Source organism: Actinoplanes sp. NPDC023936, from assembly GCF_040639325.1.
Lineage (GTDB): Bacteria > Actinomycetota > Actinomycetes > Mycobacteriales > Micromonosporaceae > Actinoplanes.
The window spans coordinates 1-56,869 of sequence record NZ_JBEZZR010000009.1; the positions used below are offsets into that span (position 1 = coordinate 1).

Annotated in this window: 51 protein-coding genes and 1 tRNA gene (1 of these 52 cut by a window edge); 15 read left to right on the top strand and 37 right to left on the bottom strand. The window is 70.3% G+C overall.

Features of this window, described 5'->3' with window-relative positions; genetic code table 11:
- Positions 1 to 511: 511 nt before the first annotated feature.
- Positions 512 to 1,360, bottom strand: a complete 849-nt coding sequence (locus tag AB0F72_RS14445; RefSeq protein WP_360430358.1) for a 3-hydroxyacyl-CoA dehydrogenase family protein — start codon at positions 1,358 to 1,360, stop codon at positions 512 to 514.
- Positions 1,361 to 1,497: 137 nt separating this feature from the next.
- Between AB0F72_RS14445 and AB0F72_RS14450 the strand changes: the two genes are divergently transcribed.
- Positions 1,498 to 1,830, top strand: a complete 333-nt coding sequence (locus AB0F72_RS14450) for a hypothetical protein (protein WP_360430360.1) — start codon at positions 1,498 to 1,500, stop codon at positions 1,828 to 1,830.
- Here AB0F72_RS14450 and murA read toward each other — a convergent pair.
- Positions 1,827 to 3,116: a UDP-N-acetylglucosamine 1-carboxyvinyltransferase gene (murA, locus tag AB0F72_RS14455; protein ID WP_360430362.1), complete on the bottom strand. Its 1,290-nt coding sequence runs from the start codon at positions 3,114 to 3,116 to the stop codon at positions 1,827 to 1,829. The genes AB0F72_RS14450 and murA overlap by 4 nt on opposite strands.
- Before the next feature lie 42 nt (positions 3,117 to 3,158).
- Here murA and AB0F72_RS14460 point away from each other — a divergent pair, with 42 nt between their 5' ends.
- Positions 3,159 to 3,734, top strand: a complete 576-nt coding sequence (locus tag AB0F72_RS14460; protein WP_360430364.1) for a cob(I)yrinic acid a,c-diamide adenosyltransferase — start codon at positions 3,159 to 3,161, stop codon at positions 3,732 to 3,734.
- Between the two features lie 335 nt (positions 3,735 to 4,069).
- On the opposite strand, the gene AB0F72_RS14465 is transcribed toward AB0F72_RS14460, so the two are convergent.
- The 14 genes from AB0F72_RS14465 to glyA form a co-directional block, all read right to left on the bottom strand.
- Positions 4,070 to 4,900, bottom strand: a complete 831-nt coding sequence (locus AB0F72_RS14465; protein ID WP_360430366.1) for a PhzF family phenazine biosynthesis protein — start codon at positions 4,898 to 4,900, stop codon at positions 4,070 to 4,072.
- Between the two features lie 151 nt (positions 4,901 to 5,051).
- Complete coding sequence (locus AB0F72_RS14470) at positions 5,052 to 5,519, bottom strand: DUF2550 domain-containing protein (protein WP_360430368.1); 468 nt, start codon at positions 5,517 to 5,519, stop codon at positions 5,052 to 5,054.
- A gap of 8 nt (positions 5,520 to 5,527) precedes the next feature.
- Positions 5,528 to 5,809: a F0F1 ATP synthase subunit epsilon gene (locus AB0F72_RS14475; RefSeq protein ID WP_014447295.1), complete on the bottom strand. Its 282-nt coding sequence runs from the start codon at positions 5,807 to 5,809 to the stop codon at positions 5,528 to 5,530.
- Positions 5,810 to 5,881: 72 nt separating this feature from the next.
- A complete protein-coding gene (locus AB0F72_RS14480) occupies positions 5,882 to 6,928 on the bottom strand; it encodes an LCP family protein (protein WP_360430749.1) in 1,047 nt (348 codons plus the stop codon).
- 281 nt (positions 6,929 to 7,209) lie between these two features.
- Positions 7,210 to 8,655, bottom strand: coding sequence for a F0F1 ATP synthase subunit beta (atpD, locus tag AB0F72_RS14485; protein ID WP_360430371.1), 1,446 nt, complete (start codon positions 8,653 to 8,655; stop codon positions 7,210 to 7,212).
- A complete protein-coding gene (locus AB0F72_RS14490; RefSeq protein ID WP_360430373.1) occupies positions 8,652 to 9,578 on the bottom strand; it encodes a F0F1 ATP synthase subunit gamma in 927 nt (308 codons plus the stop codon). The genes atpD and AB0F72_RS14490 overlap by 4 nt, the downstream gene beginning before the upstream one ends.
- Positions 9,579 to 9,580: 2 nt before the next feature.
- Positions 9,581 to 11,149 (bottom strand): F0F1 ATP synthase subunit alpha, encoded by a 1,569-nt coding sequence (gene atpA / locus AB0F72_RS14495; RefSeq protein ID WP_360430375.1) that lies wholly within the window; start codon positions 11,147 to 11,149, stop codon positions 9,581 to 9,583.
- A gap of 77 nt (positions 11,150 to 11,226) precedes the next feature.
- Positions 11,227 to 12,048: a F0F1 ATP synthase subunit delta gene (locus tag AB0F72_RS14500; protein WP_360430377.1), complete on the bottom strand. Its 822-nt coding sequence runs from the start codon at positions 12,046 to 12,048 to the stop codon at positions 11,227 to 11,229.
- A complete protein-coding gene (locus AB0F72_RS14505) occupies positions 12,048 to 12,605 on the bottom strand; it encodes a F0F1 ATP synthase subunit B (RefSeq protein ID WP_360430379.1) in 558 nt (185 codons plus the stop codon). Before AB0F72_RS14505 ends, AB0F72_RS14500 begins: the two co-directional genes overlap by 1 nt.
- A 26-nt stretch (positions 12,606 to 12,631) precedes the next feature.
- Positions 12,632 to 12,862 carry an ATP synthase F0 subunit C gene (locus tag AB0F72_RS14510; RefSeq protein ID WP_014447302.1) on the bottom strand — a complete coding sequence of 77 codons (231 nt, stop codon included), beginning with the start codon at positions 12,860 to 12,862 and terminating at the stop codon, positions 12,632 to 12,634.
- Positions 12,863 to 12,939: 77 nt separating this feature from the next.
- Entirely contained in the window at positions 12,940 to 13,728 is a 789-nt protein-coding gene (atpB, locus tag AB0F72_RS14515) for a F0F1 ATP synthase subunit A (RefSeq protein ID WP_360430751.1), read from the bottom strand.
- 14 nt (positions 13,729 to 13,742) lie between these two features.
- Positions 13,743 to 13,904, bottom strand: coding sequence for an AtpZ/AtpI family protein (locus tag AB0F72_RS14520; protein WP_360430381.1), 162 nt, complete (start codon positions 13,902 to 13,904; stop codon positions 13,743 to 13,745).
- A 285-nt stretch (positions 13,905 to 14,189) separates the two neighbouring features.
- Positions 14,190 to 14,672: a hypothetical protein gene (locus AB0F72_RS14525; RefSeq protein ID WP_360430383.1), complete on the bottom strand. Its 483-nt coding sequence runs from the start codon at positions 14,670 to 14,672 to the stop codon at positions 14,190 to 14,192.
- Positions 14,669 to 15,958 (bottom strand): serine hydroxymethyltransferase, encoded by a 1,290-nt coding sequence (glyA, locus tag AB0F72_RS14530; protein WP_360430385.1) that lies wholly within the window; start codon positions 15,956 to 15,958, stop codon positions 14,669 to 14,671. The genes AB0F72_RS14525 and glyA overlap by 4 nt, the downstream gene beginning before the upstream one ends.
- A gap of 75 nt (positions 15,959 to 16,033) precedes the next feature.
- Here glyA and AB0F72_RS14535 point away from each other — a divergent pair, with 75 nt between their 5' ends.
- The gene (locus tag AB0F72_RS14535; RefSeq protein WP_360430387.1) at positions 16,034 to 17,518 is read left to right on the top strand and encodes an SDR family oxidoreductase; all 1,485 of its coding nucleotides are present in this window, start codon (positions 16,034 to 16,036) and stop codon (positions 17,516 to 17,518) included.
- Here AB0F72_RS14535 and AB0F72_RS14540 read toward each other — a convergent pair.
- From AB0F72_RS14540 to prmC, 4 genes are read right to left on the bottom strand one after another with little or no spacing between them, the layout of a single operon-like run.
- Positions 17,477 to 18,436 (bottom strand): L-threonylcarbamoyladenylate synthase, encoded by a 960-nt coding sequence (locus tag AB0F72_RS14540; protein ID WP_360430389.1) that lies wholly within the window; start codon positions 18,434 to 18,436, stop codon positions 17,477 to 17,479. The genes AB0F72_RS14535 and AB0F72_RS14540 overlap by 42 nt on opposite strands.
- On the bottom strand, positions 18,433 to 19,029 hold the full coding sequence (locus AB0F72_RS14545; protein ID WP_360430753.1) for a phosphotyrosine protein phosphatase: 597 nt from the start codon (positions 19,027 to 19,029) through the stop codon (positions 18,433 to 18,435). The genes AB0F72_RS14540 and AB0F72_RS14545 overlap by 4 nt, the downstream gene beginning before the upstream one ends.
- A gap of 1 nt (position 19,030) precedes the next feature.
- Positions 19,031 to 19,675 (bottom strand): L-threonylcarbamoyladenylate synthase, encoded by a 645-nt coding sequence (locus tag AB0F72_RS14550; RefSeq protein WP_360430755.1) that lies wholly within the window; start codon positions 19,673 to 19,675, stop codon positions 19,031 to 19,033.
- A gap of 24 nt (positions 19,676 to 19,699) precedes the next feature.
- Positions 19,700 to 20,572, bottom strand: a complete 873-nt coding sequence (gene prmC / locus AB0F72_RS14555) for a peptide chain release factor N(5)-glutamine methyltransferase (protein WP_360430391.1) — start codon at positions 20,570 to 20,572, stop codon at positions 19,700 to 19,702.
- 82 nt (positions 20,573 to 20,654) lie between these two features.
- Here prmC and AB0F72_RS14560 point away from each other — a divergent pair, with 82 nt between their 5' ends.
- Genes AB0F72_RS14560 through AB0F72_RS14570 form a run of 3 tightly spaced genes read left to right on the top strand, consistent with a single transcriptional unit; the run spans position 20,655 to position 24,791 of the window.
- Positions 20,655 to 22,151: a GGDEF domain-containing protein gene (locus AB0F72_RS14560; RefSeq protein ID WP_360430393.1), complete on the top strand. Its 1,497-nt coding sequence runs from the start codon at positions 20,655 to 20,657 to the stop codon at positions 22,149 to 22,151.
- A 1-nt stretch (position 22,152) separates the two neighbouring features.
- Positions 22,153 to 23,445, top strand: coding sequence for a PQQ-binding-like beta-propeller repeat protein (locus AB0F72_RS14565; protein WP_360430395.1), 1,293 nt, complete (start codon positions 22,153 to 22,155; stop codon positions 23,443 to 23,445).
- Positions 23,442 to 24,791 (top strand): PQQ-binding-like beta-propeller repeat protein, encoded by a 1,350-nt coding sequence (locus AB0F72_RS14570; protein WP_360430397.1) that lies wholly within the window; start codon positions 23,442 to 23,444, stop codon positions 24,789 to 24,791. Before AB0F72_RS14565 ends, AB0F72_RS14570 begins: the two co-directional genes overlap by 4 nt.
- Here the strand turns inward: AB0F72_RS14570 and prfA are convergent.
- Both prfA and rpmE read right to left on the bottom strand, forming a co-directional pair.
- Entirely contained in the window at positions 24,775 to 25,866 is a 1,092-nt protein-coding gene (gene prfA / locus AB0F72_RS14575) for a peptide chain release factor 1 (protein ID WP_360430399.1), read from the bottom strand. The two genes, AB0F72_RS14570 and prfA, sit on opposite strands and share 17 nt — an antisense overlap.
- Positions 25,867 to 25,955: 89 nt before the next feature.
- Positions 25,956 to 26,180 carry a 50S ribosomal protein L31 gene (gene rpmE, locus AB0F72_RS14580; RefSeq protein ID WP_127543228.1) on the bottom strand — a complete coding sequence of 75 codons (225 nt, stop codon included), beginning with the start codon at positions 26,178 to 26,180 and terminating at the stop codon, positions 25,956 to 25,958.
- Positions 26,181 to 26,448: 268 nt separating this feature from the next.
- On the opposite strand from rpmE, the gene AB0F72_RS14585 reads away from it, so the two are divergent.
- Genes AB0F72_RS14585 through AB0F72_RS14595 form a run of 3 tightly spaced genes read left to right on the top strand, consistent with a single transcriptional unit; the run spans position 26,449 to position 28,818 of the window.
- Positions 26,449 to 27,279, top strand: a complete 831-nt coding sequence (locus AB0F72_RS14585) for a hypothetical protein (RefSeq protein ID WP_360430401.1) — start codon at positions 26,449 to 26,451, stop codon at positions 27,277 to 27,279.
- 23 nt (positions 27,280 to 27,302) lie between these two features.
- Positions 27,303 to 28,199: an AAA family ATPase gene (locus AB0F72_RS14590; RefSeq protein ID WP_360430403.1), complete on the top strand. Its 897-nt coding sequence runs from the start codon at positions 27,303 to 27,305 to the stop codon at positions 28,197 to 28,199.
- 1 nt (position 28,200) lies between these two features.
- Entirely contained in the window at positions 28,201 to 28,818 is a 618-nt protein-coding gene (locus tag AB0F72_RS14595) for an RNA ligase family protein (protein WP_360430405.1), read from the top strand.
- A gap of 116 nt (positions 28,819 to 28,934) precedes the next feature.
- Here the strand turns inward: AB0F72_RS14595 and AB0F72_RS14600 are convergent, their stop codons facing one another.
- The 5 genes from AB0F72_RS14600 to AB0F72_RS14620 form a co-directional block, all read right to left on the bottom strand.
- Positions 28,935 to 30,089 carry a nitric oxide synthase oxygenase gene (locus tag AB0F72_RS14600; RefSeq protein WP_360430407.1) on the bottom strand — a complete coding sequence of 385 codons (1,155 nt, stop codon included), beginning with the start codon at positions 30,087 to 30,089 and terminating at the stop codon, positions 28,935 to 28,937.
- Between the two features lie 132 nt (positions 30,090 to 30,221).
- Positions 30,222 to 32,420: a transcription termination factor Rho gene (gene rho / locus AB0F72_RS14605; protein WP_360430409.1), complete on the bottom strand. Its 2,199-nt coding sequence runs from the start codon at positions 32,418 to 32,420 to the stop codon at positions 30,222 to 30,224.
- A 309-nt stretch (positions 32,421 to 32,729) separates the two neighbouring features.
- Positions 32,730 to 33,674, bottom strand: coding sequence for a homoserine kinase (gene thrB, locus AB0F72_RS14610; protein ID WP_360430411.1), 945 nt, complete (start codon positions 33,672 to 33,674; stop codon positions 32,730 to 32,732).
- A 25-nt stretch (positions 33,675 to 33,699) separates the two neighbouring features.
- Positions 33,700 to 34,941, bottom strand: coding sequence for an MFS transporter (locus tag AB0F72_RS14615; protein WP_360430414.1), 1,242 nt, complete (start codon positions 34,939 to 34,941; stop codon positions 33,700 to 33,702).
- A 98-nt stretch (positions 34,942 to 35,039) separates the two neighbouring features.
- Complete coding sequence (locus tag AB0F72_RS14620; RefSeq protein ID WP_360430416.1) at positions 35,040 to 38,258, bottom strand: efflux RND transporter permease subunit; 3,219 nt, start codon at positions 38,256 to 38,258, stop codon at positions 35,040 to 35,042.
- 189 nt (positions 38,259 to 38,447) lie between these two features.
- On the opposite strand from AB0F72_RS14620, the gene AB0F72_RS14625 reads away from it, so the two are divergent.
- Complete coding sequence (locus AB0F72_RS14625) at positions 38,448 to 38,903, top strand: MarR family transcriptional regulator (protein WP_360430418.1); 456 nt, start codon at positions 38,448 to 38,450, stop codon at positions 38,901 to 38,903.
- Between the two features lie 358 nt (positions 38,904 to 39,261).
- Here the strand turns inward: AB0F72_RS14625 and AB0F72_RS14630 are convergent.
- The 3 genes from AB0F72_RS14630 to AB0F72_RS14640 all read right to left on the bottom strand — a co-directional run bounded on the left by AB0F72_RS14630 (position 39,262) and on the right by AB0F72_RS14640 (position 40,862).
- Positions 39,262 to 39,333, bottom strand: a tRNA-Arg gene (locus AB0F72_RS14630).
- Between the two features lie 66 nt (positions 39,334 to 39,399).
- Complete coding sequence (locus AB0F72_RS14635; RefSeq protein ID WP_360430420.1) at positions 39,400 to 40,065, bottom strand: DUF305 domain-containing protein; 666 nt, start codon at positions 40,063 to 40,065, stop codon at positions 39,400 to 39,402.
- Positions 40,062 to 40,862: a DUF3105 domain-containing protein gene (locus AB0F72_RS14640; protein ID WP_360430422.1), complete on the bottom strand. Its 801-nt coding sequence runs from the start codon at positions 40,860 to 40,862 to the stop codon at positions 40,062 to 40,064. Before AB0F72_RS14640 ends, AB0F72_RS14635 begins: the two co-directional genes overlap by 4 nt.
- A gap of 87 nt (positions 40,863 to 40,949) precedes the next feature.
- On the opposite strand from AB0F72_RS14640, the gene argS reads away from it, so the two are divergent.
- The 4 genes from argS to thrC all read left to right on the top strand — a co-directional run bounded on the left by argS (position 40,950) and on the right by thrC (position 46,434).
- The gene (gene argS / locus AB0F72_RS14645) at positions 40,950 to 42,623 is read left to right on the top strand and encodes an arginine--tRNA ligase (protein WP_360430424.1); all 1,674 of its coding nucleotides are present in this window, start codon (positions 40,950 to 40,952) and stop codon (positions 42,621 to 42,623) included.
- A 2-nt stretch (positions 42,624 to 42,625) separates the two neighbouring features.
- A complete protein-coding gene (gene lysA, locus AB0F72_RS14650) occupies positions 42,626 to 44,011 on the top strand; it encodes a diaminopimelate decarboxylase (protein WP_360430426.1) in 1,386 nt (461 codons plus the stop codon).
- Positions 44,008 to 45,303 (top strand): homoserine dehydrogenase, encoded by a 1,296-nt coding sequence (locus tag AB0F72_RS14655; protein ID WP_360430428.1) that lies wholly within the window; start codon positions 44,008 to 44,010, stop codon positions 45,301 to 45,303. Before lysA ends, AB0F72_RS14655 begins: the two co-directional genes overlap by 4 nt.
- A gap of 81 nt (positions 45,304 to 45,384) precedes the next feature.
- On the top strand, positions 45,385 to 46,434 hold the full coding sequence (thrC, locus tag AB0F72_RS14660) for a threonine synthase (protein ID WP_360430430.1): 1,050 nt from the start codon (positions 45,385 to 45,387) through the stop codon (positions 46,432 to 46,434).
- A 77-nt stretch (positions 46,435 to 46,511) separates the two neighbouring features.
- Here thrC and AB0F72_RS14665 read toward each other — a convergent pair whose 3' ends face one another.
- From AB0F72_RS14665 to AB0F72_RS14675, 3 genes are all read right to left on the bottom strand, one after another.
- A complete protein-coding gene (locus tag AB0F72_RS14665; RefSeq protein WP_360430432.1) occupies positions 46,512 to 47,009 on the bottom strand; it encodes a hypothetical protein in 498 nt (165 codons plus the stop codon).
- Between the two features lie 148 nt (positions 47,010 to 47,157).
- Positions 47,158 to 48,993, bottom strand: coding sequence for a glutamine--fructose-6-phosphate transaminase (isomerizing) (glmS, locus tag AB0F72_RS14670; RefSeq protein WP_360430434.1), 1,836 nt, complete (start codon positions 48,991 to 48,993; stop codon positions 47,158 to 47,160).
- A gap of 67 nt (positions 48,994 to 49,060) precedes the next feature.
- Entirely contained in the window at positions 49,061 to 51,223 is a 2,163-nt protein-coding gene (locus AB0F72_RS14675; RefSeq protein WP_360430436.1) for a bifunctional polysaccharide deacetylase/glycosyltransferase family 2 protein, read from the bottom strand.
- 97 nt (positions 51,224 to 51,320) lie between these two features.
- Between AB0F72_RS14675 and AB0F72_RS14680 the strand changes: the two genes are divergently transcribed.
- Complete coding sequence (locus tag AB0F72_RS14680; RefSeq protein ID WP_360430438.1) at positions 51,321 to 52,337, top strand: glycosyl hydrolase; 1,017 nt, start codon at positions 51,321 to 51,323, stop codon at positions 52,335 to 52,337.
- 1 nt (position 52,338) lies between these two features.
- Here the strand turns inward: AB0F72_RS14680 and AB0F72_RS14685 are convergent, their stop codons facing one another.
- From AB0F72_RS14685 to AB0F72_RS14700, 4 genes are all read right to left on the bottom strand, one after another.
- On the bottom strand, positions 52,339 to 52,593 hold the full coding sequence (locus AB0F72_RS14685) for a hypothetical protein (protein ID WP_360430440.1): 255 nt from the start codon (positions 52,591 to 52,593) through the stop codon (positions 52,339 to 52,341).
- Positions 52,594 to 52,683: 90 nt separating this feature from the next.
- Entirely contained in the window at positions 52,684 to 54,543 is a 1,860-nt protein-coding gene (locus AB0F72_RS14690) for a capsular polysaccharide synthesis protein (RefSeq protein ID WP_360430442.1), read from the bottom strand.
- Positions 54,544 to 54,781: 238 nt separating this feature from the next.
- Positions 54,782 to 56,473: a protein kinase gene (locus AB0F72_RS14695; protein WP_360430444.1), complete on the bottom strand. Its 1,692-nt coding sequence runs from the start codon at positions 56,471 to 56,473 to the stop codon at positions 54,782 to 54,784.
- Between the two features lie 49 nt (positions 56,474 to 56,522).
- A protein-coding gene (locus tag AB0F72_RS14700) for a nuclear transport factor 2 family protein (protein WP_360430446.1) crosses the window boundary here: on the bottom strand, positions 56,523 to 56,869 show its 3' portion. Its footprint extends 13 nt past the window's final position; 347 of the gene's 360 nt are visible here — the last part of the coding sequence; its start codon lies beyond the right edge, outside the window — the gene reads right to left on this strand; it ends in the stop codon at positions 56,523 to 56,525.

A 56,869-nucleotide genomic window follows, 5' to 3' on the forward strand; every position in this document is an offset into this window, starting at 1 on the left:
TCGCCGCCAACATCGACCGAACCTCATCCGAGACCGCCATAGCAGATCAACGAATGGAAATCCGTTAAGCAACGCGTTGTTCTCCGACGAGCCCTAACCTGCCCCGGCTACGGCTCGCGGCTCGACGACCGGGCCATAACCTGTCTCAGCTACGGCTCGCGGCTCTACGAGCGGCCATAACCTGCCCCAGCTACGGCTCGCGACGCCCAAAACGCCGACGCCAGCCCGCCCGCCAACCCGCCGCACACCGCCAACCGCCCGCCAACCCGCCGCCAACCCGCCAACCGCCCGCCAACCCGCCAGCCCACCGCCAACCGCCCGCCAGCCCGCCGCACACCGCCAACCGCCCGCCAGCCCGCCGCCCGCCACCCACGGACGGAACTGCTTCGGACGGCCCTTGGCGGTGCTCGCGATGCCTAGAACCCCGTCACGACCACGACCCCGGCGGCAGCCGCCGCAGGCGGGGGACGGATCTCGGTGCTTCTGTGGCAGGTGTAGGGCGTACCCGATCTCAGTATTTGTAGAAGCCCTTGCCGGTCTTCCGGCCCAGGTCACCGGCCGTGACCATGCGCTGGAGCAGCTCCGGCGGGAAGAACTTCTCGTCCGCGGTGTCGCGGTAGATGTTGCCGGCCGCGTTCAGCATGACGTCGAGGCCGGTGAGGTCGACGGTGGCGAGCGGGCCCATCGCGTGACCGAAACCGAGCTTCATGACGGTGTCCAGATCCTCGGCGCTGACCACGCCGGACTCGACCAGCTGGATCGCCTCGACGAGCAGCGCGGAGAAGAGCCGGTTCGAGACGAAGCCGGCGACGTCGCGCTTGACCTCGACGCACGTCTTGCCGACGCCCTCGGCGAACGCGCGGGCGGCGGCCAGCGTCTCGTCGGAGGTCTGGTAGCCGCGGACCAGCTCGACCAGTTTCATCATCGGGACCGGTGAGAAGAAGTGGATGCCGACGACCGATTCCGGTCGCGAGGTGACTGTCGCGATCTGGGTGATCGGGATGGCCGAGGTGTTGGTGCCGAGGACCGTGCCGGCCTTGCAGATCTTGTCGAGTTGCTTGAAGACGTCGTGCTTCGCCTCGATCTTCTCGAAGATCGCCTCGACCACCACGTCGGCCTCCGAAGCGGCGTCCAGGTCGGTGGTGGGGGTGATCCGGGCGAGGGTGGCCTCGACGTCCTCCTCGGCGATCTTGCCCTTGGCGGCGAAGCGGCTCAGCGAGTCCTTGATCGCGGACATGCCGCGGTTCAGCGAGGCGTCGTCGACGTCGCGCATGGTGACCTGCCATCCGGCCTGCGCCGAGACCTGCGCGATGCCGGAGCCCATCAATCCGGAACCGATGACCGCGAGACGACCCGCCATGTTCCACCCCTTCGTGCGAACCGATCCGAGAACGAAACCACGCCCACCCTAACCGGGTTACTTAACGAAGCCTCAGCCCGGTTCTCGATCGGGGCAAATCCCCAGAAATCCGCGCCTGACGGTGCCACACTGTGCCCATGGCCACGAGCGACGGCTGGTACCTCATCGGACCGTTGATCGCTGTCGGTCTGGTCGGTTTTCTCGGCGCGGTCTTCTGGCGCATGGGTCTGCAACCCACCGGCTCCACCGGCGGGGAACCGGACGGTCTGTCGATCTTCTCCGAGTGCGAGGACTACGGACTGCTCTGGCCCGCGGCCGTCACGGAGGATCCCGAGGTCGCCGACGAGATCCGGCGGCTGCTCGCCGATGCGGGCATCCGAGCGACGAGCGCGACCCGGCGCGACGGCCGGGTCAGCGTCCTGGTCTTCGCCGAAGAGGTGGAGGAGGCCCGCCGGCTCGCACAGAGCTAGAAGTCGTAGGTCGGCTCCGGCACGTCGGTCCGCTCCACCTCGACACCGAGGTTCGCCAGGTCGGCGACGAAGTCCGGGTAGCCACGGTCGATGTGGTGCACCTCGCCCACCTCGGTGATCCCGTCCGCGCAGAGCCCGGCGATCACCAGACCGGCGCCGGCCCGGATGTCGGTCGCCCGCACCGGGGCGCCGGAGAGCCGCTCCCGGCCGTTCACCACGGCGTGGTGCCCGTCGGTACGGATGTCCGCGCCCAGCCGGACCATCTCGTTCACGAACATGAACCGGCCGTCGAAGATGTTCTCGGTGATCAGCGACGAGCCCTCGGCCACCGCGGCCAGCCCGAGCGCCATCGGCAGCAGGTCGGTCGCGAACCCCGGGTACGGCAGCGTCACGATGTCCACGCCCCGCGGCCGCTCGGTCATCCGGACCCGGAACCGGTTGTCGCCCGGCTCGACCGTCGCGCCCGCCGTGACCAGCTTGTCGAGGGCGATGTCCAGGAACTCCGGCCGCACCCCGTGCACCGTCACGTCGCCACGTGTCATCGCCGCCGCGTACGCCCACGTCCCGCCGACGATCCGGTCCCCGATCGTGGTGTGCGCGACCGGGTTGAGCGGCCCGTTCACCCCTTCGATGACCAGCGTCGACGTACCGGCGCCCTCGATCTTCGCGCCCATCGCGGTGAGCATCTCGCAGATGTCGACGATCTCCGGCTCGCGCGCCGCGTTGTCGATCTCCGTGACGCCGCGGGCCAGCACGGCCGCCATCAGCAGGTTCTCGGTGGCGCCGACGCTCGGGAAGTCCAGCCAGATCTTGGAGCCGCGCAGGCCGTTCGGCGCCGAGGCGATCACGAAGCCGTGCTCGTTGGAGATCTCCGCGCCCATCCGGGCCAGCCCGGACACGTGCATGTCCAGGCCCCGGGAGCCGATCATGTCGCCGCCGGGCAGCGCCACCCGCACGAAACCGCGCCGGGCCAGCAGCGGGCCCAGCACGCAGATCGACGCGCGCAGCCGCCGCACCAGGTCGTAGTCAGCCTCCGCGCCCGGCTCGGCCGGCACGTCGATGACCGCCTCGCCGTCCTTCAGCACGACGTCACAGCCCAGCCGGCGCAGCACCTCGGCCATGATGGCGATGTCGGTGATGCGCGGGACGTTGGACACCACGCTGCGCCCCTCGGCGAGCAGCGCGACAGCCATCAGCTTCAGCGCCGAGTTCTTCGCCCCGCCGACCGCGACGTCACCGGCAAGCCGTGCGCCGCCCTTCACCCTGATCACATCCACGCGGGCCATCGTAGGGTTCGCCCGCCCGGTTCGCCTCGTAGGGTGGGGCGCATGGCAGTCCACCTCACCCGCATCTACACCCGTACCGGCGACGCCGGCGAGACCCGGCTCGTCAACAACGAGGTCGCTCCGAAGACGTCCCCGCGCATCGCCGCCTACGCCGACGCCGACGAGTGCAACGCCGCCATCGGGGTGGCCCTCGCCCTCGGCTCGCTGCCCGAGAACATCCGCGCGGTCCTGTCACACATTCAGAACGATCTCTTCGACCTCGGCGCCGACCTGGGCAACCCGCTCTCCGACGAGCCGCCCGCCTATCCCCCGCTGCGGATCACCCCGGACTACGTCACCCGCCTCGAAGGCTGGTGCGACGAGTTCAACGAGTCCCTCCCCGCGCTGGACAGCTTCGTCCTCCCCGGCGGCACCCCCGGCGCGGCCCTGCTGCACGTCGCCCGCACCATCGCCCGCCGCGCCGAACGCTCCACCTGGTCCCTGATCGAGGCCGAGCCGGCGCGCACCGGCGTGGAGCCGGCGAAATATCTGAACCGCCTCTCCGACCTGCTCTTCATCCTCTCGAGGGCCGCCAACCCCACCGGCGACGTGAAATGGGTCCCCGGCGGCAAACGCTGATTCATCGGGTACGCGTCTCCCCGTCCCCCACCGCACCGGCCCCGTCCCGGGAGTCCACGCGACCACGCGCGCGGCGCAGGGCCGTCAGGCGGGCGCCGGCTACCGGTGCGTGGCCGGGCCCCACCCCGTCCCCAACCGCGCGAACCCCGCGGGTGGAGCAGAGGCGCTCCGCACCCCACCTGCGGGCCCCGCCCGAGCGTGTCGAATTCGGGCGCGCTCCGCACCCCAACTCCACACGCAACGCGGGCTCCGCCCGAGCGTGTCGAACTCGGGCGCGCTCCGCACCCGAACTCCACACGCGGGCGCTGTCTCCCGCCGGTGTGTGGAGTTGCGGCTCAGGCGCGCAGCGTCCCGTCGATCACTGTCACGGCGTGGCCGCTCAACTCGGTGCGTTCACCCCTCAGGCGCACCCGCACGAACCCGCCCCGCGCCGAGGCCTGGTACCCCACCAGCTCATCCCGCCCGAGCTTGCCCGCCCAGTACGGCGTCAGGGCGGTATGCGCGCTCCCGGTCACCGGATCCTCGTCGACCCCGACGGCCGGGCCGAAGAAGCGGGACACGAAGTCGTACCCCGCGCCCGGGTCCTCCGCCGCCGCCGTCACGATCACCCCGCGCCGGGAGAGCGCGGCCAGCTTCCGCAGATCCGGCGAGACACCGCGCACGGTCTTTTCGTCGACGACCTCCACCAGCAGGTCGTCGGTGCTCGGTCCGGTGTGGTGGACGGCCACGATCGGCATGCCCGGTCCCAGCGCGGCACCCAGCGCCGGATCGGCGTCGACCGGCGTGAGCGGGGCGGTGGGGAAGCTCAGCGTGATCAGGCCGTCCGCCGCGACCGACGCGGTGAGGACACCGCTGCGGGTGGCGAACCGCACCGGCCGCGCCGTGTCGAGCTCCGGCGTCGGTGTCCGGGTGGCGAGCACGTGTGCCGCGGCGAGCGTGGCGTGACCGCACAGGTCCACCTCGACCGCCGGCGTGAACCAGCGCAGCGCCCAGTCGGCTTCCCCACCGGCCGGCAGCGGGTGCAGGAACGCCGTCTCGGCGTGGTTGACCTCGGCCGCCACCCGCTGCATCCAGGCGTCCGGCGGGAACTCGTCGAGCAGCAGCACTCCGGCGGGCGCGCCACGAAACGGCTTGTCGGTGAAGGCGTCGACAACTCTGATCCGCATGCCACCGACGGTAAAGCACGCGCCGCGCAGGGCAGGGTGCGTCACGGCCGCAGAGAGCGCGTCACGCAGGGCAGAGCGCGTCACGGCCGCAGAGCACGCCACCGCACGGCAATGCACACCACCGGCGGCAGAGCGCGTCAGGAAGAGCGGATCACGGCTCGATCGGGCGCGGGCCGAAGACCGGACGGCTGCGCAGCGCGCTCGGGTCACGCGGCGGGCCCGCCTCCAGCCAGGAGAGGAACCCGGTCACGGTGGTCTCCGCCATCGCGATCTCCAGCGGGACACCGCCGGTCACGCAACGCAGCACCACCCAGTGGCCGGGCATGGTGAGGCGCTCCGGGCCGGTCGGAAGACGGCGCTCCTCCACGCCCATGAACCGCCTGTCGAGGACCCGCTTGGGGCGGATCGCCAGGCTGAACATGCGGTGGAAGCGGAGCTCGTCACCGACGAACTGGCCGAGGCCGGGCGACCAGCCGCGGCCGGGGACCAGCGTGCTGAGCCGGACCTGCAACCTGATGGTTCCGCCGCCGGCCATCAGCAGCCGGCGGCGGAAGAAGATTGCGAAGAGGAGCGCGAGCAGCGCGACGACGCAGATTCCGACGATTTCCAGAACCCGCATCGTCGGCGTCAGTGCGACTCGGGGGTGGCCGGCGTGGCGCTCTCGGCGAGCACCGTGACGCCGTTCGCGTCGATCGAGAGGAAGCCACCGGCCACGTCGTAGGTGAGCTGCTCGCCACCGGCGAGCTTCACGCGGACCTGGGAGGGCTCCTTGAGCAGGCCGAGCAGCGGGGAGTGGCCGGGGAGGACACCGATCTCACCCTCGGTGGTGCGCGCGACGAGCATCTCCGCCTCGCCGGTCCACACCTTCTCCTCGACGGCGACGACCTCGACGTGCAGCTGGTTGGCCACGCTGTCTCCCTCTCACTGCAGAACCTGAACGGGTGAAGTCTAAACGGCTGCCCGCGCCGACGTGGTACGGGGTCAGCTGTTGACGTTGACGTACTCCGGGTGATCCAGCAGGAACGGGGCGATCCGGTCCTCCCGCACCGCCTCGAAGAACCCCTCGTAGTCCCCGGTGAGCTTCTCACCGAGGTACTGGCTGCCCTCGAAGAGGCCGCCGCCGGGCAGCTTGATCGAGGTCATGTCGTCGGTGTTGACGCCGCGCAGGGCCATCGCCCAGTCGATGACGCTGCTGCCGCCGCCGTCGAAGGTGAGCGAGTCGCCGGCCGCCTCGATGATCGAGAGCAGTTTGGTCGGGTTGGAGACCACGTCCTTGCTCATCGCCTGCTTCGCCATGGCCTTGATGAACTGCTGCTGATGGCGCTGGCGGTCGTAGTCGCCGTTGGGCAGCGTGTAACGCTGGCGGACGTAGTCGAGAGCCTCCCACGCCTCCAGGTGGTAGGTGCCCTTCTTGTACGTCTTCTGCGGTCCAGTGTAGGGGTGCGCGCACTTGTCGCAGCCCGGGATGCGCGGGCGGGCCTTGCCGTTCGGCTGCAGGTGCTCGGACTTCACGGTCTGGTCGATCGTCATGGTGACGCCGCCCATCTCCTCGACGATCTTCTTGAAGCCGCCGAAGTTGATGATCGCGCCGGCGTCGAACGTCTTGATCCCGGTCAGTTTGGTGACCGTCTTCGCCAGCAGCTGGAAGCCCTGCTTCACGTCGTGCTCGCCGTTGCCGACCGAGCTGCCGAACGACATCGCCGCGTTGATCTTCGACTTGCCGCCCTGGTAGCCGGTTGCCTGGAAGGCCGGGATCTCCACGTAGAGGTCGCGGGGGATGGAGAAGAGATAGACCTGGTCCATCGACTCCGGGATGTGCGCCACGATGATCGAGTCGGAGAGCGGCGCCGTCTTCGTGTCGCGCGGGTCGATGCCGGCGAGCAGGATGTTGATCGGGCCCTTGATCTCGGTCTTCTCGGTGGCTCCGGCCGGATCGCCGATCAGGCTCCCGCTTCCGGCGTCCACCGCTCCGGTATATTTCGAGATCAGGGCGTTGCCGCCGACCAGGACGCCGCCGCTGGCCACCATGAGCACCGCGCCGAACACGGCGGAGAGCCGCGCCCACAGCGGTGCCCGGCGCTTGAAAGACTTTGCCACCCGATCCCCAACCCTCACCGAACGTCGGCGAAAATGACCCCGGGATGATCGCAGGATCACGCGAACGCGCGGCCAAGGATACCCGAGCAACGGGCGAACTCAGTGGCCTCGGAACCCATTCACAGGCTGGGTGAACACAGAGAAATCGGCCGAACACGGAGAAGCCCCGCCGGCGTGTCGCCGGCGGGGCTTCCTCGATCAGCGGGGCTCGATCAGCCCTTCATCAGCTCGTGCGCGTTCTTCTCGAGGTCCTCGAGGCCACCGCACATGAAGAAGGCCTGCTCCGGGTAGTTGTCGTACTCACCCTCGGAGATCTTCTTGAACGCCTCGATGGTCTCCTTCAGCGGGACCGTCGAGCCGGGAACGCCGGTGAACTGCTCCGCCGCGTAGGTGTTCTGCGACAGGAACCGCTCGATGCGGCGGGCCCGGGCGACCGTGACCTTGTCCTCTTCGGAGAGCTCGTCCATACCGAGGATGGCGATGATGTCCTGCAGGTCCTTGTACTTCTGCAGGATTCGCTGCACCTCACGGGCGACCGCGTAGTGCTCGGCGCCGACGAACTCGGGCGCGAGGATCCGCGAGCTGGAGGCCAGCGGGTCCACGGCCGGGTAGATGCCCTTGTCGGAGATCGACCGCTCGAGGTTCGTGGTCGCGTCCAGGTGGGCGAAGGTGGTGGCCGGCGCCGGGTCGGTGTAGTCGTCGGCGGGCACGTAGATCGCCTGCAGCGAGGTGATCGCCTTGCCCCGGACCGACGTGATCCGCTCCTGCAGCTCGCCCATCTCGTCCGCCAGGGTGGGCTGGTAACCCACGGCGGACGGCATGCGGCCGAGCAGGGTGGACACCTCGGAGCCGGCCTGGGTGAACCGGAAGATGTTGTCGATGAAGAGCAGCACCTCCTGGTTCTGGACGTCACGGAAGTACTCCGCCATGGTCAGAGCGGTCAGGGCGACCCGCAGGCGGGTGCCCGGCGGCTCGTCCATCTGGCCGAAGACCAGGGCGGTCTTGTCCAGAACGCCACCCTCGTCCATTTCCAGGATGAGGTCGTTGCCCTCACGGGTGCGCTCGCCGACGCCGGCGAACACGGAGGTACCACCGAAGTTGCGGGCAACCCGGATGATCATCTCCTGGATGAGCACCGTCTTGCCCACGCCCGCGCCACCGAACAGGCCGATCTTGCCACCGCGCACGTACGGCGCGAGCAGGTCGAGCACCTTGATGCCGGTCTCCAGCATCTCGGTCTTCGGCTCGAGGTCGGCGAACGCCGGGGGCTTGCGGTGGATCGACCAGCGCTCCTGGATGTCCAGCGTCGACGGGTCGACGTTGAGCACCTCGCCGAGGGCGTTGAACACGTGGCCCTTTGTCACGTCGCCGACGGGCACCGAGATCGGCGCGCCGGTGTCGGTGACCGCGGCGCCGCGGACCAGGCCGTCGGTCGGCTGCATCGAGATGCAGCGGAGCAGGTTGTCACCCAGGTGCTGGGCGACCTCCATGGTCAGCTTCTTCGAGCCGCCCGAGAGGGTGACCTCAACGTGGAGGGCGTTGAAGATCGCGGGCATGGCGTCACGGGGAAACTCGACGTCGACGACCGGGCCGATGACCCGGACGACGCGGCCGACAGCGGTCTCCGCCTTGGTGGGCTCAGCTACAGCAGTCATCACACATCACTTCCCGCCTCGGCCAGCGCGTTGGCGCCGCCGACGATCTCACTGATTTCCTGGGTGATCGCAGCCTGCCGCGCGGAGTTCATCTCGCGCGTGTACCGCTTGAGCAGATCGTCGGCGTTGTCCGACGCGCTCTTCATCGCCCGCCGCCGGGATGCCGACTCACTGGCCGCCGAGTCCAGCAACGCCGCGTAGAGGCGGGTGTTGAGGTACTTCGGCAGCAGCGCGTCGAGCAGCTCGTCGGCGTCCGGCTCGAACTCGTACGCCGGGCGCAGTCCGGTCTGTTCCTCCTGCGCCTCGACCTGCACCGGCGCGAGCGGCTTCGCCTGTGCGGTCTGCGTCATCAGGGACTTGAACTCGGTGCTCACGATGTGCAGCTCGTCCACGCCCGCGATGTTCTCCGGGCCGAACGTGCCGTTCTCGCCCGAGCCGGCCGCGAACGCCTCGATCAGCGCGTCACCGATGCGCTTGGCGTCGGCGAACGACGGACGCTCGGAGAAACCGGTCCAGCTGGCGGCCACGTCCCGGTTGCGGAACCGGTAGTAGCCGACGCCCTTGCGGCCCACCACGTACAGCGCCACCTCCTTGCCCTCCGACTTCAGCTGAGCGATCAGCTGCTCGGCGGTGCGGATGGCGTTGGCGTTGTAGGCGCCGGCCAGGCCCCGGTCACTCGTGATCAGCAGGACACCCGCCCGCTGGACGCGCTCACGCGCGACCAGCAGCGGGTTGTCGACCGAAGCGTTGGTCGCCAGCGCGCCCAGGACCTTGGTGATCGCCTCCGAGTACGGCCGGGAGGCGTTCACCCGCTCCTGAGCCTTGGCGATGCGGCTGGTGGCGACCAGCTCCTGCGCCTTGGCGATCTTCTTGGTCGACTTGACGGTGCGGATGCGCCGTCGCAGCGCCTGTACCTGACCGGCCATGCCTAGTTACCGCTCTCGGTGGCCTGCGCCGAGCCCTGGAACGACTTCTTGAACTCGACCACGGCGCCCTCGAGCGCGGTGATGTTGTCGTCGGTCAGGTTGTTCGTCGACTCGATCGAGGTGTAGACCTCGCTCAGGTTGCGCTTGATGTGCTCGAGCAGCTCCTGCTCGAACTTGCGCACGTCGCCGACCGGGACGTCGTCGAGCTGGCCGGTGGTGCCGGCCCAGATCACGATGGTCTGGTCGGTGACCGAGTACGGCGAGTACTGCGGCTGCTTGAGCAGCTCGACCAGGCGGATGCCCTTCTCCAGCTGCGCCCGCGACGCCTTGTCCAGGTCGGAGGCGAAGGCCGAGAAGGCCTCCAGCTCACGGAACTGGGCCAGGTCGAGGCGGAGCCGGCCGGAGACCCGCTTCATGCCCTTGACCTGCGCCGAACCGCCGACCCGGGACACCGAGGTGCCGACGTTGATCGCCGGGCGGACACCCGAGGCGAACAGGTCGGACTCCAGGAAGATCTGGCCGTCGGTGATCGAGATGACGTTGGTCGGGATGTAGGCCGAGATGTCGTTGGCCTTGGTCTCGATGATCGGCAGACCGGTCATCGAGCCGCCACCCAGCTCGTCGGAGAGCTTCGCGCAGCGCTCCAGCAGGCGGGAGTGCAGGTAGAAGACGTCACCCGGGTACGCCTCACGGCCCGGCGGGCGGCGCAGCAGCAGCGACACGGCGCGGTACGCCTCGGCCTGCTTCGTCAGGTCGTCGAAGACGATCAGGACGTGCTTGCCGTTGTACATCCAGTGCTGTCCGATGGACGAGCCGGTGTACGGGGCGATGTACTTGAAGCCGGCCGGGTCGGAGGCCGGGGCCGCGACGATCGTCGTGTACTCCAGCGCGCCCTGCGCCTCCAGGGTGCCCCGGATGCTGGCGATGGTGGAGGCCTTCTGGCCGATCGCCACGTAGATGCAGCGAACCTGCTTGGCCGGGTCGCCCGACTCCCAGTTCGCCTTCTGGTTGATGATCGTGTCGATCGCGACAGTGGTCTTGCCGGTCTTGCGGTCGCCGATGATCAGCTGGCGCTGGCCGCGGCCGATCGGCGTCATGGCGTCGATCGCCTTGATGCCGGTCTGCAGCGGCTGCTTCACGGGCTGGCGGGCCATGACGTTCGGCGCCTGCAGCTCGAGCTCGCGGAAGCCCTCGTTGGCGATCTCGCCCCGGTCGTCGATCGGGTTACCGAGAGCGTCGACGACGCGGCCCAGGAAGGCGTCGCCCACCGGGACCGAGAGGACGCGGCCGGTGCGCTTGACCGGCTGGCCCTCCTCGATGGCGGCGAAGTCACCCAGGACCACGGCGCCGATCTCACGGACGTCGAGGTTCAGCGCCACGCCCAGCGTGCCGTCGGCGAATTCGAGCAGTTCGTTCGCCATCGTCGAGGGCAGGCCCTCGACGTGCGCGATGCCGTCGCCCGCATCGGAGACGATGCCGACCTCCTCGCGGGAGACCTCGGGCGAATAGGACGAGACGTAGCGCTCTAGCGCCCCCCGGATCTCGTCCGAGGAGATGGTCAGCTCGGCCATCCTCTGCCTTCTCTGTCTAGCTCGGGACGTCGCCGCCGCCGAGGGGCCTACTCGATAAGAAATCGAGGGGAAAGGATCTATTTGGCGAACGCCTGCTTGGCCGCGTTCAGCCGGCGCAGGATCGTGCCGTCGTAGAGGTCGGATCCGACCCGGACGCTGACCCCGCCGATCACCGTGGGATCGACGCCGATCTTCAGCGAGACCTCACGGCCGTAGATGGCGGACAGCTTCGCGGCCAGGGCCTGCTCCTCGGCGTCGGTGAGCGGCTTGGCCACCGTCACATACGCCACCTCACGGTCCCGCTTCGCCGCGGTCAGCTCGACCAGCCGGGTCAGCGAGGCCTCGAACCCGCGGCCGCCGAAGCCCACCAGGGCAACCTCGGCCAGCCGGCCCGTAGCCACGTGGACCTTGCCCTTCAGCAAGTCCTCCACCAGCTTAACCCGCCGCTCGACCGGAGCGCCGGGGTCACTGAGCGTGACGGCCAGGGTGGAGTCGCCCGCGACGATCTGGCTGAACCGGAACAGCTCGTCCTCGACGTCGCCCAGCTTGCCGTCCCGCTCGGCCGAGGCCAGCAGGGTTTCCACCCCGAGGCGCTCGGTCGCGTCCAGCAGGTCGGACGGCCGGGAGAACCGGCCGGACACCAGGGTGCCCAGCACGTTCACCGTGGTCTCGGCGAGCTTGCCGGCGAGCAGCGACTTGAGCAGCTCGGCCCGGTCAGCGCCCGACCGCGACGGGTCGGTCAGCGCCCGGCGCAGCCGGGGCTGGGCCCGCAGCAGGCCGGCCACCGACAGGATCTCGTCGGCGACCGAAGCCAGCTGCGCGGCCGTGGCGGACGCGGTCTCCGCGGTCAGCCGGTCCGACGCCTCGCCGTAGGCCTCGCGGCTTACGCTCGACGTCATCAGCGCCGCCCACCGGTGGTGCCGGCGGAGTCGAGGTCAGCGATGAAGCGCTCGACGGTGCCGCGGGTGCGCGCCTCGTCGGCCAGAGCCTCGCCAACGATCTTGCCGGCCAGGTCGACCGCGAGCGTGCCGACCTCGGAACGCAGGTCACGCACGATCGACGCGCGCTGGGTGGCGAGCTGCTCGTTGCCGGCCGCGATGATGCGGTCCGACTCCTCGCGAGCCTTGGCCAGCACGTCCTGACGGATGCCCTCGGCGTCGGCCCGAGCCTCGTCGCGGATGCGAGCGGCCTCGGTACGAGCCTCGGCGAGCTGGGTCCGGTACTGCTCCAGCAGCTCGTTCGCCTCGGCCTGAGCGGCCTCGGCGCGCTTGATGCCACCCTCGATGGCCTCGACCCGTGCCTGGAACGTCTTCTCCATCTGCGGGAAGACGAACTTGATCAGCACGAAGCAGAGCACCGCGAAGGCGACCGAGCCAACGACGATCTCCTGCCAGATCGGGATGATCGGGTTGTGCTCGGTGGCGCCCTCTTCGGCTGCCAGATAAAGGTTGATCATTAAAACCTCCTAGTCGAGGTCGAAGATCAGAGCTGGCCCTGCCAGATGAAGCCGAACGCGATGCCCAGCAGGGCGAGGGCCTCGATGACGGCGAAGCCGATCCAGACGTACGGAAGGGTCAGGCGCGACGACTCCGGCTGACGGGCGGTCGACTGGATGTAGGCCGAGAAGACCAGACCAACACCGATACCCGGGCCGATGGCGGCGAGGCCGTAGCCGATGGCGGCGGTGCTACCAACAACGTCGGCGAGAAGCATTCTCTGTTCCTCCTGGTATCTCGCGTGACTATCACGCGGGACGACAACGGGGTGTAACTAGTACGACGGGGTAATGCTCAGTGCTCGTCGGCGAGCGCGCCCTGGACGTAGCTCGCGGTCAGCACCGTGAAGACGTAGGCCTGCAGGCAGATCACCAGGAACTCGAGCATGGTCAGCGCGATGGTGAGCAGCCAGGACAGCACCGAGATGGGCGCCAGCAGCACGTTCGCGTTGATCATCGCGAAGCCGCCGAGCGTGAACACCAGCAGCAGCATGTGGCCCGCGAACATGTTGGCGAAGAGACGAACCGCCAGCGAGAAGGGGCGGACCAGGAAGTTCGAGAAGAACTCGATCGGAATCAGCAGCGGCAGGATGAACCACGGCGCCGGCGGGATCAGAGCGTGCTTGAAGTACTTGATCGGACCGTGGTGCCGCATACCGACATAGATGAACATCACATAGCTGATCACCGCGAGAACCGCCGGGAACGCGATGTGCGACATCGGCGACATCTGGATCAGCGGCACGATGCCGAAGAAGTTGTTCACCAGGATGAAGAGGAACAACGTCGTCAGGTACGGCGCGAACCGCACGCCGGCCGGGCCGATCATGTCGACCGCGATGTTGTTGCGCACGAAGCCGTAGGCGCTCTCCGCGAGCCACTGCTTCTTCGTCGGAACCAGCTTCGGCTTCCGGTAGGACACCAGGAAGAAGATGATGATCGCCGCGACCGCCACCCAGATGAGCAGCGTTACCTTCGTGAACCAGTAGTTGTCGTGCTCGCCCCACGGCAGGATGCTGGGCAGGTAGAAGTCCTCGACGCTGGGCGGGAACGCCGCCGCGAGGACCGTCGACTGACCGATCACCATGGCCCTTCCTGTCAGGCGCCGAGCCGGCGCACGATGAGGTACACACCTCCGGCGACCCCGAGGACAGAGCCGATACCGGCGAAGATCCCCTTGGTTCCGACGAAGTGGTCAACCAGCCAACCAATCCCACCCCACACCAAAATTCCCGCGATGAGATAAGAGACTGCGGTCATGCCCACTCCCGTGTCGGGAGGCGGTTGCTGACCTTTGTCACCGCGAGATTCGGGGGGAGGTTCTTGGCCGGTCATGACGGCCCGAACGATATCAGCAGGAAACACGAAGCTAAGCGGGACCCCCCGCACAACCGTCGTTGTCCAGGCGTCAGAGGTCTCGCAACTGGTAGGACACGGTACTCCTGTCACGCCAAAACGGAACGCGGCACGAGGGGGAAGGTCACCGGATCGTGGTTGCTTGACCGAGTTCAGCCTCTCTGACCAGCAACTATACGGTGCCCTAGATCACTTACGGGCGGTTCGCCGGTACATCCACCAGGCTTGCACGCCGGTCCACACCATGACCCCCGCGACGATGCCCAGGCCGAGCGCGGTCCGCCCCTCCCAGTCGGAGCTGACGCCGAACGCGAGGATGACCCCGAGAAGCGTGTACTTCACCGTATAAGTGAGCAGACCGAGAGGCATCAGGAGAGCCGGGCGAACCGTGTCGGCCCAGGCGATCACCAGCGTGCTCATCGAGTAGCTCATCGTGACGATCAGGACGCCGGCCGCCGCGCCCAGCGCGTCCGGCACGCCACCGGCGAAGAAGCCGGCGGACGCCGCGAAGATGACCAGCGCCATGCAGACCGCGGAGAGGAACGGCAGGTGCTCCACCCGCCAGCGCGGGTCGGCGGGCAGCGGAGGCAGATCCGGCAGCGGAGTGTCCGGCTCCTCGTCCGCGACATCCGGCACGTAGGGAACCACGTCCACCGGTTCTCCACGACTCACGCCATGACCTCCTGCTCCCTGTACACCGGGAATAGCCGGACCAGTTCCGACACCTCCGCGGACACCTCGTCCAGACGGCTCACACCGTCGGCCGTCGCCGGATCGCTGCGGGCCGCGGCCCCGATCAGGCCGGCGATCCGCCGCATCTCGTCCTCCCCCATGCCCTGGGAGGTGACGCTCGGCGTGCCGACCCGGACACCGGAGGCCTCGGCCGGCCGCTCCGGGTCGTACGGAATCGCGTTCTTGTTCAGGGCGATCCCCGCCCGGGCGCAGCGCGCCTCGACCTCCCGGCCGCAGACGCCCAGCTCGCGCACGTCGAGCAGAGCGAGATGGGTGTCCGTGCCACCGGTGACGGGACGAATCCCCTCAGCGGCGAGCCAGGACGCGAGGGCCCGGGCGTTCCGGACGGCCTGCTGAGCGTACCTCTGGAAGGCCGGAAGACTCGCCTCGCGCAGGGCCACCGCCTTCGCCGCCACGGTGTGCATCATCGGCCCGCCCTGCGCGAACGGGAAAACCGCCTTGTCGATGCGGCGGGCCAGGTCCGCGCGGCAGAGGATCATGCCGCCCCGGGGGCCGCGCAGCGCCTTGTGGGTGGTGCAGGTGACCACGTCGGCATAGGGCACCGGCGAGGGGACGGCCCGGCCGGCCACCAGGCCGATGAGGTGCGCCGCGTCGACCATCAGGTAGGCGCCCACCTCGTCGGCGATCTCCCGGAACCGGGCGAAGTCCATCAACCGGGGGTACGACGCCGAGCCGCAGATGATCAGCTTGGGGCGATGGGCGAGGGCGAGGTCGCGTACCTCGTCGTAGTCGATCTCCTCGGTCTCCGGGTCGACCCGATAGGCGATCGGGTGGAACCACTTGCCGGAGAAGTTCGCGCGGCTCCCGTGGGTGAGGTGCCCGCCGTGCGGCAGGCCCATCGCGAGCACCGGATCGCCCGGCTCGGCGAGGGCGGCGTACGCGGCCAGGTTCGCCGACGCGCCGGAGTGCGGCTGCACGTTCGCGTGCTCGGCGGCGAAGAGCTCGCGGGCCCGCTCGATGGCGAGCTGCTCGGCCCGGTCCGCCTGGACGCAGCCGCCGTAGTAACGGTTGCCCGGGTATCCCTCGGCGTACTTGTTCGCCAGCGTGGAGCCGAGCGCCGCCAGCACCGCCGGCGAGGTGAAGCTCTCGCTCGCCACCAGCTGAAGGGTCTCCCGCTGCCGGGCCAGCTCGTCGAGGAGCACAGAGGCGATCTCCGGATCGTCGCGCTCCAGCGCGGCGAAGTCCGGACCCCAGAAGGTGCCCACCTGGCCTCCCCTCGCGGACCTGCGTTTCGAAGCATATGGCTTAGGAGGGTGCTCGCGCGGGCACAGTGTGCAGTTGTGCGATGCCTTGTCACCGGCGCGACCGGATACATCGGTGGCCGCCTCGCGCCGCGGCTGCTCGACGCCGGCCATCAGGTCCGGTGCCTGTCCCGCAGCGCCGGCCGCCTCCGTGACGTCCCCTGGACCGACCGGGTGGAGATCGTCGAAGCGGACCTGAACGACCCGGCGACCCTGCCCGCCGCGCTGGACGGCGTCGAGGTCGCCTACTTCCTGGTTCACTCGCTCGGGCAGGGCGACTTCGAGCGGCGCGACCGGGAGGCCGCCGCCAACTTCGCGGCCGCGGCCCGTGCCGCCGGTGTACGCCGGATCGTCTACCTCGGCGGTCCCGAGACACCTGCCGGCGACCGCCCGTCGCCGCACCTGCGCTCCCGCGCCGAGGTGGCCCGGATCCTGCTGGCGAGCGGCGTGCCGACGGCCGTGCTGCGCGCGCCGGTGATCATCGGATCCGGCTCCGCCTCGTTCGAGATGCTCCGGCACCTCAGCGAGCGGCTGCCGGCCATGGTCACACCACGCTGGGTGACGAACCGGATCCAGCCGATCGCGGTCCGTGACGTCCTGCGCTATCTCATCGGTGCGGCGGAGCTGCCGCCCGAGGTGAACCGAGGCTTCGACATCGGCGGCGCCGACGTGCTCACCTACGCCGAGATGATGCAGCGGTACGCCCGCGTGGCCGGACTCCCCCGCCGGATCATCCTGCCCACCCGCGTGCTGAGTCCCTGGCTCTCCGCGCACTGGGTCGGCCTGATCACCCCGGTGCCGAACGCCATCGCCCGGCCGCTCGTCGCGAGCCTCGTGCACGAGGCCGTCGCGCACGAGAACGACCTGGCCGAGCTGATCCCGGGACCGGCGCCGCTGGGCTTCGACGAATCGGTCCGCCTGGCTCTCGGCAAGATCCGCGACGCGGAGGTGGAGACCCGCTGGACCAGCGCCTCGGGCCGGGACGCCGCCGCCGAGCCGCTGCCGAGCGATCCGGAGTGGTCCGGCGGCAGCCTCTACGTCGACGAGCGGTGCAGCCCGGTGCAGGCGCCGCCGGACCGGCTGTGGCGGGTGATCGAGGGGATCGGCGGCGAAAACGGCTGGTACTCGTTCCCGCTGGCCTGGTCGGTGCGCGGCTGGCTGGACCGGCTCGCCGGCGGCGTCGGCCTGCGCCGCGGGCGGCGTGACAGGGACCGGCTGCGGGTCGGCGAGGCGCTCGACTGGTGGCGGGTCGAGGAGATCGAGCCGGGCTCGCTGCTGCGGCTGCGGGCCGAGATGCGGGTGCCGGGCCGGGCCTGGCTGGAGATGCGCGCCGAGCCGGACGGCAGCGGCGGCAGCGTGTACCGGCAGCGGGCGATCTTCCTGCCGCGAGGGCTGGCCGGGCACCTCTACTGGGCGTCGGTGGTGCCCTTCCACGGCATCGTCTTCAGCGGCATGGCCAAGAACATCACGGCCACCGCGGAATCATTTCGCCGCGGCCCGGGACAGCCGGTCGCGAACCGCTAGCCAGTCCTCGGTCTGCGGCGGCTCGAGGACCAGGATCGTCGCGACACCGGCGTCGTCCAGCCGGTGCAGCGCCGCGTAGAGGTCGGCGGCGTACTCACGGGGTTCGGCGGAGAGCACCTCGGTGCCCACGCCGCCCTCGCCGCTCCCGCCGCCCTCGTAGGTGAGCACACCGACCGGCTCGGCCAGCCCGGACCGGTCCACGTCCTGGACGTCCTTGCAGAGAACGACCCGGGCGCGCGGCGCGTAGTGCCGCCGGCTCATCCCCGGCGACGGGCGGGCCGCGCCGTCGGCGACGTCCTCCGGCAGGGCGAGCGAACCGGTGATGTCGCGCAGCTCCCGCAAGCCGAGCGCGCCCGGCCGGAGGAGACGAGGGACGTCACCCGTCACGTCCAGCACTGTCGACTCGATGCCCCAGGAGCAGGCGCCGCCGTCCAGCACCAGCGGCACGTCCGGGAGGCTGCGCGCCACGTGCTCCGCGGTGGTCGGCGAGATGCTCTCCGAGCGGTTCGCGCTGGGTGCGGCGAGCGGCAGGCCGGACGCCTCCAGCAGCCGCAGCGCGACCTCGTGCGCCGGGACCCGGACCGCGACCGTGTCGTTCGCGGCGCCGATCCCGGGCAGGCGCCGGGCCCGGCGGACGACCAGGGTGAGCGGTCCCGGCCAGAACCGCGCGGCGAGTTCGTCGGCCCGGCCGGGCCACTCCTCGGCCAGCTCGCGCGCCGCGGAGACCGAAGCGACGTGCACGATCAGCGGGTTCCAGGAGGGCCGGTTCTTGAGCCGGTAGATCTCGCCGACGGCCCGCTCGGAGAACGCGTGCGCGCCGAGGCCGTAGACGGTCTCGGTGGGGAACGCGACCACCGAGTCGGCGGCCAGGATCTCGACGGCCCGCCGGATGCCCTCCGCGTCAGGACGGACGATCACGGGATCAGCAGCGTGGCGAGCGGGACGGTGGCGTCCTCGATCTCGTCGCCGATGCGCTGGAACGTCTGGTCGCCCCGGCCCCACGGGTCGTCCAGGTCGTCGCCGGGCTGCGGCGCCTCGCCGCCGCGCAACCGGGCCGCGGCCTCGACGATCGCGGTGCCGCGCGCGTAGACCGCGTCCGGCTTCGCGTCAGCGGACGGAAACGGCGGCAGGGCGCCGGCGTCGACGCCGGCGAGCAGGCGGCCGAACTCGCCGAGCACGAACGTGCGGTCCGCGGCGTCCGGGCGCAGCGCCACCACGTAGTCGTACTGATCGGCGGTGGCGGTGAGGATCAGATCGGCCTCGTCGATGAAGTCGCCGCGCAGCTTGCGAGCCAGGAAGCCGTCCGGCGTGCCGCGGCGCGCGCGCACCTGGCGTGCCGCCGGCGGGTTCATCTCCTCGCCCTCGTGCCAGCCGCCGGTGCCGGCGCTGACGCTGCGGACCAGGCCGGGCTCGCCGCCCCGGTCGCGGACCGCGCGGTCGAGCAGGCGCTCGGCCATCGGCGACCGGCAGATGTTGCCCATGCAGACGTGCAGGACGGTGAACGGCGCCACGTCAGGCCTGCCCATCGACGATGTCGGGAACCACGTCACGCAGTTTCTCCAGCGCGATGGCGCCGGCCCGCAGCACCCGCGGCACGTCACCTGTCACGTCCACGATCGTGCTGGGCGCCGGGTCGGCGGCCGGGCCGGCCTCCAGGTAGACGCGAACCGTGTACTCCAACTGGTCGCGGGCCTCGTCGGCGGTGCGGGGCGGGGGCGAGCCGAGCTTGTTCGCCGTGGTGACGGCCATCGGGCCGACCTCGCGCAGCACCTCCAGCGCGACCGGGTGCAGCGGCATCCGCACGGCCACCGATCCGCCGGTGTCGCCGAGGTCCCACTGCAGGCTGGGCGAGTGCTCCACGATGATGGTGAGAGCGCCCGGCCAGAACGCGTCGGCCAGCTCACGGGCCGCGCGGGGCAGGGAGTAGACCAGGCCGTCCAGCGTGTGCCGCGAGCCGACCAGCACGGGTGGCGGCACCCGCCGGTCGGAGCCGCGGGCGTGGTGCAGCTGGGTGACCGCGTGCGGGGTGAAGGCGTCCGCGCCGACGCCGTAGACGGTATCGGTGGGCATCACCACGAGCTCGCCGCTCTTGACGGCCTCGACGGCCGCCGCGATGCCACGGTCCCGGTCGGCGACGGTGGCGCAGTCGTAGAGCATCACGACGTGCAGTCTGCCATGCCGTTACTTCCGGCGAGCGGTCGCATATCTTGGGCGGCCGGTGAGGTCGTCGTGCGCCGTCACCTCGGCGAACCGGCCGTCGGCATCGAGGAGCGCGGGCACCGCCGCGCCGTGCACGTCGTCGTGCTCGATGCCGAGCCGGCCGCCGTGGCGCAGCAGCTTCGCGGCGAGGGCGATCACCGGCCGGATGATCTCCAGACCGTCGCCTCCGCCGAAGACCGCCTCAGCGGGGTCGTGATCGGACACTTCGGGCGGAACGGGAGTGCCGTCGGGCACGTAGGGCGGGTTGCAGAGCAGCACATCGACCTGTCCGTGCAGATCGGACAGTAGATCCGGATCGGTCACGTCGCCTTCGATGACCCGTACCCGGGGGAAGGTTGTGGCATTGCGCCGCAGCCAGCCGAGCGCCTCCGGCGACCGCTCCACCGCGATCACCCGGCCGGCCTGCGACTCGTCGGCCACCGCGAGCGCGATCGCGCCGCTGCCGCTGCACAGGTCGACCACCGTCGCGCCCGGCGCGGTCCGCTCGATCCCCCACCCGGCCAGCAGCTCGGTCTCCGGCCGGGGCACGAAGACGCCGTCGCCGACCGCCAGCTCCAGATGCCGGAAGGCGGCCGTGCCGAGCAGGTGCTGCAACGGGATCCGGCGGACCCGCCCGGCGACGAGCGCGCGAAAGCGTGCCAACTCGTCGGCGCGCAGGGTGTCCAGGATCAGCAGCCGGCCGCGCGGCACACCGAGGGCGTGCGCGGCCAGGAGTTCCGCATCGACCCGCGGTGATGCCACCCCGGCGGCCGCGAGTTCCGCGGTGGCGGCCGCCAGTTCGGGCGCCAGACGGGTTCGATCCGCGCTCTCGCGGGGGTGTTCGTGGCTCGGCATCACGGCATAATCATGAGACGTCGCGCACGCAGGGAATCGGCCGGGTGACCTGTCGGCGTGCCGAGGCCGTGGGAGGCGCCTGGTGGGTTGGTTGGACCAGCTCGCGGAACACGTCGAGGAACTACGCCGGGCCGGGCAGCTGCAGCAGAACGGGAAATCGGCGCAGGCCCTTCCGATCCTCGATGCGGTTCTGGCCGCCACCTCCGACCCGCCCACCCGTGCCTACGCGCTGATCCAGCGGTTCGGCGCGCTGATCAATCTCGGTCGGGTCGCCGAGCTCTCCGCCGCGATGGCAGCCGCCGCCGAGGCCGTCCGCGAGGCTCCCGACCCGTACCTGAAAGGCCAGATGCACGCGTTCGCCGCCCTCGGCGCGCATCTGCAGAGCAACCTGGACCGAGGCATCACCCACCTGGTGCAGGCCGCGCGGGCGCTGGCCGCCGTGCCGGAGCGGGACGCGGAGACCGCCTGGGGCTGGCACGACCTCGCCATGGCCTACTCCTATCTGGGATTTCACGGTCAGGCGCTGACCGCCATCGAGCAGGCCCGTGAGGTCGGCGCCAGCGCCGGCCTGGTCCCGGAGATCTTCGCGGCGCCCGGCATCCGGCTGCGCAACGCCGTGGGGCTGGATCACCAGGGCGACACCGACGGCTGCCTGCGGGTGCTGCGCGACATCGACGCCGAGCTCTCCCGCTACATCGCCACCGACCAGCTGCGCCCGGGCAGCCGCACGGTCTACGGATACGCGCTGGCCCGGCGCGCCGCGCTGGGCGAGCCGACCAGCGCGGACGCCGCGCCCTGGCTGATCGGCGGCGGTGACAGCGTGCGCACCCGTGACCTGCGGCATCTCGGCTCGGTCTGCCTCACGATCGCGGACGGCAAACCGGAACGCGCGCTGTCCATGCTGGAGGCCGTGCCGGTCTCCGCCCAGGTGCTGGGGGCGCCGGAAGCGGCCCGGCTGCGCAGCATCTGTTACGCCTCGGCCGGCGACCACGCGGCCGCCCACGCCGCCGACCGGTACGCGTTCCGCCTCGCCGCCCAGCGCATCGACCAGCTCCGCGACGGCTACCTGGACGGGGTGGCCGCCCGGCTGGACGCCCAGGAGACCCACCGCGACCCCACCCGTTACGGCGACGAGACGCTGGTCGACCCGCTCACCGGGCTGCCCAACCGCCGCCAGCTGGAACGCTACGTGGACACATTGCTGGCCCGTGGCGAGCGGGCCGCCGTCGGGGTCTGCGACATCGTCGGGTTCACCGCTGTCAACGCCCGCCACGGCCGGCACTGCGGCGACCTGGTCCTGCAGCGGATCGCCGGCGTCCTGCACCGCACGATGCGCCGCGGCGACTTCGTGGCCCGCTTCGCCGGTGACGAGTTCGTGCTGGTCCTCCCGGGCGCCGGGCCGAGCCAGGCGGCCGAGGTGGCGCGCCGCATCGGCGCGGCGGCGAACGCGGAGAACTGGCAGGCGCTGGTCCCCGGCAGCCCGATCGGCCTGGCCGCGGGCTGGTCCGAGGTGGGGCGCAACGGCCGCGGCCTGAGCGCGGCCCTGGCAGCGGCGGCGGCGAGCCGGAAACCCACGTGAGATGGCACTGATCGAGCTCGGCGACGTGGCCGCGGCCGGCCCGCCCGATCCGGCGGCGGACCGGATCACCGCCGGGTTCGATCGGCGCCGGTCACGGCCGATCGCCCTGCTCGCCGTCCTGATCGTCGCGCTCGCCTGCGGCGGCGCGGTCCGGCCGCAGCCGGCCGGGCCGCGGGTGCTCTGGACCGCCCCGCGCACCGTCGAACAGGGCGTCGTCCTCGCCGAGGACGCGGTCTACGTGCTCACCGGCGGCGACCGGGCCGAGGTGATCGCGTACTCGATCGCCGACGGCCGGCGGCTGTGGCGGTGGGGCACCGACGCGCACCTGATCACCATCTTCCCGGCGCCCGGCGGCGGCCCGCTGCTGGTCGTGGCGGACCCGGTCGCGGCCGGCAATCCGGACGGGCCGGCCGCGAAGGCCGCCCGGACCACCGTCGCCCTGCGCCCCGGCTCCGGGGCGGAGCTCTGGCGGCGGCCCGGCGAGCCGCACCTCGAGGCGGTCGAACGGGCCACCGCCATGCTGATGGAGTTCGACCCGCGGGGCGGCGTCGGGGCGCTGACCCGGATCCGGCTGGAGGACGGCGTCCCGATCTGGCGGAACGGCGACCGGGAGCCGGTCCAGGAGGTCGTCGTCGAGACGCGGGACGACCGGCCGCATCGGGTGATCACCGCGACCGTGGCCGGCGACGTGACGGTTCGCGGATACGACGACGGCGCCCGCCAGGTGACCCGCCGGCTGCCGCCGGCCCGGTATAGCGCCCGAAACTCCCGGCTCTTCGGCATAGCCTTCGACGGTGAGCGGGAAAGCACCACCGTCTACCGCCTGGACACCCTCGACGAGCTGCTGCGCAGCGAGACGATCACCGACTGCGGCGGGGTCATCTGCGCGTTCGGCCGGTCCGGTCTCGCCGCTCTCGATCCGGCGGACGGCCGGGAGCTGTGGCGTGGTCCGGAGATTTTCGGCTCCGTCATGACGAACGACCGCATCCTCACCGAGCACCGGGACGGCGCCGAGCACGTGCTGCTGGAGAGCCGCACCGGGCGGCCGCTCTCCGGAACCGTGCACGGGTACATCGCCCGGGCACAGCGCTGGCGCGACGAGGTCCTGCTGCTGCGCCCCACCAGCGACCCGATCGGCCGCACCGCTGTCACCCGCCTCGACCTGCGGACCGGCCGGACCAGCCTGCTCGGCTCGCTCGAACCGATGCCCGACCAGCAATCCTGCCTGACCACGCCGGGGTACCTGATGTGCACCGGCTGGGACCGGATCGTCGTCGCCTCGGTGCCGCGATGACCGTGATCGAACTCGGCGAGTACAACGTCCCGATCGAGCCGGACCCGCCGGCCCGGCCCGAGTTCAACCCCCGGAACGTGCGCCGGTTCCTGCTCGCCGGTGTCGTGCTGGCCTGCCTGCTGCTGCTCGGCGCCGGCGGCCCGCACGCCGCGCCGCTGGTGCGGGACGTGTGGTCGGTGCCGATGACCGACCAGGACTCGATGTCGGTGCGCGGCGACGGCATCTTCCTCCTCCGGGACACCGGCGCCGGGCGGGTGCGGCTGACCGCGTACGAGCCGGCGACCGGTGCCGTCCGCTGGGCCAGGGAGTCGGCGGGGATCGTCAGCTGGATGCGCCAGGGCGAGGAGGCCGGCCTGCTGCTGATCCCCGGTGACGAGAAGCTGGCGACCGTCGAGTTCGAGGACGGGAGCCAGGGGCAGGTCGCGTGGGGCATCAACACCACCGCCCTGGACTCGCGCACCGGCCGTCAGCTCTGGAAGACGGCCGGTGAGGCGCAGGCGGCGGCCGCCACGTCGGTGCTGCTGGCCGAGCGGGACAGTTCCGGGAACTACGTGTCGGTGCGGCTCGTGGACGCGCGTACCGGCGCCGAGATCTGGCAGCGCCCGGCCGGCGGGGCGTTGCATCTGATCGTCAAGAACGAGGGCCCGTCCCCGACCCTGATCGTCCTCGCCTCGAACGACGGCCGCGCCACGGTCCTGCGCTACGCCGACGGCTCGCTGATCGCCCAGAAGAAGCTGCCCTGGTCGGCCGGGTCCGACGACGACGACACGTACCTCTCGGTCGTCGAGGACCTGGTTCTGGTGAGCCGCAACTACTGGCAGCGGGCCGTGGTCACCGCGTACCGCACGGGCAGCCTGGAACGGCTCTGGGAGACCGAGACGGGAGCGTACTCGTACGTCTCCGAGTGCGGCCCGGTGCTCTGCATCACCGACGGCGCCCTGCTGCGCGGCCTCGACCCGCGCACCGGCCGTGAGGTCTGGAACCGCAGCGGCGCCAGCGGCGGCGCCGCACCCGTCGGCGACCGGCTGATCGCCTCGGACGGCGCCGATCCGCCGGCGCAGGTCGTGCTGGACCCGGCCACCGGGGAGCAGATCGGCTCCGGCGGGATCGGCTGGCTGATGCGGTACGAGGCGTACCAGAACTCGGTCGTGCTGCTGCACCGGATCTACGACCAGGGCCCGCTGCGCGACGCGGTCGACCACCTCGACCTGACCACCGGCGAGATCACCAGGGTCGGCCAGCTGCAGTCCTCGGCCGACGTGCAGCAGGGCTGGCGCTGCGACTCGACCGGCCGTTACCTGGCCTGCCAGCGCGACGCCCTGCTGGTCATCACTGCCGTCGGCTGAGCTCGGTCTCGCCGGCCAGGCGGGCGGCCCGGTCGGCTTCGGCGAGGGCGTCGAGCACGCCGTCGAGTTCGCCGCCGAGCACCAGGTCCAGGTTGTAGGCGGTGTAGCCGATCCGGTGATCGGTGATCCGGTTCTGCGGGAAGTTGTAGGTGCGGACCCGCTCGGAGCGGTCGACCGTGCGCACCTGGGCCTTGCGGGCGTCACCGGCCGCGGCGTCCGCCGCCTCCTGCGCCTGTGCCAGCAGGCGGGAGCGCAGGATCCGCATCGCGGACTCCTTGTTCTGCAGCTGGCTCTTCTCGTTCTGGCAGCTCACGACGGTGCCGGTGGGCAGGTGCGTGATCCGGACCGCGGAGTCGGTGGTGTTGACCGACTGGCCGCCCGGCCCGGACGAGCGGTACACGTCGATCCGCAGGTCGCCGGGCTCGATCTGGACGTCCACGTCCTCGGCCTCGGGCAGCACCAGCACGCCGGCCGCCGAGGTGTGGATCCGGCCCTGCGACTCGGTGACGGGCACCCGCTGCACCCGGTGCACGCCGCCCTCCCACTTCATCCGCGACCAGACGCCGTGGCCGCCCGCCGGCACGCCCTTGGTCTTCACCGCGACCGAGATGTCCTTCACGCCACCGAGGTCCGACTCCTGCGAGTCGATCACCTCGACGGTCCAGCCGTGGCGTTCCGCGTACCGGGTGTACATGCGCAGCAGATCGCCGGCGAAGAGCGCGGACTCCTGGCCGCCCTCACCCGCCTTGATCTCGACGATCACGTCCTTGGCGTCGCTCGGGTCACGCGGCATCAGCATCTCGCCGAGCTTCTCCTCGAGCGCCGGCAGCACGGCCGCGACCGCGTCGACCTCGGACGCGAACGCCGGGTCCTCGGCGGCCAGTTCCTTCGCCGCGGCCAGGTCGGCGCGGGCCGCCTCCAGCTCGGTGTGCGCCGCGTAGAGCGGCGCCAGCTCGGCGAACCGGCGGCCGACCCGGCGGACCAGCGCCTGGTCGGCATGTATGGAGGGGTCCTCCATCTGCTTCTCCAGGCTCGCGTACTCGTCGAGAAGCATGGTCAGACGGTCATTGCTCATCGATCTCTCCCAAGCCGTGAAAAGCGGACCACCGGCGCAATGCGAACGGCGCCCGCCCCGAAAGACCGGGACGGGCGCCGTTGAAGCAGTTACTTCTTCTTCGCGGCGTTCACCTTGGCGTACTTCGCCTGGAACTTCGCGACCCGGCCCGCGGTGTCGAGGACGCGCTGCTTGCCGGTGTAGAACGGGTGGCAGGCGCTGCAGGTCTCGACGCGGATCTCGCCGCCCTTGGCGGTGCTGCGGGTGGTGAAGGTGCTGCCGCAGGAGCAGACGACCTCGGTGGTCGCGTACTCGGGGTGGATGCCGCTCTTCATGTTTTCTCGGTCCCTCTCGATGATCGGGTCGCCGGGTCGCCGTTCCCGCTGGAACGTGGCGTGAACCGGAACCCCTACTGGCCGATGTACCAGTCTGCCATGCCTGCCGTACCAACCGGAAATCAGGAGGCGCAACTGGGTTCGCCCTGGTTAACGTGAGCGCCCCTCCGATGATTCCCGCTCACTCCGCGCGGTCGCCGACACGTCTTGACAAACTGTCAGTGAATCGACCCTAGCCTAGTAGGCACTGCGCTACTAGCTTTGCGACATGAGGATCTCCACAGACGCCCGAACCGGCCGATTTCTGACAACACCACAGACTGTGCAACTCAGCCACGACCTATTCGCATCCGAGGAGCGACCGGCCACTTGGCTTGCCGGGCTCATCGCCGCGGACGGCTGTATCAGCGCCGATCGAAAAAGGTTGGCCTTGACTCAATCCGGCGACCACGGCCGACTCATCATCGAAGAAGCCCGGAAGCTTACGAATCACAAGCTGAAGATTTCTCGCGGGACGCCGCGGCGCGGCCAGCCGACCTACGCCATCACACTGAACTCGCCACAGATGATCGCGGATCTTGACGCAATATTCGGGATAACGCCGCGAAAGACCCTGGTGTATAAATTTCCTGACATACCACCACACATGGTCGCTTCGTTCCTGCGCGGCTACGTCGACGGTGACGGCTGCGTAGGGATCTATCGCACTCCGCAGGGAAACGCCATGCTGCACCTGTCCTTCGTTGGCACACCGCAGTTCATCAGATCAGCGATCTCACACATACCTGCGGCAGGCAGATTTCATGAGATCACTCGCTGCGCCGCACTCGCTGAAGCCAGATACAGCGGCCGCCACGCATGGGCTGCATGCGGCTGGCTGTTCTCTGACGCCGACCTCTTACGAACGGCCAAGGCACAGATCTTCGAGGAGTATCGGAAGGTCCTCAGCGTCAAGCCACCGATCTGGTTCACGCAGTCACAGCAACGGCAAATAGCTATGGCGCGCCTCGCGGCTGGCGGTACCGTCGCAGCCGCCGCAGATGCGGCGGGCGTGCGATGCGCAACGGTGTATGGCTGGCGTAAAAGCCAACGCATCTGAGGACCGAGCACTGCGAGCTACAAATGACACGACTTCTGATCACCCGTGGGCTGCCGGCCTCCGGCAAGACCACGTTCGCGCGCAAGCTGCAGCCCGGCGTCGTCCGGGTCAACCGGGACGACCTGCGCCGCATGCTGCACGGCACGCGGCTCTACACCCAGCGCGCCGAGGCGCAGGTGACCCAGGCACAGCGGGCCGCGGTCGAGGCCCTGCTGCGGGCGCACGGCAGCGTGATCGTCGACGACACCAATCTGCGGGCCAAGACGGTCCGGGAGTGGGCCGAGCTGGCCGCCCGGTTCGGCGCGTCGTTCGAGGTGCACGACTTCACCGACGTGCCGCTCGACGAGTGCCTGCGGCGGGACGCCGAGCGGCCGGAGGACGAGCGGGTCGGCGAGGGCGGGATCCGCCGGATGCACGAGCGCTATCTGGCCGGCCGGAACCTGCCGCTGCCGGTGCCGTTCGTGGATCCCGGCGGTCCCGGCGTGGTCTACCGGCCCGATCCGGAGCTGCCGGAGGCCGTGCTGGTGGACATCGACGGCACCGTCGCGCTGATGACCGGCCGCAGCCCGTACGACTGGCACCGGGTGGGCGAGGACGCCCCGAACCCCGCGGTGATCACGGCGGTGCGGGCGATGCACGCGGCCGGTCATGCGATCGTCTTCTGCTCGGGCCGCGACGAGGTGTGCCGGGCCGAGACCGAGGCCTGGCTGGAGCTGTTCGTCGGTGTGCCGTACGAAGCGCTGTTCATGCGGCCGCAGAACGACAGCCGCAAGGACGCGATCGTCAAACGGGAGATCTTCGACCACCAGATCCGGGACCGCTGGCGGATCACCGGGGTGTTCGACGACCGTCAACAGGTGGTACGTATGTGGCGGGCCCTCGGCCTGACCGTGTTCCAGGTGGCGGAGGGAGATTTCTAGGGTGAAGTACCCGAGGACGTTCCACCTCCCGGACTCCCCCGGCGCCACCAGCGACGACCGGGTGCAGCACGATTTGTCCTGGTTGGACGGCGAGCTCGTGGTGACCGAGAAGATGGACGGCGGGAACCTCACCTTCACCCGCGACACGATGTTCGCCAGGTCGCTCGACTCCGGCACCCAGCCGTGGGACCGCCCGGCGAAAGCGCTGTGGGCGATGACGGCGCATCGGATACCCGACGACTGGCGGGTCTGCGGCGAGTCCATGTGGGCCCGCCGCAGCATCGCCTACCGCGATCTGCCCGGCGTCTTCCTGGTCTTCGGCATCTGGGACGAGACGGACACGCTGCTGGGCTGGGACGACACCGTCGACTGGGCGAAACGCCTGGAACTCCCGATGGTCCCGGTCCTGTACCGCGGCGGCAGCCTCTCCGAGGCACGCGCCGCCTGGGCCGCCCGGCGCGACGCGGAGTGCTCGGAGGGTTTCGTGGTCCGCGCGGCCGGCCGCATCCCCGGCACCGAGTTCGATCGCAAGGTGCTCAAGTGGGTCCGCCCCGGTCACGTGCGCACCGACGCCTCCTGGCGGCACCGCGACGACTTCCCGCTGAACGAGTTCGCCTGAAAACCCTTCCCGGGTACGCCCCACACCTCCCCGACCGCACCGGCCCCGCTCGCGAGAGTCCCCGCGGCCGCCTGCCCGCTCCCGGCCGTCCGGCGGGTTTCGCTACCGGTGCCGGGTCACCCGTGCGGACATCCCGCCGCCCGGCGGGCGGCGGGCTCGTCGAGATAGAACGCCGGCCGCAGATCCATCTCCGGGTAGTACCGGTGGAAGACCGGGGTGATCCCGCCGGACATCGGCGGCACGATCCAGGTCCAGTCGGCCGGCACCGGCCGGCCCGCCTTCTCCTCGTTGCGCAGGTGCGCCATGAAGCGCTGGGACTCGGTGTGGTGGTCGGTCATCTTGACGCCGGCCTCCTCGAAGCTGTGCAGCACGGCCCGGTTCAGCTCGACCAGCGCCCGGTCCCGCCAGAGCGTCGATTCGCGGCTGGTGTCGAGGCCCATCCGGGCGGCGACCAGCGGCAGCATGTCGTACCGGTCGGTGTCGGCCAGGTTCCGGGCGCCGATCTCGGTACCCATGTACCAGCCGTTGAACGGCGCGAGCGGATAGTGCACGCCACCGATCGTCAGGCGCATGTTGGCGATCGCCGGTACGGCGTGCCAGCGCAGGCCCAGCTCGGCGAACCAGCCGAACTCCGGGTGGCTCAGCGGCACCTCGCGGATCGCCCGTTCCGGCAGCTCGTAGAGGCGGATGCCCTCCCCCGGCACCTCGATCACCAGCGGCAGCACGTCGAACGCCTCACCCTTGCCCTGCCAGCCGAACCCGCGCACGGCGTCGGTGAGCCCGAGCTGCCGCCCGTCGCCGATCGTGGCGCCGGTCCCGGAGCGGTAACCGGCGTACCGGATCAGCTGTTCGTTCCAGACCCGCGCGCACGGCTGACCGGGCCGCGCCGCCGGGAAGACGCTGATCACCGGGCGGATCGTGGCGGTACCGGCGGACTGCAGGTGCTGCACGAGCAGCGAGTAGATCTCGTCCGCGGTGCGGGCCCGGCGCCGGTCCAGCACGACGAGGCTGCGCCAGTAGAGCCGTCCGATGCAGCGGCTCGCGTTCCGCCAGGCCATCCGGGCGCCATGTGCCAGTTCCTCGGTGGTGTGCACATAGGTGCCGGTCGCCGCGATCTGCGCCCGGACGATGGCCAGCCGCGGTTCGACCGGGCCGAGTCTCGGATTCTCCAGATAGCAGCGGCGCAGGAAATCCTCGGCCTCGCCGGGGTCCGCGGGAGCGTCCGGATCCCAGGGCTCGGCCGGGTGGTCCCGGTAGCCGGGCACGATCATCGAGCGCCTCCGGATTATCGAGGGTAGTGATACCGGAGGTTCGCACGGCCCCGAGCGGGTCCAATCAGACACGTTGTGCGACGAAAGAGGCAGGGCCCACCCGATAGGGTGGGCCCTGCCTTATTTGACCGATTATTCGCCAGGCGTCGACTTGGCGATCTGCATCAAGAACTCGATGTTGGTCCGGGTCTGCTTGAGCCGGTCCAGCAGGAGGTCCAGAGCCGCGCCGGACTCCAGCGAGCTGAGCACCTTGCGGAGCTTGTGGATGATCGCCAGCTCCTCCTTGCCCATCAGGATCTCTTCCTTACGGGTGCCGGAGGCGGAGACGTCCACGGCCGGGAAGGTCCGCTTGTCCGCGATCTTGCGGTCGAGCTTGAGCTCGGCGTTACCCGTGCCCTTGAACTCCTCGAAGATCACCGTGTCCATCATCGAGCCGGTCTCGACCAGCGCCGTCGCGAGGATGGTGAGCGAGCCACCGTTCTCGATGTTGCGCGCCGCGCCCAGGAACCGCTTCGGCGGGTAGAGCGCTGTCGAGTCGATACCACCCGACATGATCCGGCCGGAGGCCGGCGCCGCCAGGTTGTACGACCGGCCGAGCCGCGTCACCGAGTCGAGCAGCACGACCACGTCGTGGCCGAGCTCGACGAGGCGCTTGGCCCGCTCGATCGCCAGCTCGGCGACCGTGGTGTGGTCCTGCGGCGGACGGTCGAACGTGGCCGCGACGACCTCGCCCTTCACCGACCGCTGCATGTCGGTGACCTCTTCCGGCCGCTCGTCCACGAGCACGACCATCAGGTGGCACTCGGGGTTGTTGTGGGTGATCGCGTTGGCGATCGCCTGCAACACCATCGTCTTACCGGCCTTCGGCGGGGAGACGATCAGCGCGCGCTGGCCCTTGCCGATCGGCATGACCAGGTCGATGACGCGGGTGGTGAGGATGTGCGGCTCGGTCTCCAGCCGCAGGCGCTCCTGCGGGTAGAGCGGGGTGAGCTTGTAGAACTCCGGACGCCGGCGAGCCTCGTCCGGCTCCATCCCGTTGATGGTGTCCAGGCGGACCAGCGGGTTGTACTTGTCCCGGCGCTGCTCACCGGTGTCTCGCGGCGTCGAGCGCACCGCGCCGGTCACCGCGTCACCGCGGCGCAGGCCGTACTTCTTCACCTGGGACATCGAGACGTAGACGTCGTTCGGGCCGGAGAGGTAACCGGTGGTCCGGACGAACGCGTAGTTGTCCAGCACGTCGAGGATGCCGGCCACCGGGACGAGAACCTCGTCCTCGGCGACGTGCGGCTCCCGGCCCTCACGCTGGCCGCCGTCGCGCTGACGGCCACCGCCGTCGTCGTCACGGTCACGGCCGCGGCGGCGGTCCCGGAAGCGGCTGCGCCGGCTCCGGCGGCCGCCCTCGCCGCCATCGTCGTCATCGTCGTGCCCCTGGTCGGCACGACCAGAGTCGACACGACCCGAGTCAGCACGGCCCGAGTCGGCACGACCCGAGTCGGCACGGCCCGAGTCGGACCGCGCGTCGTTGCGGCCGGATTCGGACCGCGCGTCGTTGCGGTCCCGCTGGTCGCGCTGTCCGTCGCGCTGGCCGTCACGCTGATCGCGCTGGCCGTCACGCTGGTTGCGCTGCCGGTCCCGGTTGCGCTCGCCCCGCTCGGGACGGTCGCCGCGCTCCGGGCGGTCGCCCCGCTCGGCACGCTCGGTGGTCTCGGCAGGCGCGGCCGGCGCCTCGGCCGGCGCGGAGGCGGCGACCGGAGCAGCGGCGGCGGCCGGGACGGCCTCGGTGGTCTCCCGGGGCGCCGACTCCCGGGCAGCGGACTCACGGGCGACCGGCTCACGGGTCGCGGGCTCACGGGTCGCGGCGTCGCGGGCAGCGGGCTCACGGGTCGCGGCGTCGCGGGGAGCCGGCTCCCGGGAGGCACGCTCCCGGCTGCGCCGCGACGGGCGCTCGGTGGCGGCCGGGGCCGGCTGCTCGGACTGTGCCGGGGCCTTGTCGGCCGGGGCGGCTGCGGTTTTCGGCGTCTCGACCGGAGCGGCCTGAGCCGGGGCGGGAGCCGAGGCAACGGCCTCGGAGCCGTTGGTGCGCGGACGCGGCGCCGGCTCGGCGGCCGCGCCGCCACCGCTCTGGCGCTCGGTGATCGCGGCGATCAACTCGCCCTTGCGCATCCGGGCAGTGCCGGAGATGCCGAGGGAGGCGGCGAGGCTCTGCAGCTCGGGCAGCAGCATCGCGGACAGCCCGGTGCCGCCTCGGCGGCGCTTCGTGGCGGTCGCGGTGGTGCCGGCGCCGTCAGCGACGTCAGAAACACCCGACGTCACGTCGGTGGTGTCGCTCAATGGATTCCTTCCGTCGGAAAATGCCCGAGTCCACCCGGAACTGCAGCCTGGGCCGGGTGCCCTCGGAGCCCGCTTCGCAACAGCGGCGCGGGAGTTTCGTGCAGCACGGCAGCTCGACCGGTATCCCTGCCCGCCAGGGCTTGACGGGTAGGTCTCGGCGAGTGCAGCGATCTATCGACTGCTGCCCGGCGTGTGCCTTGATGAGTTTGAGACAGGCCATCGGCCCAGAAATCTCGGGGGTGCGCCGAACCGCAGAGATCGCTTGCTTCGCGGCTGTTCCTGAAGCACTGTGCTAGGTCTTGAGCGTAGTCAACTCGTGCGACCTGCGGCAACAGGGCCCCGCTCGGCGTGTTCCACCATACCCCCTTTCACACAAGCACCGGCGTCATCCACGCCCAGCACTTCGCCGCGCCAGTGCGATCCCGGGTGGAAATCGGCCGGGACCTCGGTCAACGCGAGAACTGTCGGTCCCGCGCCACTGACCACGGCGGCCACTCCGACCGAGCGGAGAGCCGCGACGAGCGACGCGGTCCCCGGCATCCCCGGTCCCCGATAACCCTGGTGCAACCGGTCCTCGGTGGCCGGGAACAACAGGGATGGATCACTCGTGAGGGCGTGCGTGAGCAACGCGGCGCGCCCGGCGTTGAACGCGCCGTCGGCGTGCGGCACCTGCGGCGGCAGCGCGGCACGAGCGGTCGCCGTATACCCACGTTCGTCCGGGACGAAAACCGTCGGGCGCACGCCGGCGGCCGGCGACAGGCTCACCGCGCGGGCGCCGGTCCCCTCCGTCCAGGCGATGGTGAAGCCGCCGAGCAGGCAGGGCGCCACGTTGTCCGGGTGCCCCTCGATGCGCGCGGCGATGCGCAGCGCGTCCGCGTCATCGAGCAGCGTCAGACCGTTTTTGACCAGGCCGCGGGCGAGCTGCACGCCACCCACGATCGCCGCCGAGGAGCTGCCCAGGCCGCGCGCCTGCGGGATCCGGTTCACACAGCGGACGGCGAGACCGGGCGGGCGCTCGCCGAGCTCGTCGAAGGTGGCCAGCATCGAGCGCACGACCAGATGCGTCTCGTCGGTGGGCAACTCACCCGCGCCCTGCCCGCTGATCTCGACGGTGAAGCCGGAGCCGGTGACGGTCGCGGTGAGATCGTCGTAGAGCGTGAGCGCCAGGCCCAGCGCGTCGAAGCCGGGGCCGAGGTTGGCGCTTGTCGCCGGCGTGCTGACCGACACCGGTTCGGAGACGAAGGACAGGCCCATTCGGCACATGCTAGGGCTTGATCATTTAAACCGAGGTGTCGCGGCCTGGTATTCCCGAATGCCGAGGTGTGGCGAGGCGGCGTGTCGCGATCCGCCAGCCGATCGCGTAGACCAGCGTGATCGACGCGCAGCCGGCCAGAACCCACTTGTGATCGACGTGGTCGACCACCGCGCCCGCGCCGAGCTGGCTGATCGCGATGGCCAGCGTCGCCAGCATCATGTCGGTGGCGAACACCCGCCCGCGCAGCGCGTCCGGCACCTCGGCCTGCAACGCGAAGTTGGAGAGCACCCAGTTCGTCCCGCCGGCGAAATGCGCCACGAAGACCAGCGCCAGCACCAGCGGGAACCACGGGCTGAACGCGACGCCCAGGTACCCGAGGCCGTACAGGCCCATGGACACCGCCAGACCCGGCAGCAACCAGGACGGCCGGTTCAGCACCGGGCGCATCAGCAGCGGGCCGACCAGGGCGCCCGCGCCGCGGAGCGCGAAGAGCAGGCCGGCGCCGAGCGCGCCCGCGCCGTGCGCCACCGCGATCAGCGGGAGGACGGTGAGCACCCCGTTGCCGAGCCCGACCGCCGACTTGACCGTCACCAGAGCCCGCAGCCTCGGCCGGGCCCCGATGTAGCGCAGCGCCTCGACCAGCGCGTGCAGCGTCTCCGGCCGCTCGCCGGCGGCGTTCGCGGCCTGCAGCGGGCGGCGGATCAGGCTGGTCAGCACGCTTCCGGCCAGGAGCAGGGCCGCTGTCACGGCGAAGCAGGCGTACGGGCCCGCGAGGGTGCTCACCACGCCGCCGAGGGACGCTCCCACCACCGTCATGGTGCCCCACGCGGAGCCGGCGACGGTGTTCGCCGCGGCCAGGTCCTCCGGGTCGACGACGTTCGGCAGCGCGGCCGAGGCGGCCGGGGAGTAGAAGGACTTCGCCACCGCCATGGCGCCGACCGCGACCAGGGCCAGCGGCGCGGTCTCGGCGGACCGCACGGCGAAGAGCAGCAGCACCGCGAGGAACGAGGCGAGGTTGGCCACGACCAGGATCTTGCGCCGGTCCAGCCGGTCCGCGATCGTGCCGGTGTACGGCAGCAGCAACGCGTTGATCCCGGTGTCCACGGCCAGCACCATCGCGCCCCAGGCGCCGCTGCCGGTCAGCTCCGGCAGGAGCACGAGCAGCGGGACCATGACGAACCAGTCCGCGCCGAAGACCACGAGCTCGGCCGAGAAGAGCCGGCGGAAGTCACGGTTGCGGGCGAGGACGGAAAGGGCTGCTGGCACTTGCCGACCTTACAAGCGGGGCTGACTCCGGGTGGCGGGTGGGCATATGGATGGGGCCGGCCACCTGACTGGTGGCCGGCCCTCCGATCTATCCGTTCCTACTGCGCTTCACCGGGTTTGCGGGGCATCTTCAGCACCTCGAACTGGTCGGTGTAGCCGCGCAGCGCGCCCTCCTTGGCCGGCTCCGGCTCGTCGGTGGCCGGGGCCTCCGGCGACTCCGGCTCCGTCTCCGTGACCGGGGTGCCGGCCTTGCGGGCCCGCTTGGCCTGGCGCTTCGCCCGCGACTTCTCCTTGCGGTTCTCCACCAGCGTGTAGAGCGTCGGCACCAGCACCAGGGTCAGCAGCGTCGAGCTGACCAGACCACCGATCACCACGATGGCGAGCGGCTGCGAGATGAAGCCACCCTCGCCGGTGAGGCCGAGGGCCATCGGGATGAGCGCGAAGATGGTCGCGATCGCGGTCATCAGGATCGGGCGCAGACGGTGCCGGCCGCCCTCGATCACCGCTTCCTGGACGCCCATGCCGGCCGCCCGGTAGTGGTTGATCAGGTCCATCAGCACGATCGCGTTGGTGACCACGATGCCGACCAGCATCAGCACACCGATCAGGGCCGGCACGCCGAGCGGGGTGCCGGTGATCAGCAGCAGGCCGATCGCGCCGGTCGCCGCGAACGGGATCGACACCAGCAGGATGATCGGCTGCAGGATGCTGCGGAACGTCGCGACCATGATGATGAAGACGATCGCGATGGCGGCGAGCACGGCGAGGCCGAGCTGCGCGAACGCCTCCTGCTGGTCCGCGCTGACGCCACCGATCGTGTACTCGGCGCCGGCCGGCAGGTCGAGGCCGTCGAGCTGCTTGGTGAGGTCCTGGTTGACCGCGCTGAGGTTCGACCCGGTGACCGTGCCGGTGACGGTGGCCGTGCGGTTCCCGTCGGTACGGGTGATCTGCTCCGGCCCGTCCACCTGCTTCACGTCGGCGACCTGGTCCAGCGGGACGACGCCCTTGCCGGTGGTCAGCGGCAGGGTCTTGAGCGCGGCCGGGTCGGCCGGCGCGCTGCCGAACGAGATCACCACGTCCTGGCTGGCGCCGTCGACGGTGATCTCCCCGGCCGGTGCGGCCCGGAACTGGCCGGCCACGGCCTGGCCGATCTGCGCCTCGGTGAGGCCCGCCTCGGCCGCCGCCTCACGGTCCACCACCACGTCGAGACGCGGCACGCTGGTCTTGAGGGTGGTGTCCACGTCGGTGACGCCGGAGATCCCGGCCATCGCGGCGCGCACCTGCTCGGTCGCGTCGGCGAGCACCTGCGTGTCGGCCGCGGTCACCTCGACGGAGAGGCCGCTGCTGCCCACGCCCGAGCTTTCCTGACCGATCTTGATCTCACCGGCGTCGGTCAGCGCGTCGAACTGCGGACGCAGCTCGTCGGTGATCTTCCCGGCGTCCGCGTCCTCGGCGAGGGCGACGCTGTACGTCGCCGTGGCGGCGCCGCCACCACCGGCGAACGGGTTGGCCGAGCTGCCGCCGACGGTGACCTGGTACGTGGTCACGTCGGGCTGGTCCGCCAGGATGGCCTCGACCTTCTTGGCGGCCTCGTCGGTCGCCGCCAGGCTGGTGCCGGCCGGCAGCTCCTGGCTGATCGTGATGCTGTCCTGCCCGGAGTCGTCCAGGAAGTTCGTCTCCAGGCGGGTGGAGAGGGCGAACGTGCCGATGAGCACCAGCACGCCGATCAGCACCGTGGTCCAGCGCTTCGTGGTGGCGAACCGGATCACCGGCAGGTAGCCGCGCTGCAGCGGGTTGCGCAGTTCCTTCGCCTCGGCGGCCTTGCGGACCTCCTCGGTGTCGGAACCGGGGGGCGGCGGCTTGAGGAACCAGTACGCCAGCACCGGGACGACGGTCAGCGCCACGAACAGGGAGGCGATCAGCGCCACCGTCACGGTGATCGCGAAGGACGAGAAGATCTGTCCGACCAGGCCGCCGACCAGGGCGATCGGGGCGAACACGGCGACCGTGGTGAGCGTCGACGCGGTGACCGCCCCGGACACCTCCTTGACCGCCGCCAGGATCGCGTGGGACTTCTCCTCGCCGTACTCCAGATGTCGTTTGATGTTTTCCAGAACGACGATCGAGTCGTCCACCACCCGGCCGACCGCGATGGTGAGCGCGCCGAGGGTGAGCAGGTTGAGGGTGTAGTCACCGACCCAGAGCGCGATCAGGGCGATCAGCACGGAGAGCGGGATGGAGACCGCGGTGACGAGGGTGGAGCGGACGCTGAGCAGGAAGACCAGGATGACCACGACGGCCATCACGAGGCCGAGCAGGCCCTCGGTGGTGAGGCTCTCGATCGAGCGCTCCACGTACGGCGCCTGGTCGGTGATGACGGTCAGCTTCGCGCCGGAGTCGGCCTCCAGGTCGGCGAGCATGTCGCGGACCTCGTGCGAGATGTCGACCGGGTTGCCGTCCGGGCGGGCCGTGACCGCGATGCCGAGGCTGTCCACCCCGTCGGTCCGGGTGTACGACTCGGCGGCCGGCAGCTTGCTCTCCACCGTCGCGACGTCACCGAGCTTCACCGGCGCGCGGGAGCCCGTCAGGTAGACGTTCTTGAGCTGGTCGACCGAGGTGATCGGGGTGCCGACCTGCACGGTGAGTGAATTGTCGCCCTCGACGACCGAGCCGGCCGGGATGGAGACGCCGTTGGCCTGCAGCACGGTGGTGAGCGACTGCGGGCTGACCCCGGCCGCTCCCATCTTCGCCAGATCCGGAGTGATCACCACCTGCTCGGCCCGCGCGCCGGTGACCTGCACGTCACGTACGCCGGAGATGCCGTTGAGCTCCGGCACCACCGTCTCGTTGAGCCGGTTGAGCAGGTCGCTCTCGTCGGAGCCGCCGGTCGCGGCGAGCACGATCGCCGGGATGTCGTCGGTGCCGCCGGCGAAGACCTGCGGGTCGACGTCGTCGGGCAGCTGCGACTGGATCCGGTTCACCGAGGTGGTGACCTGGTTGACCGCGGACTCGATGTCGGTGCCGAACTCGAAGAGCACGACCACGCTGGACACGTTCTCGCGTGACGTCGACGTCACGCTGTCGATGCCGTCGATGCCCTTGACGGCGTCCTCGATCGGCTTGGTCACCTGCTCTTCGACGGCCTCGGGCGAGGCGCCGGGCAGCACCGCGCTCACGAAGGCGGCCGGCAGCTCGATCGAGGGAAAGAGCTGCTGCTTGAGAGACGGGATCGCATAGAGCCCGAAGCCACTGATCACGATTGCGATCAGGGCGACGAGTCCTCGGTTCTTAAGGCTTAGCCGTGTCAGACCTGACATGGGCGCTCCCCCGAGAAAAGTTCGGTCGATGCTGATAGTTTGCCTTACACGAACAAATGATTTTCCACCGGGGCGCTTCGATACCGGCCGATACCAGACGGACGCGTCCCGGACATGAGAACGTCATCATCGAGCAGGTGACCAGAGGAGCAGGCGCTGAGCGAGAAAGAGAAGCTCATCGCAGACATCATGGGCGCGCAGATCCAGCTGCAGCACGTGTTTGCCGATGACCGGTCCGACCCGCTGTTCACCACTCACCTGACCATGTCGCAGCTGAAGATCCTGCTGCTGCTGGCCCGCCACGGCACCGTCTCCGGCGGCGAACTGGCCCGCATGCTGGGAGTCGGCGCCGCCGCCCTGAGCGGCATGATCGACCGCCTGGTGGTGCAGGACCTGGTGACACGCACAGAGGACCTGCACGACCGGCGGGTACGCCGAATCGGGCTCACCAAGGCCGGCACTGAGGTCATCGAGGACATCATCACCGCGGGCGTCTCACGACAGCGCGACCTCCTCAGCCGGCTCACAGCTGAGGAACTGGCAGTGGTGGCCCAGGCGATGGACCTCCTGCTGCGCGAGGCAGTCGCCGAGGTGGCCGAGAACACGCCCGCCCCCGAGATCCGCCCCACCACCGACCCGGAGTGACCACGCACCGATAGCGAAACCCGCCGAACGGCCGCGCCCACCCACAAGGCCGCGCCGTCTCCCGGGACAACCACACCGAAAGAAAACGGCCAGACCCGTACCAGAGGGCGAAGCGCAAGAAAAAGTCAAAGAGCACCCACCGCAAAGCGCGCCCGCCGCAGAGCGCACCCGCCGCAGAGCGCCCACCGCAGGGCGCACCCGCCGCAAAGCGCGCCCACCGCAGAGCCTCCACCGCAAAGAGCGCCCACCGCAAAGCGCGCCCACCGCAACGCGGGGGTTCGGGGGGCTCGGCCCCCCGGCAAACAAAACGAGGCGGCCCGGTTCGCGCATTCCGCGAACACAAACCGCCTCCGACTCGTGCCCCCGGCAGGATTCGAACCTGCGCTTTCGCCTCCGGAGGGCGACGCTCTATCCCCTGAGCTACGGGGGCCCAGTGGTTCAGAACTCTAGCAGGCCCGCCGGAACCATCGCCAACCGGTTCCGGCGGTGTCGCCCGTCAGCTCGCCTGAGCCTTCTTGAGCAGGGAATCGATCAGTTGGATCTCGCCCTGTTGCGCGGTGACCATGCTGTCCGCGATCCAGTCGACGTTCTCGTTCTCGGAGAGCTCGACGCCCTCCTGTGCCATGTGCACGCCGCCGACGTGGTGGGCGCGCATCAGGGTGAGGAACTGGACGTCGAGGTCCTTGCCGGTGGCCTTGCGCAGGGCCGCCATCTGGTCCGGCGTGGCCATGCCGGGCATCAGACCGTTGACGATCGAGCCCTCGGAGCCGGGGATCCACGCCATCGGCTCGGCGGTGCCGGTCGGTGAGAGGTGCCAGTCGCGCAGCCAGGACTGCATGTAGCCGATCTGGCCCTGCTGCGTGGTGGCGATGTCGGCGGCCAGCGTCACGATCTCCGGGTTGGTGGAGCCGGCGTGGGCGATCATCGCCATCTCCACGGCCTGGGCGTGGTGGGTGGACATGTCGCGCAGGAAGCCCGCTTCCACCGAGTCGTCGCCGGGCTCGCGCAGGCCGGGGGCGACCAGGCCGGCGCCGAGGCCGAGCAGCAGGCCGACGACGAGGAGCGCGACAGCGAAGTAGGTGAACTTCCGCTGCGGGGTGCCACCCGCCCCGGGCGCGTCCGAGGACGCGCCCGAAGCCGGCGGCGAGACTTCCGAGATCATTCGGTGGCGGGGGCCGAGGCTGCCGCTGCCGGGACCGGATCCGTGCTGGTGTTGCCGCTGGAGCAGGCGGCGCCGGGCTCCATCGAGGCCTTCACCCGGGTGGCGCGGATGAAGTCGTCGATCCGGCTGTCGTCGGCGCTGTCGACCTTGAGCTGGTAGCCCCAGACCTGGACCGAGATGTTCTTGTCCAGGTTCGCGACCGGGGACATGAAGGTGTACTCCTTGCCCTCGACCTTGGTCTGCAGTTTCTCCACCTGGTCGGCGGCGAGGCCCTGCTTGTAGGTGATCCAGACCGCGCCGTGCTCCAGGCTGTGCACCGCGTGCTCGTTGGCGATCGGCTGGGTGTAGACGTCGCCCATGCAGTTCTGCCAGGTCGCGTTGTGCGCGCCACCGACCGGCGGGTTCGTCACGTAGGTGAGCTGACCCTCCTTGTGGGTGCGGTCGTCGATCTGCGCGTTCTTCTGCGCGCGGTAGTCGACGACGCCCTCGATCGCGGCGGCCTGCTCCTCCCACGGCTTGCTGCCCTGGACGGAGGCGAAGACGCCGTAGCCGATGATGCCGGCGGCGATGAGGACGACGATGCCGGCGACCGCGATGGGACCCCAGTTGCGCCCGCCGCTCACCTTGACCGGCGTGACCGGCTTGCGGCCCTTGCCCTTGCCGCCCTTGCCGGCGGGGCGGTTGCCGCCTGGCCGGTTGGCCGCGGACTTGCCGGCGGGCGGCTTGCCCTGGCCGGTCGTCTTGCCGACCTTGACGGTGGACGGGACCCGTTCGGGACCCGGCGTGCTCATGCTCATCGCGCCTCGTCGATTCGTAAAAGAGAGAAAGGGGCGGGGCTCGGGTGGCCGCCGAACGCCGAAGTCTACCCCCGATAGCATGGCCGGGTGACTCCCGCCAACCTCGCTGACACCGTTCTCTCAGCTGCTCGTGCCGTATTCGAGACGCGCGGTCTCGACATCGCGGCGCTGCCCGCCACCACGACGGTCGAGCGTCCGCGCAACCCCGAGCACGGCGATTACGCCTCGACGATCGCCCTGCAGGTCGGCAAGAAGGTGGGGGTGGCGCCGCGCGAGCTGGCCGCCGACCTCGCCGAGGAGCTGGGACGACGCCCCGGGATCAAGTCGGTGGAGATCGCTGGTCCGGGCTTCCTGAACATCCGGCTGGACGCGGCGGCGGCCGGCGTGCTGGCCCGCGACATCGTCCTCGCCGGCTCGGACTACGGCCGGACCGAGACGCTCGCCGGTGAGCGGATCAATCTGGAGTTCGTCTCGGCGAACCCCACCGGCCCGGTGCACATCGGCGGGGTCCGGTGGGCGGCGGTCGGCGACGCGCTGTCCCGGCTGCTGCGCACCGCGGGCGCCGACGTCGGCACGGAGTACTACTTCAACGACGCGGGCTCGCAGATCGACAGGTTCGCCCGGTCGCTGCTCGCCGCCGCGAAGGGCGAGCCGGCGCCGGAGGACGGGTACGGCGGCGCGTACATCGCCGAGATCGCGGCGAACGTGGTCAAGGCCGAGCCCGGGGTTCTCAGCGAGAGCGACGAGAACGCACAGGAGATCTTCCGCCACAAGGGCGTCGAGCTCATGTTCGCCGAGATCAAGCAGTCGCTCGCCGACTTCGGCGTGCGGTTCGACACGTACTTCAACGAGAAGGACCTGCACGACCGGGGTGAGCTGCAGGAGGCTCTGGACCGGCTGCGCGAGCAGGGGCACGTCTTCGAGTCGGACGGCGCGACCTGGCTGCGCACCACCGACTTCGGTGACGACAAGGACCGGGTGCTGCGCAAGTCCGACGGCGACTGGACGTACTTCGCCGCCGACTGCGCGTACTACCTGGACAAGCGCAAGCGCGGCTTCGACCGGGTCGTGATCATGCTGGGCGCCGACCACCACGGCTACATCGGCCGGATGAAGGCGATGTCGGCGTGCTTCGGCGACGACCCCGGCAAGAACCTGGAGATCCTGATCGGCCAGCTGGTCAACCTGGTCCGCGACGGCGAGCCGGTGCGGATGAGCAAGCGGGCCGGCACGGTCGTGACGCTGGAGGACTTCGTCGACGCGCTCGGCGTGGACGCGACGCGGTACGCGCTCGCGCGGTACTCGTCCGACTCCCCCATCGACATCGACATCGACCTGTGGACCAGCGCGAGCCGGGAGAACCCGGTCTACTACGTGCAGTACGTCGCGGCCCGGACGGCGAGCGCGTCACGAAACGCCGCCGATGCCGGACTGACGCGGAGCGCGGACGGCGCCGACTTCAAGCCGGAGCTGCTCACCCACGACAAGGAGAACGAGCTCCTCAAGACGCTCGGCGAGTACCCGGAGACGGTCGCGTTCGCCGCGCAGCACCGGGAGCCGCACCACGTCGCCCGCCTGCTGGAGAAGATCGCCGGGGCGTACCACCGCTTCTACGACGAGCCGGCCTGCCGGATCACCCCCAAGGGCGACGAGCCGATCACCGACGGGCACCGCGCGCGGCTCTGGCTCAACGACGCCACCCGTACGGTGATCGCGAACGGGTTGTCCCTGCTCGGCGTCTCGGCCCCGGAGAGGATGTAGGCATGCGCGCACACGAGGCCGGGGCCCTGCACGGCGACCTCGGCAGCCGCGGGCCGGCCTGGCTGCGCAGCCCGGAGGACGTGAACGCCCTGGTGCCGCAGCTGTGGCCGCGGACCGTCACGCGCGCCGACGAGGGGAGCCTGAGCATCGGCGGCGTGAGCGTCGCCGAGCTGGCCGCCGACTACGGCACCCCGGCGTACCTGCTGGACGAGGAGGACCTGCGGGCCCGGTGCCGGGACTTCAAGGCGGCGTTCGCGGGCGCCGACGTCTACTACGCGGGCAAGTCGTTCCTCTGCAAGGCCGTGGTGCGGATGGTCGAGGAGGAGGGTCTCTTCCTGGACGTCTGCTCCGGCGGCGAGCTGGCGGTGGCGCTGGCGGCCGGGTTCCCGCCGGAGCGGCTGGGCTTCCACGGCAACAACAAGTCGGTGCGCGAGCTGGAGCGGGCGCTCGACGCCGGGGTCGGCCGGATCATCGTCGACTCGTTCGACGAAATCACCCGGTTGACGGACTTGTCGCGTCAATCGGGTAAGCGCCCCGGGGTGCTCATCCGCGTGACGGTCGGTGTCGAAGCACACACCCACGAGTTCATCGCGACCGCCCACGAGGACCAGAAGTTCGGCTTCTCGCTGGCCGGCGGCGCGGCGTTCGCGGCCGCCGCCCAGATCCTCGACGACGACGTGCTCGACCTGCGCGGCCTGCACTCGCACATCGGCTCGCAGATCTTCGACACCAGCGGTTTCGAGGTGGCCGCCCGGCGGATCCTGGAGCTGCAGGCGCAGATCCGGGACGCGCGCGGCGTCGAGCTGCCCGAGCTCGATCTCGGTGGCGGCTTCGGCATCGCGTACACCACGCAGGACAGCCCCTCCACGCCCGGCGACCTGGCCAAGCGGATCAACAAGATCGTCGAGTCGGAGTGCGAGCTGGCGTCGCTGCGCGTGCCGCACCTGTCGATCGAGCCGGGCCGGGCCATCGTCGGCCCCGCCGTCTTCACCCTGTACGAGGTCGGCACGGTCAAGGACGTCGACGGCATCCGCACCTACGTGAGCGTCGACGGCGGGATGAGCGACAACATCCGTACCGCGCTCTACGACGCGTCCTACTCGGCCACCCTGGCGAACCGGCGCTCCGCGGCGGAGCCGATGCTCGCCCGCGTTGTGGGAAAACATTGTGAGTCCGGGGACATCGTCGTGAAGGATGAATTCCTGCCCGCTGACGTGCAGCCCGGAGATCTTGTTGCGGTGCCGGGCACCGGCGCCTACTGCCGGAGCATGGCCAGCAACTACAACCACGTTCCTCGGCCGCCCGTGGTGGCGGTGCGCGACGGCGCGGCACGCGTCATCGTGCGACGCGAGACCGAGGACGACCTGCTTGCATTGGATGTTGGATGAGCCCAGCGAAGTCACCGATTCGCCTCGCCCTGCTCGGCTGCGGCACCGTCGGCACCGAAGTGGTCAAGCTGCTCCACGAGCAGGCCGGCGACCTGACCGCGCGGATCGGAGCGCCGCTGGAGCTGGTCGGCATCGCGGTGCGCCGGCTCGGCCGTGAGCGCGGCGACCTGCCGGTCGACCCGGCGCTCTTCACCACTGACGCGCTGGGCCTGGTCAAGCGGGAGGACGTGGACGTGGTGATCGAGGTGGTCGGCGGCATCGAGCCGGCCCGCACCTGGATCACCGAGGCGCTGCGCGCCGGCAAGAGCGTCGTGACCGCCAACAAGGCGCTGCTCGCCGAGGACGGCGGCGCGCTGCACGACGCCGCGGCCGAGGGCAACGCCGACCTCTACTACGAGGCCTCGGTGGCCGGCGCGATCCCGCTGCTGCGACCGCTGCGCGAGTCACTGCACGGGGACCGGGTCACCGCTGTCACCGGCATCGTGAACGGCACCACCAACTTCATCCTCTCCTCGATGGCCGCCACCGGCGCCGGGTTCAACGAGGCTCTCGAGGAGGCCACCGAGCTGGGTTACGCCGAGGCCGACCCGACCGCCGACGTGGAGGGCTTCGACGCCGCCGCGAAAGCCGCGATCCTGGCCTCGCTCGCGTTCCACACCCGGGTCACCGCGGCCGACGTGTTCCGCGAGGGCATGACCTCGGTGACGGCCGGCGACATGGCCAGCGCCAAGGAGATGGGCTGCACGATCAAGCTGCTCTGCATCGCGCAGCGCACAGCCGAGTCGGTGAGCGTCCGGGTGCACCCGGCGATGATCCCGCTCAGCCATCCGCTGGCGAGCGTCGGCGACGCGTTCAACGCGGTCTTCGTGGAGGCCGAGGCGGCCGGCCCGCTGATGTTCTACGGCCGCGGCGCGGGTGGCCGGCCGACCGCCAGCGCGGTGCTCGGCGACATCGTGGCGGCGTCCCGCAACAAGCTCACCGGCACCCGTGCGCCGAGCGAGAGCAACTACGCCCAGCTCGCGGTCCGCCCGATCGGCGAGTCGATGACGCGGTACCACATCAGCCTCGACGTGGCCGAGCGTCCGGGCGTCCTGGCCGCCGTGGCCGGCGTCTTCGCCGATCACGAGGTCTCGATCGCGACGGTGCGGCAGTCCGGGCGCGCGGATGACGCGAAATTGGTCATCGTGACCCACAGCGCTCCGGACGCGGCCCTGGCGGCTACCGTCGAGGCGTTGTCGCGACTGGACATCGTCCGGTCGATCGCGAGCGTGCTGCGGGTCGAAGGTTCCTGAATAGTGGGCAGCTGGTCCCAGAGATCGGATGACTGGGGCACTCTTGGCGTCGAAAACACCAGCTTGAGTGAGGAGTAGGCCATGTGGCGGGGCTTGATTGAGGCGTACCGGGACCGGCTGCCGGTCACCGACGCCACGCCGGTGGTCTCGTTGCACGAGGGCAATACCCCGCTGGTGCCGGCGCCGGTGCTCTCGTCGCGGGTCGGCGCGGACGTCTACCTCAAGGTGGAGGGCGCCAACCCGACCGGCTCGTTCAAGGACCGCGGCATGACGATGGCCGTCTCCAAGGCCGTCGAGGAGGGCGCCAAGGCGATCATCTGCGCCTCCACCGGCAACACCAGCGCGTCCGCCGCCGCCTACGCCGCCCGGGCCGGCATCACCTGCGCCGTGCTCGTGCCGCAGGGCAAGATCGCGCTCGGCAAGCTGGCCCAGGCGCTGGTGCACGGCGCCCGGCTGCTCCAGGTCGACGGCAACTTCGACGACTGCCTCGCGCTCGCCTCCAAGCTCTCCCAGGACTACCCGGTCGCCCTGGTCAACTCGGTGAACATCTTCCGCCTGCACGGGCAGAAGACCGCGTCCTTCGAGATCGTGGAAGCGCTCGGCGACGCGCCCGACATCCACTGCCTCCCGGTCGGCAACGCCGGCAACATCTCGGCGTACTGGATGGGCTACCAGGAGGACCTCTCCGCGGGGAATTCCACGAAGCTGCCGAAGATGTACGGCTTCCAGGCCTCCGGCGCCGCACCGATCGTCACCGGCAAGGTCGTCGAGAACCCGTCGACCATCGCCACCGCGATCCGGATCGGCAACCCGGCCAGCTGGACCAAGGCCCTCGACGCCCGCGACGCGTCCGGCGGCCTGATCTCCGCAGTCACCGACCGTGACATCCTCAACGCCTACCGCCTGCTCGCCCGCGAGGTCGGCGTCTTCGTCGAGCTCGGCAGCGCGGCAAGCGTCGCCGGCCTGTTGCAGCAGGCCGCAGCGGGCAAGATCCCGGCCGGCGCACGCGTCGTCTGCACTGTCACCGGCCACGGCCTCAAGGACCCGGAGTGGGCAATCTCCACCGCTCCGTCACCAACGGTCATCGCCAACGACGCCCTGATCGCCGCGAAGGCCCTCGACCTCGCCTGACGGGTCATTCCAGGACTGCCGGTCACGCCCCCTTTCCGGTACGCGTAACCGGCAGTCCCCACCCGGTGTCGTCGGCTCTACGACGCCAAGAGGTGGGTGAGCGCCGGCGCGCCTTCCACCCGCTCGACCACCCCACGAGCCTGCAGGACGAGGTTGGCCATCACCAGCGTCGGGTTCGCGTCCGGCACCGTGAGGCCGAGCTGATCGGTGACCCACGGCGCGACCTCGCTCCATCGATAGAAGAGCGTGCCGTCGCGCTGCGGATTCACCGGCGGAGGAAATCCACCGGGACCTCGTTCGCCGGTGACGTAACGGCGAACGGACTCGCGGCTCTGGCCGAGCCGGTCGGCGACGTCAGCCAAGGTGACCAGGTCCTCGTCGAGAACGCGGACCGCTTCCAGGCCGCTCGCATCAAGGTCACGGACGGCGGAGACGATCGCCTCCGCGAGGTTGGCGGCCTCCCGATCGAACTCCGCGATCGGAACGCCACGCTCCACGCCGAAGATCACGTCGTCCGGCCCCTCAGCAAGAAGCCTGTCGATCTCTTCATCGGTAGGCCGACGACTCAGCACCACCGCGAACGCATGTGACCGCACTGGCCTACCCCCTTCCACCAGATCATCTTCCTCGATCGTGCCACACCGCCCGGTGCAAAAGTGCACCGGGGCTGCGTCGCATCGAAGGGCGGATGGGAGCGGCGCCGTGGAGGCCTGTCGCAGCGCTCTACTCGACGGTGACGGACTTCGCGAGGTTCCGGGGCTGGTCGACGTCGTGGCCTCGGGCGGCCGCGATCTCGCACGCCAGGATCTGCATCGGGACCGTGGTGAGCAGGGGCGCCAGCAGCGCGGGCGTGGCCGGGACCGGGATCACCGCGTCGGCGAACGGCACGACCGCCTCGTCGCCCTCCTCGGCGATCACGATGGTGCGGGCGCCGCGGGCCCGTACCTCCTGGATGTTGCTGATCACCTTGTCGTGCAGGCCCGGCTGCGAGACCGGGGACGGCACCACGCAGATCACCGGCGTGCCCTCGTCGATCAGCGCGATCGGCCCGTGCTTCAGCTCGCCGGCCGCGAAGCCCTCGGCGTGCATGTAGGCGAGCTCCTTGAGCTTCAGCGCCCCCTCCAGCGCGACCGGGTATCCGACGTGCCGCCCGAGGAAGAGCACCTGCCGCGCGGTGGCGAGGTCGTAGGCGAGTTCGCGGATCTCCCCGCTGTGCGCGAGCAGCGCGGTCAGCTGGTCCGGGACCTGCCGCAGCGCCTCCGCGATCCCGCCGGCCGCCCGGCCGCGGGCGGCGGCCAGGCGCAGGCCGACCAGGTAGCAGGCGACCAGCTGGGTGAGGAACGCCTTGGTGGACGCGACGGCGATCTCCGGCCCGCCGTGGGTGTAGAGCACAGCGTCGGACTCGCGCGGGATGGTCGAGCCGTTGGTGTTGCAGACCGCCAGCACCCGGGCGCCCTGCGCCTTCGCGTGCCGCAGCGCCATCAGGGTGTCCATGGTCTCGCCGGACTGGCTGATCGCGATCACCAGCGTGCCCTCCTCGATCAGGGGGTCGCGGTACCGGAACTCGCTGGCCAGCTCCACGTCGCAACCGATCCGCGCCCACTGCTCGATCGCGTGTCCGGCGATCATCCCGGCGTGGTAGGCCGTGCCGCAGGCCACGATGACCACCTTCTGGACGCCGGTGAAGTCGAAGTCCGGCATCCGGGTCAGCAGGGTGGCCGCGACCGCCTGCGGCTGCTCGGCGATCTCCTTGAGCATGTAGAAGTCGTAACCGCCCTTCTCGGCGGCCGCGACGTCCCAGTCGACGACGAGGTCGGTCCCGCTCGCCGGCGTGCCGTCGAAGCCGGTGATCTCGATCCGGTCAGCGGTGATCAGCACGACCTGGTCCTGACCGAGCTCGATCGCCGACCTGGTGTGCTCCATGAACGCCGACACGTCGCTGGCGAGGAAGTTCTCCCCGTCGCCCCGGCCGACCACGAGCGGCGAGTTGCGCCGTGCCGCGACCACCGCGCCGGGCGCGTCCGGAGAGACCGCGAGCAGCGTGAACGCCCCTTCCAGCCGCCGGGCCGTGCGCCGCATCGCCTCGGCGAGAGCAGCCGGCCCGGCCAGCCCGCCGGCGCGCGCCGCGACCATGAAACCGGCCAGCAGGTGCGCCGCCGCCTCGGTGTCGGTGTCGCTGCGGAACACCACGCCGTCCGCCTCCAGCGAGGCGCGCAGCCGGGCGAAGTTCTCGATGATGCCGTTGTGGATCACCGCGACCCGGCCGTCGGCCGAGACGTGCGGGTGGGCGTTCCGGTCGGTCGGGCCGCCGTGGGTGGCCCAGCGGGTGTGCCCGATCCCGGTGGCGCCGGCGTCGAACCCGGTGTCGATCCGCTCGGCGAGCGCCTTCTCCAGGTTCACCAGCTTGCCTGCCGCTTTCTCGGTGACCAGAGTGGCCGAGCCGGCGTCGACGATGGCGACGCCGGCCGAGTCGTAGCCGCGGTACTCCAGGCGCCGCAGGCCGTCCATCACGATGTCAAGGGCCGGCCGTCCGCCGGCGTATCCCACGATTCCGCACATGCCAGCAATGTAGAAACGCTGCCGGTCGGTTCCGCTGTGCGAATTCTCTGGATCAGCTAAGAACGAATCAGGACGAACCGTCACCGGTAGGCAGTCTGGATCCCATCAGCGCGTTCAACCCACCGGTCCGGCGCAGCTTCTGCCAGCCGAGGCGGATGCCGCCCAGCGCCGCGAGCACCGACTGGATCAGCACGAGGTACATCAGCTGGCGGTAGACGAACTGCTGCAGCGGCAGACGCCAGAGCGGCTTCAACGACTCCCCGTCGAGGCGGAACGCGTAGACCGTACTGATCAGTTGCACGCCGAGCATGGCGAGCCAGGCGATCACCGTCGTCGCCGGGTCCAGGAAGATCAGGCCGTAGACCAGGAACACGTCGATCAGCGGCGAGAGCAGCGGCAACAGGGTCTGGAAGAGGGCCAGGTTGAGCAGGCCGCGACGGCCGAACTTGCCGCCGGCGCCCTTCTCGAACAGCGCGCGGCGGTGCTTCCACATCGCCTGCATCGTGCCGTAACTCCACCGGTAGCGCTGCCGCCACAGCTGCGACATGGTCGACGGCGCCTCGGTCCAGGCGCGCGCCCGCTCCTCGTACACCACCCGCCAGCCGGCCCGGATGATCGCGATGGTGAGGTCGGTGTCCTCCGCCAGGGTGTCGTCGCTCAGGCCGTTGACCTGGCGCAGCGCCTCCCGCCGGAACGCGCCGATGGCGCCGGGCACGGTCGCCATGCAACGCATCACGTCGTAGGCGCGGCGGTCGATGCTGAAGCCGACCACGTACTCGATGTGCTGCCAGATGGCGATCATGGAATTCCGGTTCGCGACCTTGGCGTTGCCGGCCACCGCGCCGATCGCGGCGTCGGCGAACGGCTGCACCAGCAGGCGTACGGTGTCCGGCTCGAAGACCGTGTCGCCGTCCATCATCACGACCACGTCGGTGTCCGCGTGGGCGATGCCGTTGTTGAGAGCCGCCGACTTGCCGCCGTTCGGCTGCCGGACCACCGTGACGTTCTCGTATCCGAGCCCTTCCGCGATCTCCGCGGTGCCGTCGTCCGACCCGTCGTCGACCACCACGATCCGGATCGGATGGGTGCTCGCCACCAGCGAGCCGAGGGTCTCGGCGATGATCTCCTTCTCGTTGTAGGCCGGCACGATCACGGTGACCGGCTCGGTGTACGGCGGCCCCCAGACCCCGTCACCCTTGCGGTACCGCCGCGCGTGCCGGCGGCCCAGGACCAGCATCAGCACCAGGCGCAGGACGGTGAGCACGCCGAGCGCCACGAGCAGCCAGGTGAACCAGACCGTCGCCTTGGTGGCGAGCAGGACCGCGCTGACGATGCCGAGACCCAGCACCCACTCGTCGGTGGTGGCCGGGGGATTCACGGTTTTCATGCCGGTGAGCGACGCGACAGTGGTGAAGGAGTATCCCGCGTCCTTCAGGGACGGGATGACCGTACGCAGGGCCGCCGCGGTCCTGGACCGGTCGCCGCCGCCGTCGTGGAAGAGCAGGACCGCGCCGGCGCCGTCGTCCGGCGTGACGGCCTCGACGATGTCGTCGTTCGTGACCTCCGCTTCCCAGTCCCGGCTGTCCAGGTTGTTGACGACGGTCAGGTAGCCGCGCTCGCCCATCTCCTCCATGACCGCCCAGGTGGGGTTGTCCAGCGCCTTGACCGTCGACGAGTACGGCGGCCGGAAGATCACGCTGGTCACCTGGGCCGCGCCGGCCAGCGCGTACTGGGTCTCCTGCATCTCCACCCTGCGGCGCCACTCGTTCTCCGCGGACATGTCCGGGTGGGTGAAGGTGTGTATGCCGATCTCGTGCCCGGCGTCGAGGACCTCTTTGGTCAGGCCCGGGTACCTGCTGATCTCCGAGCCGATCATGAAGAAGGTGCCGGGTACGCCGTACTCCTCGAGAACGTCCATGATCTCCGGGGTGTACTCCGGGCTCGGGCCGTCGTCGAAGGTCAGCACGATCTGGTAATCCCCGGGGCCGACAGTGGTGGTGGTCGTCCCGTCGGTCTGGATGATCGGGCCACCGGTCAGCGCCTCGTCCGGCACCTGGTCGGTCTCCGACGTGGACTCCGCCGCGCCGTCCTGCGCGAACTCACCCTGCACGATGCCGTTGACCACCAGGATGCTGGCGAAGAGGACGAGCACCACGGAGAGGACGATCCAGCGTGGCCGGGGCACCGGAATGCGCCGCCGGGCAGGCGACTGACGCGTCTCGGCGGTCACCCGTCACCCCCTTAACCTGGCTCAACCCCCTCATCGGCCGGGTATCGGATTCGCTGAGCGCCGGAATTCGGCATGCCGCTTTTGCGAGACTTCCAGGGTGCACCGGAGACACCGCCGGCTCGCCGGCATCACGGCCGCGACGCTGCTGCTCACCGCCGGGTGCGGCGGCGACGACAGCGACGGGACCACCACGACGGCCAGCACCGCACCGACAGTCGCCGCGAGCACCACGGCCACCGCGGACGCCCCCGCGGTGGCGCCCTACATCGACATCGTCAGCGGCACGGTGGACATCGACGATGTGGCCGAGCAGACCGGTCAGGACGACTACACGATCGCGTTCCTGCTGGCCGACACCGCCGGCACGTGCACCGCGACGTGGGGTGGCAGCAAGGCGCTCGACGACAGCACCGTCCAGGCCGAGATCGCGAAGATCGCGGCGCTGGACGGTGACGTGATCGTCTCGACCGGCGGGGCCACCGGCACCTATCTGGAGAGCGTCTGCACGGCGGATCAGCTGGCCGCCGCGTACGCCTCAGCCCTGGACGCGGCCGGCAGCAACGCCCTGGACGTGGACATCGAGCAGACCGTCACCGCCGCGACGGTGACGCAGGCGCTCAGCACCCTGCAGGCCGACCGGGGCACCGCGATCACGCTGACCGTGCCGGTCGGCGGGACCGTGCTCGGGCTCACCGACACCAGCATCGCGCTGCTGCAGAGCGCCGCGGACGCCGGCCTGGACGTCACGGTCAACGCCATGACGATGAACTTCACCGAGGAGAACGACGACTGGGGCACCTCGATGACCACGGCCACCGAGGCGGTGGTCGCGGACGTCAAGTCGGTGTGGACCACGCTGAGTGACGAGGAGGCGTATCAAATGCTCGGCGTCACGCCGATGATCGGGGTCAACGACACCGGTCCGATCACCGATATCGCGGACGCTCAGACACTTCTCGACTATGCCGGGGAAAAAGGGCTGGGATTCGTCCGGTTCTGGTCGGTCAACCGGGACAACGGGGGTTGCACGACCGGCGAGGTGGAAGCGACGTGCAGCGGGATTGCGCAGGACTCCTACGCATTCACGAAGATGTTCGCGGATTTCGGGAAATGAATCAGGAGGACGCCGAGGCCGAGGCCGAGCTGGATGCCGAGGTGGATGCCGACGCCGAGGTGGCGACGGAGGCCCGGGTCGACAGCCCGGAGTCCGAGGCCTGCACCACACTGGCGCCGACCATCCCGATGTAGAGGGCCGCGAACAATGCCACGAGGAACCCGATGACGGCGAGCAGCCGCTTACGCCGGCCGGTGGAGTCGACGAAGACCTGATCTCCCACCGGCTCGACCGCGCTACGAATGACTTTTTGCATGGAAAACACGTTAGGAATTCAACCTACGAATTCCCTTGGTGCGGTCGTAACGGACTCTGTGTAAATAAATGACAATGGGCAAGAATGCAATTACGGTAAGTCACCACGGATGATTCGTGCCAGGTACGACTCGCTGCGCAGCTCGTGCGGCTGGTACTTGTAGCGCAGCTTGTGCGCGAAAGCGCCCTCCATCACTGTCTGGTACATGTCCGGCTCGTACGCCTGAAGCATCACCGACTGCAACGCGTGCGGCGGTTTCGAGTTCAGCCGCAACCCGGCGTCCCATTCGGCGCGGAACCTCTCGTCGAGGTGGTGGAGCATCTCGAAGATGTGGTGGTGCAGGAAGTAGTCGATCAGTTCACCGCGCTGCTCCCACCAGAGGAAGGAGGCGGCCCGCCACAGATGCATGGCGTAACTGTCCGGCCGGCTCGCGAGGAACCAGTTGGAGATGTACGGCCCGGTGTAGTTGAACGCGAAGATGCTGCCCTGCGACAGCGCCCGGTCCATGTGCGGCCGCAGTGGCTCCGAGACGAAGCAGGTGCTGTCCACCCAGACACCGCCGAACTTCTCCAGCAGCAGCATCCGCAGCAGGTCGGAGAAGTGGGTGCGGTTGCCGGCGAGCTTCGCGACCAGGTCCTCCGGCATGTCCACGTACGCGCCGACGTTAGCCTCGGTCAGCTCGTGCACCCGGGAGCCGGGGTTGTTGGCCTTGAGCGCCGCGAGGCAGGCCTGCACCACCGGCGGCGCCGCGTCGAAGCCCTGCGCCCAGAACACGAAGATCGGCTGGTCGAACGTGCTGGTGACCCGCCGGTCCAGCCGCTGCTGCGCCTGGGTGCGGATCAGCTCCAGGTTGTCCGCCACGAAGATGCCCAGCTCGCGGCGGGCCCCGAACGACTTCACGTCGAGGTCGAGCACGGCCGGGCCGTCGAACGGCAGCTTCGGGTCGTGCGCGAGCGCGGCCCTCGACGTCCGTTTGCTGTCGTCACGGCGCTTCAACTTGTCGTACGCGAACGCCAGCGCATAGCCCCGCTCGTACGCCTCGGGGTCCTTGGTCACCGCCGTGCGCAGGAGTTTCTCGGCCGCCGCCCACTTGTGCCCGGCGAGCGCGAGCTTGCCCAGCTCGAACGCGGCCGCGCCGTCCGGGTCACCGGCCGCCGTCACCTTGCGCAACGCCTTGAGCCCGGCGTCCTTGTTGCCTGCGGCCAGCGCGATCCGGGCCGCCGTGATCCGATCGCCGGGCAGCTGCTTGCGCAGGAAGGCGGCCTCGTCCAGCACACCGGCCCGCGCCAGCCGGACAGCCTCCGCGGCGACCTCCTCCGGGGCGGCCGACTCGGCGACCCGCAGGGTGCGGCGGGACGGCGACGCGTCCGGCTCGCCGGTCCACTCGAAGACGTGGAAGTCGGTCGCCGGCGTCGAGCCGTCGAAGTGGTCGATCGCCACGGACGTCTCGGTGAGCGAGTAGTCGTACCAGTAGACGACGCCGTTGCCCGCGGACATGCCGCTGTGCAGCCGGATCCAGGCGCCCTTCGCGTCCTCCGGGATCGTGAACGTCACGCTGATCCGGTGATGGCCGTGCTCGTTGCGGGCCGGCGCCGACTGCGCCAGCGTCCACTTCACCGCCTCGTCCACGATGCAGCCCGGGATCAGCCGTAGCGCCGACGCGTTGAGCGCGCCGGTGAGCGGTTCCGGCAGGTAGACCGAGACGCTCGCGGTGTAGGTGCCGCCCGGCCGCATGCCGAGCCGGAACTCGCCGGCGGCGTTGCGGCCGCCCGGCGCGATGTGCGTGTCGTTGTTGCCGCCGACCCCCTCGACCCGGGCGCCGCGCACGCCCGGACGGCCCGGGACCTCGGTGAGCTCGCAGGAGTTGTGCGAGTGGACGTAGAGGCCGCCGGCTTCGAACGGCCGGTCCGGCGCACCCCGGAACCCGGGATCCGGCACCAGATTGATCACCGAAGGGGCAACCGGTGGCGCCGGCGGTGGGGTCGGCCGCAACCGCCGGCGAGCCGCCGCCCGCACCCGGGCAAGACTGCTTCTGAGCGTATTGGCGGTCGCCGTCATCGATGTCCCTTTCGCCGGCCGTGACGGGACAGTCTAGTCAGAGTTCCACGCAGGGTGACGACTCACCCGCCAGCAAGATCCGCACCACGCCGTAGTGCACCACCGCTGACCGGCGGCCCTCCCCCGCGCGTCACAACGGGAGCACCACCGCCGAAGGCCTGTCGCCGAAGCACGTCACGGTCATCCGGTACCGCGCCAGCTGACCGCGGAACACCACCGCAGCGGTCAGCGCCGGTCCCGCGTTGACGCTCTCCACGCCGAAACCCGGATTCGGCTCCCACGCGATCAGCTCGGCGCCGTCCGCGACGCAGCGGGCGAGCACCGTGCCACCCGGCGACTCCAGACGGGTGCCGTCGCTCACCGGCGGGTCGGCGGTCGTCGGCGGCACGGTCTCGCTCGGGCTCGGGGCCGGGGAGGACGTCACGCCGGAGGATGCCGGGGCGGGCGGCGGCGACACCGTTCCGGAGGTGATCGGCGCCCGCGAACCGCCGGTGGATTCCGGCACCCGGCCGGGATGGGCCACGGGCGCGGCCGGCCGGGTGACGCCGCGAGCAGCGGGCGGGGATGTGGTCACGCTCGGTGACGGCACCGGTTTCTCGGTGTTCTCCACGCCGGGCGCGGCGCCCGGTTCGCCGCCGGCTTCCGGCCAGAACAGCGGCGCGGCGAGGAGCACGGCCGCGAGCCCGCCGCCGGCCAGGACCTTCTTACGCTTCCACCACCGATCGGGTACGGGGGTCCGGCCGTCACCGGCCGCATCGGCGGGTCCCGCTCCGACGTGGTCATCCGGGGCGCCCGAAGGAAGACGTGGAGTCACGCCGACGGTGGCTTCACGGAGCAGTGTCGCGCCGCCGGAAAGCCCTCGCTCCGAGATCGCGACGTCCTGAGCGGCCGGCTGAGCGGCCGGCTGAGCGGCCGGCTGAGCGGCCGGCTGTGCGACGACCTGAGCATCGGGCAGGAGGACGGCCTGAGCAGCCGGCAGAGCGACGACCTGAGCGTCGGGAAGGGAAGCGGCCTCGGCCGCGTCGCCCAGGATCTCGGACGCCTCGGCCGCGCCCGGTCGATCGGCGGGATTCTTCGCGAGGCAGCGCCCGACCAGCTCGGCGATCGTCTCCGGAACGCCGGGCAGGCTCGGCAGCGGAAGCGGATCGAGGTAGACGTGCGCGGTGATCATCTGCGTGGTGGTCTCCACGCTCCACGGCGCGACGCCGGCCAGCAGGCGGTAGAGCATCACCCCGAGGGCGTAGACGTCGGACGCGGGCACGATGGCGCCGCCGGTGAGGCGTTCCGGCGCGAGGTAGGCGGGCGTGCCGAGCAGCGCGTCCTCGGGTGCGGCCGGACCGGCGACCGCAGCGATGCCGAAGTCCACCACCTTGGCGCCGCCCGGGGTGACCATGATGTTGGCGAGCTTGATGTCGCGGTGCACGAGGCCGTCGGCGTGCGCCACCGCGAGCGCCGCGGCGACCTCCCCGGCGATCCGGAACACCGTTCGCGGCGGGATCGGACCGCGCGCCACCCGCTGTTGCAGCGTCGGCCCGTTGATCAGTTCCATCACCACGTACGGAACCGGCCGGCCGTCCTCGTCGGATTCGCCGAAGTCGTAGATCTGCGCGATGTTCGGATGCGAGAGGGTCGCCGCCGCGCGCGCCTCGTGCAGGATCTGCGCCCGGAACCGCTCGTCGCCGGCGTATCTCCCGGCCAGCACCTTGATCGCGACCGGACGCCCGAGCACCTCGTCGAGGGCGCGCCAGACCACCGCCATGCCGCCGCGGCCGAGTTCGCCGCCCAGCCGGTACCTGCCTCCGAGTTTCCGCTCCTCCGCCACCCAGGCAGTGTGCCGAACGGCTCGGGAAATCCCGATCGGGCGACACCCGTCAGGGTGACGGCTCCTGCATCCACCACTCGGTGAACTGGCGTGCCCGGCCGGTGTGGTCGAGGCGCAGCACCCAGAGGTTGCGGTAGACCCGGTCCGGGTACGTCGTGGTCGCCTCGATGATCGCGAGCTCCTCGGTGACGATCAGCGGGTGCCAGGCGAACGTCGTGGTGCCCGGCTCGTCGCCATGAGCCAGCCAGCCGGTGACGATCGCCTCCCGGCCGACCCAGGGCGAAGCGTAGGGCTCGGTGAAGTAGGCGGCGTCGTCGGCGAAGAGGTCCCGGATGTCGTCCGGATCGTTGGACTCCCATGCCTTGCGGTAGTTGCCCACCCAGGCGGTCACCGCGT

Excerpts from the sequence above, each read along its gene's own strand:
- AB0F72_RS14465 (WP_360430366.1), bottom strand. The coding sequence starts at position 4,900 with ATGCGGATCAGAGTTGTCGACGCCTTCACCGACAAGCCGTTTCGTGGC.
- AB0F72_RS14600 (WP_360430407.1), bottom strand. The coding sequence starts at position 30,089 with ATGATCGTGCCCGGCTACCGGGACCACCCGGCCGAGCCCTGGGATCCG.
- AB0F72_RS14550 (WP_360430755.1), bottom strand. The coding sequence starts at position 19,675 with ATGCTCTACGACTGCGCCACCGTCGCCGACCGGGACCGTGGCATCGCG.
- AB0F72_RS14570 (WP_360430397.1), top strand. The coding sequence starts at position 23,442 with ATGACCGTGATCGAACTCGGCGAGTACAACGTCCCGATCGAGCCGGAC.
- AB0F72_RS14520 (WP_360430381.1), bottom strand. The coding sequence starts at position 13,904 with ATGACCGCAGTCTCTTATCTCATCGCGGGAATTTTGGTGTGGGGTGGG.
- AB0F72_RS14480 (WP_360430749.1), bottom strand. The coding sequence starts at position 6,928 with ATGGTGGCCAGCGGCGGCGTCCTGGTCGGCGGCAACGCCCTGATCTCG.
- AB0F72_RS14620 (WP_360430416.1), bottom strand. The coding sequence starts at position 38,258 with ATGTCAGGTCTGACACGGCTAAGCCTTAAGAACCGAGGACTCGTCGCC.
- prmC (WP_360430391.1), bottom strand. The coding sequence starts at position 20,572 with ATGCCGAGCCACGAACACCCCCGCGAGAGCGCGGATCGAACCCGTCTG.
- AB0F72_RS14505 (WP_360430379.1), bottom strand. The coding sequence starts at position 12,605 with ATGATCAACCTTTATCTGGCAGCCGAAGAGGGCGCCACCGAGCACAAC.
- AB0F72_RS14640 (WP_360430422.1), bottom strand. The coding sequence starts at position 40,862 with ATGAGCATGAGCACGCCGGGTCCCGAACGGGTCCCGTCCACCGTCAAG.
- lysA (WP_360430426.1), top strand. The coding sequence starts at position 42,626 with ATGCGCGCACACGAGGCCGGGGCCCTGCACGGCGACCTCGGCAGCCGC.
- AB0F72_RS14500 (WP_360430377.1), bottom strand. The coding sequence starts at position 12,048 with ATGACGTCGAGCGTAAGCCGCGAGGCCTACGGCGAGGCGTCGGACCGG.
- murA (WP_360430362.1), bottom strand. The coding sequence starts at position 3,116 with ATGGCCCGCGTGGATGTGATCAGGGTGAAGGGCGGCGCACGGCTTGCC.
- AB0F72_RS14450 (WP_360430360.1), top strand. The coding sequence starts at position 1,498 with ATGGCCACGAGCGACGGCTGGTACCTCATCGGACCGTTGATCGCTGTC.
- atpA (WP_360430375.1), bottom strand. The coding sequence starts at position 11,149 with ATGGCCGAGCTGACCATCTCCTCGGACGAGATCCGGGGGGCGCTAGAG.
- thrB (WP_360430411.1), bottom strand. The coding sequence starts at position 33,674 with ATGGGCCTGTCCTTCGTCTCCGAACCGGTGTCGGTCAGCACGCCGGCG.
- rpmE (WP_127543228.1), bottom strand. The coding sequence starts at position 26,180 with ATGAAGAGCGGCATCCACCCCGAGTACGCGACCACCGAGGTCGTCTGC.
- AB0F72_RS14655 (WP_360430428.1), top strand. The coding sequence starts at position 44,008 with ATGAGCCCAGCGAAGTCACCGATTCGCCTCGCCCTGCTCGGCTGCGGC.
- AB0F72_RS14490 (WP_360430373.1), bottom strand. The coding sequence starts at position 9,578 with ATGGCCGGTCAGGTACAGGCGCTGCGACGGCGCATCCGCACCGTCAAG.
- AB0F72_RS14585 (WP_360430401.1), top strand. The coding sequence starts at position 26,449 with ATGAGGATCTCCACAGACGCCCGAACCGGCCGATTTCTGACAACACCA.
- thrC (WP_360430430.1), top strand. The coding sequence starts at position 45,385 with ATGTGGCGGGGCTTGATTGAGGCGTACCGGGACCGGCTGCCGGTCACC.
- AB0F72_RS14635 (WP_360430420.1), bottom strand. The coding sequence starts at position 40,065 with ATGATCTCGGAAGTCTCGCCGCCGGCTTCGGGCGCGTCCTCGGACGCG.
- prfA (WP_360430399.1), bottom strand. The coding sequence starts at position 25,866 with ATGAGCAATGACCGTCTGACCATGCTTCTCGACGAGTACGCGAGCCTG.
- AB0F72_RS14625 (WP_360430418.1), top strand. The coding sequence starts at position 38,448 with ATGGGCGCGCAGATCCAGCTGCAGCACGTGTTTGCCGATGACCGGTCC.
- AB0F72_RS14685 (WP_360430440.1), bottom strand. The coding sequence starts at position 52,593 with ATGCAAAAAGTCATTCGTAGCGCGGTCGAGCCGGTGGGAGATCAGGTC.
- AB0F72_RS14510 (WP_014447302.1), bottom strand. The coding sequence starts at position 12,862 with ATGCTTCTCGCCGACGTTGTTGGTAGCACCGCCGCCATCGGCTACGGC.
- AB0F72_RS14590 (WP_360430403.1), top strand. The coding sequence starts at position 27,303 with ATGACACGACTTCTGATCACCCGTGGGCTGCCGGCCTCCGGCAAGACC.
- AB0F72_RS14460 (WP_360430364.1), top strand. The coding sequence starts at position 3,159 with ATGGCAGTCCACCTCACCCGCATCTACACCCGTACCGGCGACGCCGGC.
- glmS (WP_360430434.1), bottom strand. The coding sequence starts at position 48,993 with ATGTGCGGAATCGTGGGATACGCCGGCGGACGGCCGGCCCTTGACATC.
- AB0F72_RS14470 (WP_360430368.1), bottom strand. The coding sequence starts at position 5,519 with ATGCGGGTTCTGGAAATCGTCGGAATCTGCGTCGTCGCGCTGCTCGCG.
- AB0F72_RS14565 (WP_360430395.1), top strand. The coding sequence starts at position 22,153 with ATGGCACTGATCGAGCTCGGCGACGTGGCCGCGGCCGGCCCGCCCGAT.
- AB0F72_RS14445 (WP_360430358.1), bottom strand. The coding sequence starts at position 1,360 with ATGGCGGGTCGTCTCGCGGTCATCGGTTCCGGATTGATGGGCTCCGGC.